The 56,818-nt window shown below is 71.4% G+C and carries 48 protein-coding genes and 1 pseudogene (1 of these 49 cut by a window edge); 31 read left to right on the top strand and 18 right to left on the bottom strand.

The genetic code is table 11. From position 1 onward, the window contains the following. Both ACIRR8_RS24845 and ACIRR8_RS24840 read left to right on the top strand, forming a co-directional pair. Positions 1-417, top strand: partial view of a hypothetical protein gene (locus ACIRR8_RS24845; RefSeq protein ID WP_404068714.1) — the final stretch only. 630 nt of this gene lie to the left of the window's left edge; only the last 417 of its 1,047 coding nucleotides appear in the window; its start codon lies beyond the left edge, outside the window; the stop codon is at positions 415-417. A gap of 38 nt (positions 418-455) precedes the next feature. Beyond that, positions 456-1,814, top strand: a complete 1,359-nt coding sequence (locus ACIRR8_RS24840) for a hypothetical protein (RefSeq protein ID WP_404069420.1) — start codon at positions 456-458, stop codon at positions 1,812-1,814. Positions 1,815-1,901: 87 nt separating this feature from the next. Here ACIRR8_RS24840 and ACIRR8_RS24835 read toward each other — a convergent pair whose 3' ends face one another. Then, a complete protein-coding gene (locus ACIRR8_RS24835) occupies positions 1,902-3,386 on the bottom strand; it encodes an oligopeptide:H+ symporter (RefSeq protein ID WP_404068712.1) in 1,485 nt (494 codons plus the stop codon). Between the two features lie 496 nt (positions 3,387-3,882). Between ACIRR8_RS24835 and ACIRR8_RS24830 the strand changes: the two genes are divergently transcribed. Next, on the top strand, positions 3,883-4,560 hold the full coding sequence (locus ACIRR8_RS24830; RefSeq protein ID WP_404068710.1) for a response regulator transcription factor: 678 nt from the start codon (positions 3,883-3,885) through the stop codon (positions 4,558-4,560). Between the two features lie 55 nt (positions 4,561-4,615). After that, positions 4,616-5,881, top strand: a complete 1,266-nt coding sequence (locus ACIRR8_RS24825; protein WP_404068708.1) for an ATP-binding protein — start codon at positions 4,616-4,618, stop codon at positions 5,879-5,881. A gap of 21 nt (positions 5,882-5,902) precedes the next feature. Here ACIRR8_RS24825 and ACIRR8_RS24820 read toward each other — a convergent pair whose 3' ends face one another. Next, complete coding sequence (locus ACIRR8_RS24820) at positions 5,903-6,436, bottom strand: GtrA family protein (RefSeq protein ID WP_404068705.1); 534 nt, start codon at positions 6,434-6,436, stop codon at positions 5,903-5,905. A gap of 162 nt (positions 6,437-6,598) precedes the next feature. Here ACIRR8_RS24820 and ACIRR8_RS24815 point away from each other — a divergent pair, with 162 nt between their 5' ends. Genes ACIRR8_RS24815 through ACIRR8_RS24805 form a run of 3 tightly spaced genes read left to right on the top strand, consistent with a single transcriptional unit; the run spans position 6,599 to position 9,479 of the window. Next, entirely contained in the window at positions 6,599-7,738 is a 1,140-nt protein-coding gene (locus tag ACIRR8_RS24815) for a 5-(carboxyamino)imidazole ribonucleotide synthase (RefSeq protein WP_404068702.1), read from the top strand. Further along, positions 7,735-8,271 carry a 5-(carboxyamino)imidazole ribonucleotide mutase gene (purE, locus tag ACIRR8_RS24810; RefSeq protein ID WP_404068699.1) on the top strand — a complete coding sequence of 179 codons (537 nt, stop codon included), beginning with the start codon at positions 7,735-7,737 and terminating at the stop codon, positions 8,269-8,271. Before ACIRR8_RS24815 ends, purE begins: the two co-directional genes overlap by 4 nt. 11 nt (positions 8,272-8,282) lie before the next feature. After that, the gene (locus ACIRR8_RS24805) at positions 8,283-9,479 is read left to right on the top strand and encodes a dipeptidase (protein ID WP_404068696.1); all 1,197 of its coding nucleotides are present in this window, start codon (positions 8,283-8,285) and stop codon (positions 9,477-9,479) included. Here ACIRR8_RS24805 and ACIRR8_RS24800 read toward each other — a convergent pair. From ACIRR8_RS24800 to ACIRR8_RS24790, 3 genes are all read right to left on the bottom strand, one after another. Continuing rightward, positions 9,476-10,654 (bottom strand): GDSL-type esterase/lipase family protein, encoded by a 1,179-nt coding sequence (locus tag ACIRR8_RS24800; protein ID WP_404068693.1) that lies wholly within the window; start codon positions 10,652-10,654, stop codon positions 9,476-9,478. The two genes, ACIRR8_RS24805 and ACIRR8_RS24800, sit on opposite strands and share 4 nt — an antisense overlap. 107 nt (positions 10,655-10,761) lie before the next feature. Further along, positions 10,762-11,127: a VOC family protein gene (locus ACIRR8_RS24795; RefSeq protein WP_404068690.1), complete on the bottom strand. Its 366-nt coding sequence runs from the start codon at positions 11,125-11,127 to the stop codon at positions 10,762-10,764. A gap of 93 nt (positions 11,128-11,220) precedes the next feature. Further along, entirely contained in the window at positions 11,221-12,564 is a 1,344-nt protein-coding gene (locus ACIRR8_RS24790; RefSeq protein ID WP_404068687.1) for a UDP-glucose dehydrogenase family protein, read from the bottom strand. A gap of 207 nt (positions 12,565-12,771) precedes the next feature. Between ACIRR8_RS24790 and ACIRR8_RS24785 the strand changes: the two genes are divergently transcribed. After that, entirely contained in the window at positions 12,772-13,929 is a 1,158-nt protein-coding gene (locus ACIRR8_RS24785) for an acyl-CoA dehydrogenase family protein (protein ID WP_404069418.1), read from the top strand. A gap of 110 nt (positions 13,930-14,039) precedes the next feature. Here the strand turns inward: ACIRR8_RS24785 and ACIRR8_RS24780 are convergent, their stop codons facing one another. Beyond that, positions 14,040-14,612 carry a dihydrofolate reductase family protein gene (locus tag ACIRR8_RS24780; RefSeq protein WP_404068684.1) on the bottom strand — a complete coding sequence of 191 codons (573 nt, stop codon included), beginning with the start codon at positions 14,610-14,612 and terminating at the stop codon, positions 14,040-14,042. 139 nt (positions 14,613-14,751) lie between these two features. Here ACIRR8_RS24780 and ACIRR8_RS24775 point away from each other — a divergent pair, with 139 nt between their 5' ends. From ACIRR8_RS24775 to ACIRR8_RS24765, 3 genes are all read left to right on the top strand, one after another. After that, entirely contained in the window at positions 14,752-15,222 is a 471-nt protein-coding gene (locus ACIRR8_RS24775) for a hypothetical protein (protein WP_404068681.1), read from the top strand. 173 nt (positions 15,223-15,395) lie between these two features. Further along, positions 15,396-15,830, top strand: coding sequence for a hypothetical protein (locus ACIRR8_RS24770; RefSeq protein WP_404068679.1), 435 nt, complete (start codon positions 15,396-15,398; stop codon positions 15,828-15,830). 44 nt (positions 15,831-15,874) lie between these two features. Beyond that, complete coding sequence (locus ACIRR8_RS24765; protein WP_404068676.1) at positions 15,875-16,522, top strand: hypothetical protein; 648 nt, start codon at positions 15,875-15,877, stop codon at positions 16,520-16,522. Between the two features lie 15 nt (positions 16,523-16,537). On the opposite strand, the pseudogene ACIRR8_RS24760 reads toward ACIRR8_RS24765, so the two are convergent. Beyond that, positions 16,538-17,261: pseudogene (locus tag ACIRR8_RS24760) on the bottom strand (hypothetical protein); the annotation flags it as partial. A 382-nt stretch (positions 17,262-17,643) separates the two neighbouring features. Between ACIRR8_RS24760 and ACIRR8_RS24755 the strand changes: the two are divergent. The 3 genes from ACIRR8_RS24755 (at position 17,644) to ACIRR8_RS24745 (ending at position 19,899) form a co-directional block, all read left to right on the top strand. Further along, positions 17,644-18,498, top strand: coding sequence for a helix-turn-helix domain-containing protein (locus tag ACIRR8_RS24755; protein WP_404068673.1), 855 nt, complete (start codon positions 17,644-17,646; stop codon positions 18,496-18,498). A gap of 5 nt (positions 18,499-18,503) precedes the next feature. Further along, entirely contained in the window at positions 18,504-18,701 is a 198-nt protein-coding gene (locus tag ACIRR8_RS24750; RefSeq protein WP_404069416.1) for a DUF397 domain-containing protein, read from the top strand. A gap of 151 nt (positions 18,702-18,852) precedes the next feature. Beyond that, complete coding sequence (locus ACIRR8_RS24745) at positions 18,853-19,899, top strand: DUF5954 family protein (protein ID WP_404068670.1); 1,047 nt, start codon at positions 18,853-18,855, stop codon at positions 19,897-19,899. Positions 19,900-19,970: 71 nt separating this feature from the next. On the opposite strand, the gene ACIRR8_RS24740 is transcribed toward ACIRR8_RS24745, so the two are convergent. Then, positions 19,971-21,263: an LCP family protein gene (locus ACIRR8_RS24740; protein WP_404068667.1), complete on the bottom strand. Its 1,293-nt coding sequence runs from the start codon at positions 21,261-21,263 to the stop codon at positions 19,971-19,973. Positions 21,264-21,380: 117 nt separating this feature from the next. On the opposite strand from ACIRR8_RS24740, the gene ACIRR8_RS24735 reads away from it, so the two are divergent. Beyond that, positions 21,381-21,938: an acyl-CoA thioesterase gene (locus ACIRR8_RS24735; RefSeq protein WP_404068664.1), complete on the top strand. Its 558-nt coding sequence runs from the start codon at positions 21,381-21,383 to the stop codon at positions 21,936-21,938. A gap of 63 nt (positions 21,939-22,001) precedes the next feature. Here the strand turns inward: ACIRR8_RS24735 and ACIRR8_RS24730 are convergent, their stop codons facing one another. Beyond that, entirely contained in the window at positions 22,002-23,387 is a 1,386-nt protein-coding gene (locus tag ACIRR8_RS24730; protein WP_404069414.1) for an LCP family protein, read from the bottom strand. A gap of 368 nt (positions 23,388-23,755) precedes the next feature. On the opposite strand from ACIRR8_RS24730, the gene ACIRR8_RS24725 reads away from it, so the two are divergent. Further along, positions 23,756-24,793 carry a glycosyltransferase family 2 protein gene (locus tag ACIRR8_RS24725; protein WP_404068661.1) on the top strand — a complete coding sequence of 346 codons (1,038 nt, stop codon included), beginning with the start codon at positions 23,756-23,758 and terminating at the stop codon, positions 24,791-24,793. A gap of 93 nt (positions 24,794-24,886) precedes the next feature. On the opposite strand, the gene ACIRR8_RS24720 is transcribed toward ACIRR8_RS24725, so the two are convergent. From ACIRR8_RS24720 to ACIRR8_RS24705, 4 genes are all read right to left on the bottom strand, one after another. Then, entirely contained in the window at positions 24,887-26,578 is a 1,692-nt protein-coding gene (locus tag ACIRR8_RS24720; RefSeq protein WP_404068657.1) for an LCP family protein, read from the bottom strand. A 43-nt stretch (positions 26,579-26,621) separates the two neighbouring features. After that, positions 26,622-28,361: an LCP family protein gene (locus ACIRR8_RS24715; RefSeq protein WP_404068654.1), complete on the bottom strand. Its 1,740-nt coding sequence runs from the start codon at positions 28,359-28,361 to the stop codon at positions 26,622-26,624. Between the two features lie 224 nt (positions 28,362-28,585). Beyond that, the gene (locus ACIRR8_RS24710) at positions 28,586-30,097 is read right to left on the bottom strand and encodes an LCP family protein (protein WP_404068651.1); all 1,512 of its coding nucleotides are present in this window, start codon (positions 30,095-30,097) and stop codon (positions 28,586-28,588) included. A gap of 175 nt (positions 30,098-30,272) precedes the next feature. After that, positions 30,273-31,025 carry a TIGR03089 family protein gene (locus ACIRR8_RS24705; protein WP_404068648.1) on the bottom strand — a complete coding sequence of 251 codons (753 nt, stop codon included), beginning with the start codon at positions 31,023-31,025 and terminating at the stop codon, positions 30,273-30,275. Between the two features lie 137 nt (positions 31,026-31,162). Between ACIRR8_RS24705 and ACIRR8_RS24700 the strand changes: the two genes are divergently transcribed. The 3 genes from ACIRR8_RS24700 to ACIRR8_RS24690 all read left to right on the top strand — a co-directional run bounded on the left by ACIRR8_RS24700 (position 31,163) and on the right by ACIRR8_RS24690 (position 35,020). Then, a complete protein-coding gene (locus ACIRR8_RS24700; protein WP_404068646.1) occupies positions 31,163-32,737 on the top strand; it encodes a peptidoglycan recognition protein in 1,575 nt (524 codons plus the stop codon). Positions 32,738-32,817: 80 nt separating this feature from the next. After that, positions 32,818-33,909 (top strand): sugar phosphate nucleotidyltransferase, encoded by a 1,092-nt coding sequence (locus ACIRR8_RS24695; RefSeq protein ID WP_404068644.1) that lies wholly within the window; start codon positions 32,818-32,820, stop codon positions 33,907-33,909. 64 nt (positions 33,910-33,973) lie between these two features. Continuing rightward, a complete protein-coding gene (locus tag ACIRR8_RS24690) occupies positions 33,974-35,020 on the top strand; it encodes a DNA-3-methyladenine glycosylase family protein (RefSeq protein WP_404068641.1) in 1,047 nt (348 codons plus the stop codon). 120 nt (positions 35,021-35,140) lie between these two features. On the opposite strand, the gene ACIRR8_RS24685 is transcribed toward ACIRR8_RS24690, so the two are convergent. The 3 genes from ACIRR8_RS24685 to ACIRR8_RS24675 are packed head-to-tail and all read right to left on the bottom strand — an operon-like array spanning position 35,141 to position 37,939. Next, the gene (locus tag ACIRR8_RS24685) at positions 35,141-36,472 is read right to left on the bottom strand and encodes a coenzyme F420-0:L-glutamate ligase (RefSeq protein ID WP_404068638.1); all 1,332 of its coding nucleotides are present in this window, start codon (positions 36,470-36,472) and stop codon (positions 35,141-35,143) included. Continuing rightward, positions 36,469-37,425 carry a 2-phospho-L-lactate transferase gene (cofD, locus tag ACIRR8_RS24680; RefSeq protein WP_404068635.1) on the bottom strand — a complete coding sequence of 319 codons (957 nt, stop codon included), beginning with the start codon at positions 37,423-37,425 and terminating at the stop codon, positions 36,469-36,471. Before cofD ends, ACIRR8_RS24685 begins: the two co-directional genes overlap by 4 nt. A 13-nt stretch (positions 37,426-37,438) precedes the next feature. Beyond that, positions 37,439-37,939: a cysteine dioxygenase gene (locus tag ACIRR8_RS24675; protein ID WP_404068633.1), complete on the bottom strand. Its 501-nt coding sequence runs from the start codon at positions 37,937-37,939 to the stop codon at positions 37,439-37,441. A 696-nt stretch (positions 37,940-38,635) separates the two neighbouring features. On the opposite strand from ACIRR8_RS24675, the gene ACIRR8_RS24670 reads away from it, so the two are divergent. From ACIRR8_RS24670 to ACIRR8_RS24660, 3 genes are all read left to right on the top strand, one after another. Continuing rightward, on the top strand, positions 38,636-38,899 hold the full coding sequence (locus ACIRR8_RS24670; RefSeq protein ID WP_014046372.1) for a WhiB family transcriptional regulator: 264 nt from the start codon (positions 38,636-38,638) through the stop codon (positions 38,897-38,899). Between the two features lie 506 nt (positions 38,900-39,405). Then, positions 39,406-43,278, top strand: a complete 3,873-nt coding sequence (locus ACIRR8_RS24665; RefSeq protein ID WP_404068630.1) for a glycosyltransferase — start codon at positions 39,406-39,408, stop codon at positions 43,276-43,278. Then, positions 43,275-44,822, top strand: coding sequence for a DUF5719 family protein (locus ACIRR8_RS24660; RefSeq protein ID WP_404068628.1), 1,548 nt, complete (start codon positions 43,275-43,277; stop codon positions 44,820-44,822). The genes ACIRR8_RS24665 and ACIRR8_RS24660 overlap by 4 nt, the downstream gene beginning before the upstream one ends. A gap of 29 nt (positions 44,823-44,851) precedes the next feature. Here ACIRR8_RS24660 and ACIRR8_RS24655 read toward each other — a convergent pair whose 3' ends face one another. Further along, the gene (locus ACIRR8_RS24655; protein WP_404069412.1) at positions 44,852-45,211 is read right to left on the bottom strand and encodes a metallopeptidase family protein; all 360 of its coding nucleotides are present in this window, start codon (positions 45,209-45,211) and stop codon (positions 44,852-44,854) included. Positions 45,212-45,674: 463 nt separating this feature from the next. On the opposite strand from ACIRR8_RS24655, the gene ACIRR8_RS24650 reads away from it, so the two are divergent. From ACIRR8_RS24650 to ACIRR8_RS24615, 8 genes are all read left to right on the top strand, one after another. Beyond that, positions 45,675-46,052, top strand: coding sequence for a DUF3499 domain-containing protein (locus ACIRR8_RS24650; protein ID WP_015608934.1), 378 nt, complete (start codon positions 45,675-45,677; stop codon positions 46,050-46,052). Positions 46,053-46,106: 54 nt separating this feature from the next. After that, the gene (locus ACIRR8_RS24645; protein ID WP_404068625.1) at positions 46,107-47,513 is read left to right on the top strand and encodes a phosphomannomutase/phosphoglucomutase; all 1,407 of its coding nucleotides are present in this window, start codon (positions 46,107-46,109) and stop codon (positions 47,511-47,513) included. Positions 47,514-47,950: 437 nt separating this feature from the next. Beyond that, positions 47,951-48,133, top strand: coding sequence for a Trm112 family protein (locus tag ACIRR8_RS24640; protein ID WP_356168503.1), 183 nt, complete (start codon positions 47,951-47,953; stop codon positions 48,131-48,133). A 168-nt stretch (positions 48,134-48,301) separates the two neighbouring features. Beyond that, positions 48,302-49,435 (top strand): SIS domain-containing protein, encoded by a 1,134-nt coding sequence (locus ACIRR8_RS24635; protein WP_404068622.1) that lies wholly within the window; start codon positions 48,302-48,304, stop codon positions 49,433-49,435. Positions 49,436-49,480: 45 nt separating this feature from the next. Next, entirely contained in the window at positions 49,481-50,704 is a 1,224-nt protein-coding gene (gene manA, locus ACIRR8_RS24630; protein ID WP_404068620.1) for a mannose-6-phosphate isomerase, class I, read from the top strand. A gap of 87 nt (positions 50,705-50,791) precedes the next feature. Beyond that, positions 50,792-51,790, top strand: a complete 999-nt coding sequence (locus ACIRR8_RS24625) for a cation diffusion facilitator family transporter (RefSeq protein WP_404068618.1) — start codon at positions 50,792-50,794, stop codon at positions 51,788-51,790. A 274-nt stretch (positions 51,791-52,064) separates the two neighbouring features. Continuing rightward, a complete protein-coding gene (ahcY, locus tag ACIRR8_RS24620; RefSeq protein ID WP_404068615.1) occupies positions 52,065-53,522 on the top strand; it encodes an adenosylhomocysteinase in 1,458 nt (485 codons plus the stop codon). Between the two features lie 229 nt (positions 53,523-53,751). Beyond that, positions 53,752-54,381 (top strand): hypothetical protein, encoded by a 630-nt coding sequence (locus tag ACIRR8_RS24615; protein WP_404068612.1) that lies wholly within the window; start codon positions 53,752-53,754, stop codon positions 54,379-54,381. Here the strand turns inward: ACIRR8_RS24615 and ACIRR8_RS24610 are convergent. Then, entirely contained in the window at positions 54,378-55,343 is a 966-nt protein-coding gene (locus ACIRR8_RS24610) for an RDD family protein (protein ID WP_404068609.1), read from the bottom strand. The genes ACIRR8_RS24615 and ACIRR8_RS24610 overlap by 4 nt on opposite strands. Positions 55,344-55,463: 120 nt before the next feature. Between ACIRR8_RS24610 and ACIRR8_RS24605 the strand changes: the two genes are divergently transcribed. Further along, positions 55,464-56,471, top strand: coding sequence for a stage II sporulation protein M (locus tag ACIRR8_RS24605; protein WP_404068607.1), 1,008 nt, complete (start codon positions 55,464-55,466; stop codon positions 56,469-56,471). The last annotated feature ends 347 nt before the right edge of the window (positions 56,472-56,818 follow it).

Genomic DNA, 56,818 nt, shown 5'->3' with positions numbered 1-56,818 from the left:
TGGGAGGAACGCCAGTGGCGCGGCACGGTCGCTCCCGGCTCCAGGGCGCAGATCGAGCTGCCGGTCGAACTCTCCGCCGGCGCGCACGGCGATTACCAGGTCTCCCTGCGGTACGGGACGAAGGTGCTGGCCGAACAGCCGTGGGGCGTGGGCCGCCCGTGGGGCGTGACGCTCTTCTGGGTGCTGCTCTGCCTGGTCGTCCCGGCCGCGGTCTTCCGTATCGGCATGGCCGTCGTGGACAAGGTCCGCCCGCCCTCCGCCGGGACCTCGGCCCGCCACGCCCACCGCCCGCGAGCACGGCCCACGAGCACCGGTACGGCCGCGCTGCCGTGGTTCACCCAGGACTCCGCACCGCCAGACATCCGGCGTTCCGCACCGTCGGCGAACCCACCACCCACGACGAAGGGACACGTGTGAGGACGCAACGGAGGTTGAGCGCGGCCGGAGTGGCGCTGATGCTCGGCGGCGCGGGCATCGTGCTGGCCGCGGGCCCGGCCCGGGCGGCCGAGGTCAGTTACGCGACGGAGTGCGTTCCGCCGCCCATCTCGGGCCTGCCGCCGGTCCAGGGCACCACGAAGGTGGAGCTGACCGCACCGGCCGAGGCGAAGGTGGGCGACGAGATCGAGGTCGTCTGGAAGACGGTCGAGGCCGCGTCGAGGAACCCGGACGTGCTGGACCTCGGCAAGGACACGGTGAAGCCGACCGGCACGATCACGCTGGGCGGCGCGGCGAGCGGCGAACTGAAACTGGAGGGCCCGCGGCAGAACCCGCCCATCCCCAAGAACAGCCCCATGCTGCTGCCCGACATGACGGCGAAGCTCAAGCTGGAGAAGGCCGGCGAGATCACGCTGACCCCGGGCGCGTACAGCATCAACGTCTCGAAGCCGATCTCCACGGACACCAAGTGCGCTCCGAAGGAGACGGTCCGGCCGGGCGCCACGATCAAGGTGACGGAGGCGGGCTCCACGACCGGCGGCACCACATCCGCGGGAGGCACGGACTCCGGCGGTGCGACGACGGGTGGCACGACGTCGGGTGGCACGACGTCCGGCGGTACGGCGACCGGTGGCACGACCGCCGGAGGCACCACGACGGGCGGCACGACCACCGGCGGCACCACATCCGGCGGCTCCACCGGCGGCACCGGCGGCGAAACCGACTTCCCCGGCAAGGAGGTCTCCGTCGCCTACGCCTGCAAGACCCCCATCGGCGACAAGAACGCCACCTCCCCGGTCCGTATCAGCGCCAGGAAGAACGGCGGCGCGTACGACCTCACGGTCACATTCAGCAAGTCCGTCATGGACAGCCCGATCGACATCCCGGCCGGCCAGGTCAAGCCGTCCATGGAGGTCGAGCTCGGCGGTGCCGACCAGGGCACGGTCACCGTCGAGGGGCCGCTGAACAAGGAGGTCATCAAGACCGGCGCCCCGATCGAGATCCCGGACCTCACCGGCACGTACAAGCCCGGCGCGAGCGGGAGGTCCACGCTCAGCCCGGGCGTCCTGACGGTGATGGCCGCCGGTACGACGACGACCTGCACCCCGCCCGCCGATGTCGCGGTCTCCCTGGAACTGGACACCTCGGCCCAGCCGGGCGGCGCGTCCGGATCCTCGGGCTCCGGCGGCGGCACGGCCGGCTCCGGCGGAGCGGCGGCCTCCGGCGGCGGTACGGACTCGGGCGGCGGCCTCGCGGCCACCGGCGCAGAGGACGACGGCGCCCTGCGCGCGCTCGGCCTGGTCGCGGGCACGGCGATCCTGCTGGGCGGCGCGGTCTTCACGTTCACCCCGTGGCGGCGGCTGCGCGGTACGCGCTGAGCCACCAGCACGGACGCGGAGGGCCGTCGCACCGGAACACTCCGGTGCGACGGCCCTCCGTCGCGTACCGCTACCGGCCCTGCGTCCTCAGCGGACGTCGCCCATGAGCTGCTTGACCTTGCCGCGGTACATGAAGATCGCGATACCGGCGGCCACGGCGAGCGTCGCCTCCAGGGCCACCACTCCGGTGCCGTTGAGCCCCACACCGGCCAGCGAGAGCAGGCCCGTGGTGCAGTCACCGGCGGTGACGGCGAGGAACCAGACACCCATCATCTGGCTCGCGTACTTCGCCGGGGCCATCTTGGTCGTGACCGACAGCCCGACCGGCGAGAGCGTCAGCTCGGCGACGGTCTGGATGAAGTAGATCGCGACCAGCCACATCGCGGCGGCCTTGTGACCGTCGCCCGCGATGGTCAGCGGCATCAGGAAGACGAAGAACGAGGCACCGACCAGGACCAGACCGGAGCTGAACTTCACGATCGTGCTCGGCTCCTTGCCGCGGCGGTTCAGCGCCAGCCAGAAGGCGGCGAAGACCGGCGCGAGCGCCATGATCAGGATCGGGTTGACCGACTGGTACCAGGAGACCGGGAAGTCCCAGCCGAAGACGCTGTTGTCGGCCGAGGACTCGGCGAAGATCGCCAGCGTCGAGCCGCCCTGGTCGTAGATCATCCAGAAGATCGCGGCGGCCACGAAGAACCAGATGTAGCCGGACATCTTCGACTGCTCGGCGTCGCTGAGCTCCTTGTCGCGCTTGATGCGGACCAGGACCATCACCGGTATGACGAGACCGGCGATGGTGATCGGGACCAGCAGCCAGTTCAGCGTGTAGACGCCGGTGACGACCGTGCCGATGTAGAAGACGGCCGCGATGCCGAGCCAGATCATCGACTTGCGCAGCGTCGAGGCGCGCTCGTCCTTGGAGAGCGGCTTCGGGACGATCATGCTCTTCTCGTCCAGGTGGCGGGTGCCGAGCAGGAACTGGAGCACACCGAGGCCCATGCCGAGCGCGGCGAGGGCGAAGCCGAGGTGCCAGTTGACGTTCTCACCGACGGTGCCGATCACCAGGGGCGCGGCGAAGGCACCCATGTTGATGCCCATGTAGAAGATGGTGAAGCCACCGTCGCGGCGCGGGTCGTCCGGGCCGTCGTAGAGGTGGCCGACCATGGTCGAGATGTTGGACTTCAGCAGACCCGATCCGATGGCCACGAGGCCCAGACCGCCGAAGAACGTGCCCTCCCAGGGCAGGGCCAGCACCAGGTGCCCGGCCATGATGACCCCGCCGGCGATGGCGACGGTCTTGCGCGGGCCCCAGACCCGGTCGCCGAACCAGCCGCCGGGCATGGCGAGCAGGTACACCAGCGACAGGTAGACCGAGTAGATCGCGGTCGCCGTGGCGGGGTTCATGTCGAGCCCGCCGGGCGCGATCAGGTAGAGCGGGAGCAGTGCCCTCATGCCGTAGTAGCTGAAGCGCTCCCACATCTCCGTCATGAAGAGTGTGGCCAGGCCGCGGGGGTGGCCGAAGAAGGTCTTCTCGCCGGAACTGGCCGAGTCCTTCGTCAGGCTGGACGCCATGGTCGATCCTTGCTGGTCGGGACGCGCGCTCGCCTCGTGAGCGGTGCGCGCCCGGTGGGGGGTAGCCGGCACCGGCGCGGCCGCACCCCGTCCCCACGCCTGAGGGGGACTCACCCCGGGGCCGGGCTCCGGTTCCGGGGCGTTCGGCGGCGGGGCGGGGAAGTGCCGCGTCGGGATCCACGCCCGGTGCGCGTTCTCTCGCTCCGGGCCCGGCTCACAGGTCATTCACTCGGTACGGGCCGGCGTGAACCGGCCCAGCACACAGAAGAGACCCTTGGCGCTCATGGCGGCCCAAAGGTCCTCTCTGTAGTGCAACAGGCGCCGGGACACCATACGACATGACACAGCGGGATATGGAAGGACTTGAGACATGGATCACAGGTAAGAGTGGAACCGGGCTCCCATATTCAAAGGTCCATTACCGAATTTTGACCATGACTCGCAGGTCGTGGCGAGAGCCTCACCCCGGACGTCCCGGCCGGACTACCATCAGTCCATGACCCGTGTACTGCTCGCCGAGGACGACGCATCCATCTCGGAGCCGCTGGCCCGCGCCCTGCGTCGGGAGGGTTACGAGGTCGAAGTCCGCCAGGACGGCCCGACGGCGCTCGACGCCGGACTCCAGGGCGGCATCGATCTCGTGGTCCTCGACCTCGGGCTGCCCGGGATGGACGGCCTCGAAGTCGCCCGCCGCCTCCGCGCCGACGGCCACACCGTGCCGATCCTGGTGCTGACGGCCCGCGCCGACGAGGTCGACACGGTGGTCGGCCTGGACGCCGGCGCCGACGACTACGTCACCAAGCCGTTCCGCCTCGCCGAGCTCCTCGCCCGGGTCCGCGCCCTGCTCCGCCGCGGCGCCACCGAGCCCGTCGCCCAGCCGGCCACCCACGGCGTCCGGATCGACGTCGAGTCGCACCGGGCCTGGATGGGCGAGGAGGAACTCCAGCTCACCGCCAAGGAGTTCGACCTCCTGCGGGTCCTCGTCCGGGACGCCGGCCGGGTCGTCACCCGCGACCAGCTGATGCGCGAGGTCTGGGACACCACCTGGTGGTCCTCCACCAAGACGCTCGACATGCACATCTCCTGGCTCCGCAAGAAGCTCGGCGACGACGCGGCCAATCCCCGTTACATCGCCACGGTCCGGGGCGTCGGCTTCCGGTTCGAGAAGAGCTGACGTACGAAGCCCCTATGCACCTCGATGACGCGGAACAGCGGAAGAAGCGGCGGCCATGCGCCGCCGCCTGATCAACTCCACGCTGGCCGTGGTCCTCGTGGTGATCGCCGTCTTCGGCGTCTCCCTCGTCATCGTGGAGACGCGCACCATCAGCGCCAGCGCCCAGGAGAGCGTCGAATCCGAGGCGCTGCGGCTGATCAGCGTGGTCGACAGCCGGCTGCTCGGCGACGAGGTGATCAACTCCGGCGTGCTGTCCGAGCAGATCGACCCCAACCGGTTCGCGCTGATCGAGATCCCGGGCCGGGCCCCGATCGCCGTCGGCGAGCGCCCCACCGGCAGTGTCCTGCGCGCCACCGAGACCGGTGAGCAGGGCGACAAGGTCACCGTCGAGGAGTCCCGCTCGTCCGTCACCCGCGAGGTCGGGCGCACGCTCCTGATCATCGGCGCGGTGGCGCTGCTCGCGATCATCTCGGCCGTGCTCCTCGCCGTACGCCAGGCCAACCGGCTCGCCTCCCCGCTCACCGACCTCGCCGAGACCGCCGAACGCCTGGGCTCCGGCGACCCGCGCCCGCGCCACAAGCGGTACGGCGTGCCGGAGCTGGACCGGGTCGCCGACGTCCTGGACTCCTCCGCCGAGCGGATCGCCCGGATGCTGACCGCTGAACGCCGCCTCGCCGCCGACGCCTCGCACCAGCTCCGTACGCCGCTCACCGCGCTCTCCATGCGGCTGGAGGAGATCTCGGTGACCGACGACCCGGAGACGGTGAAGGAGGAGGCGAACATCGCCCTGACCCAGGTCGAGCGCCTCACCGACGTCGTCGAGCGGCTGCTGACCAACTCCCGCGACCCGCGCACCGGCTCCGCCGTCGTCTTCGACCTGGACGAGGTCATCAAGCAGCAGATCGAGGAGTGGCGCCCCGCCTACCGCTCCACCGGCCGCGCGCTGGTCTGCTCGGGCAAGCACGGTCTGCAGGCGGTCGGCACCCCGGGCGCGGTCGCCCAGGTCCTGGCGGCGCTGATCGAGAACTCGCTGATGCACGGCGGCGGCACCGTCGCGCTCCGCACCCGTGTCACCGGCAACCAGGTCGTCATCGAGGTCACCGACGAGGGCCCCGGCGTCCCGGCCGAGCTGGGCGCGCGGATCTTCGAGCGGACGATCAGCGGCCGCAACTCCACCGGCATCGGCCTGGCCGTCGCCCGGGATCTCGCGGAGGCGGACGGCGGCCGGCTCGAACTGCTCCAGCAGCACCCGGCGGTCTTCGCGCTCTTCCTCAGCCGCATCCCGCTGGACCGCAGGGACCCGGAACGCCCGGTGCGCTGAGCCGGGGCGTACCGGGAGGCGTCAGTTCCGTACGGGGTCGGGCTCTACGGTCTCCGACGACCGCCGCTGCTCCAGAAACCGCTCCGCGGGGAGCGCGGCCTCCTCGTCGGCCGGGGGCTCCGCGGGAAGGGCCTTGAAGACCCACGTCCGGTAGGACCAGAAGCGGAACAGGGTCGCGATCCCGATGCCGAGGATCTTGAAGAAGTTGCTCTGGACCGGGGTGTTCCAGTGGAAGCCGTACGTCGCCAGGTACAGCACGCCGTTCTCGATCACCGCACCCGCCACGCTGAACAGCAGGAACAGGGTCAGCTCACGGGTCCGGCGGCTCTTGTCCCGGTCCCGGTAGGTCCAGTAGCGGAAGCCCACGTAGTTGCAGAGGATGGCGACGAAGGTCGCCAGCACGCTCGCCCGGACGACCTGGAGATCCGTGGTGTGCCGGAGCAGGTTGAAGACGGCGATGTTGACCAGCAGCCCCACCGCACCGACCGCGCCGAACTTGGCGACCTCCCGGGCCAGCAGATCAAGCCGGGTCCGCAGTGCGCCCCGTTCGCTCATGGTGATCGCTCAGTCCGTCCGTTCGAGGGCGTCGACGGTTCCGTCAACTCCGCCATGCTAACCAGCCCTCCCGTGTGACGGGCCGGGGACGGCCGGGAGCCCGCCGGAGGCGGCACCCGGACGGCGTCCCGGCCGCCCCGGCGCGCCCGATACCCTGGGGGTGTGACGTTCCCGGTAGTCGGCATGGTCGGCGGCGGTCAGCTCGCCCGTATGACCCACGAGGCGGGTATCCCCCTCGGCCTGAAATTCAAGCTTCTCAGTGACACGCCCCAGGACTCGGCGGCCCAGGTGGTCAGCGAGGTCGTCATCGGCGACTATCGCGACCTGGACACGCTGCGCGCCTTCGCGCAGGGCTGCGACGTGATCACCTTCGACCACGAGCACGTGCCCACCGAGCACCTGCGGGCCCTGGAGGCGGACGGCATCCCCGTCCGTCCCGGCCCCGATGCCCTGGTGCACGCGCAGGACAAGGGGGTGATGCGCGCCAAGCTCGCGGAGATCGGCGCGCCCTGTCCCCGCAACCGCATCGTCAGCGACCCGGCCGACGCCGCCGCGTTCGCCGAGGAGGCCGGCGGCTTCCCCGTCATCCTCAAGACCGTGCGCGGCGGATACGACGGCAAGGGCGTGTGGGTGGTCCGCTCCGAGGCGGACGCGGCCGATCCGTTCCGCGCCGGGGTCCCGGTCCTGGCGGAGGAGAAGGTCGACTTCGTACGGGAGCTGGCGGCCAACATCGTCCGCTCGCCGCACGGCCAGGCCGTCGCCTACCCGGTCGTCGAGTCCGTCCAGGTCGACGGGGTCTGCGACACGGTGATCGCTCCGGCACCCGACCTGCCCGAGGAGCTGGCGGGCGAGGCCCAGCAGCTGGCGCTCCGCATCGCCGCCGAGCTGGGCGTCGTCGGCCACCTGGCCGTCGAGCTGTTCGAGACCCGCGACGGCCGGATCCTGGTCAACGAGCTGGCCATGCGCCCGCACAACTCCGGCCACTGGACCATGGACGGCGCGATCACCTCGCAGTTCGCCAACCACGTCCGGGCGGTCCTCGACCTCCCCCTCGGCGACCCGCGCCCGCGCGCCCCCTGGACGGTCATGTGCAACGTCCTGGGCGGCGACTACCCGGACATGTACCAGGCGTACCTGCACTGCATGGCCCGCGACCCGCAGCTCAAGATCCACATGTACGGCAAGGACGTGAAGCCCGGCCGCAAGGTCGGCCACGTCAACACCTACGGCGACGACCTGGCGGACGTGCGGGAGCGCGCCCGGCACGCGGCCGACTACCTGCGAGGAACGATCACCGAATGACTTCCCCCTCCGCCGCCCCTCTCGTCGGCGTCGTCATGGGCTCGGACTCCGACTGGCCCGTCATGGAGGCGGCCGCCAAGGCGCTCGACGAGTTCGAGATCCCGTACGAGGTCGACGTCGTCTCCGCCCACCGCATGCCGCGCGAGATGATCGCGTACGGCGAGGAGGCCGCGGGCCGTGGCCTGAAGGCGATCATCGCGGGCGCGGGCGGAGCGGCCCATCTCCCCGGCATGCTGGCCTCGGTCACGCCGCTGCCGGTCATCGGGGTTCCGGTGCCGCTGAAGTACCTGGACGGCATGGACAGCCTGCTCTCCATCGTCCAGATGCCGGCCGGGGTCCCCGTCGCCACCGTCTCGGTCGGCGGCGCGCGCAACGCGGGCCTGCTGGCCGCCCGCATCCTGGCCACCCAGGACGCCGCCCTCCAGGAGCGGATGCAGGAGTTCCTCTCGGAGCTGAACGCCCAAGCCACGGAGAAGGGCAAGCGGCTGCGCTCCAAGGTCCAGGGCTCGGACTCCTTCGGCTTCGGAAAGTAGGGGCGGCTTTCATGGACCATCTCGCCCGCGCCCACGAGCTCCTCGCCGCCCACCCGATCGTCGACGGCCACAACGACCTCCCCTGGGCCCTGCGCGAGCAGGTCGGCTACGACCTGGACGCCCGGGACATCGCCGCCGACCAGCGCGGCCTGCTCCACACCGACCTGGCCCGGCTGCGGGCCGGCGGGGTCGGCGGCCAGTTCTGGTCGGTGTACGTGCGCACCGACCTGACCGGCGACGCGGCGGTCAGCGCCACGCTGGAACAGATCGACGTCGTCGCCGAGCTGATCGCCCGCTACCCGGCCCACCTGCGGCGCGCACTCACCGCCGACGACCTGGAGAAGGCCCGCGCCGAAGGCCGGATCGCCTCCCTGATGGGCGCCGAGGGCGGCCACTCCATCAACAACTCGCTGGGCACCCTGCGCGCCCTGTACGAGCTGGGCGTCCGCTACCTGACGCTCACCCACAACGACAACATCGACTGGGCCGACAGCGCCACCGACCTGCGCCGCCTCGGCGGCCTCTCGGCCTTCGGCCACGAGGTCGTCCGCGAGATGAACCGCATCGGCATGCTGGTCGACCTCAGCCACGTGGCGGACGGCGTCATGCGGGACGCGATCGCCACCAGCACCGCGCCGGTGATCTTCTCGCACTCCTCGGCCCGCGCCGTCTGCGACCACCCGCGCAACATCCCCGACGACGTGCTCGCGGCGCTCCCGGCCACCGGCGGGGTCGCGATGGCGACGTTCGTCCCGAAGTTCGTGCTGCCCGCCGCCGTCGCCTGGACCCAGGCCGCCGACCGCAACATGCGCGAGCACGGCCTGCACCACCTGGACACCACCCCGCAGGCGATGCGCATCCACGAAGACTTCGAGGCGGCCAACCCCCGCCCGCAGGCCACCGTGGCCACCATCGCCGACCACCTGGACCACATGCGCGCGGTCGCGGGCCTCGACCACATCGGCATCGGCGGCGACTACGACGGCACGGCCTTCACGCCGTACGGCCTGGAGGACGTCTCCGGCTACCCGAACCTGATCGCCGAGCTGCTCCGCCGTCACTGGTCCGAGGGCGACCTCGCGAAGCTGACCTGGCAGAACGCCGTACGGGTGCTGCGCGACGCGGAAGCCGTGGCCCGCGACGAGCAGTCCACGCGCGGCCCGTCCCACGCGACGATCGAGGAGCTGGACGGACAGCGCCCGCGTTAGGGCGTGGCGGCGAACGGGCCCTCCGGGCCGAAGGCGTACGCCCCGAAGCGCTCGCCCATCCGGCGGTGGGCGGCCGGGCCCGGGTGGAGCCGGTCGGGCAGCGGCAGCTCGGCGGAGTCGGCCTCGCCGTACAGGGTGCGGCCGTCCAGATAGTGCAGGGCCGGGTCCTCGGCCGCCCGCTCCGCCACGATCCGGGCGAGCTCCTCCCGTACGGTCCGCAGGGTCAGCTTCCCGAGAGCCGCCTCCGCCGGGTCACCCAGCGCCGCGAACTCCACCCGCCCGTCCGCGATGTCCGGCGCGGCGGGCCCGGGGGTGTCCTCCTGGGCCGGGCAGAGGATCGGCGAGACCACCAGCAGGGGCGTGGCGGGGTGGCCCTCGCGGATGGTGTCGAGGAACCCGTGCACGGCCGGACCGAAGGCGCGCAGCCGCATCAGGTCGTGGTTCACGACGTTGATGCCGATCTTGATGCTGAGCAGGTCGGCGGGGGTGTCCCGCAGGGCGCGCGCGGTGAACGGATCGAGCAGGGCGCTGCCGCCGAGCCCCAGATTGATCAGCTCCACGCCTCCCGCCGCGGCCGCCAGCGCGGGCCAGGCGGTGGCGGAGCTCTCGGCGGCCGACCCCTGGCTGATCGAACTCCCGTGGTGCAGCCACACCCGCCGCCCGCCCGGCTCCACGGCCGAGACGGGCGCATCGGTGCGCAGGGCCATCAGCTCGGTGGTCTCGCTGTACGGCAGCCAGATCTCGACGTCCTTCTCCCGCCCGGCCAGCCCGTCGAACCGGACCGTACCGATCCGCCCCGGGAACGTCTCCTGGGACCCGTCGCTCAGGTCCACCACCACCAGATCACCGCCGCCCGCCGTGGCCCGCCCGGCCGGCTCACCGTCGACGTGCAGGTCGTACGCGCCGTCCGGACGGGGCGGGACGCCGCGGTAGCCGACGACCGTACGCAGGACGTCCAGCTCGACGGCGGTGGCCCGGGTGCGGAACACCACCCGTACGCCGGAGGGCTGCGACTCGGCCTGGGCCACCTGCGGGTCGCCGCCGGACTGGGCCCGGGCGCGGGCGGGCAGCCGGTGCGGGAGGAGGCCGCCGCGCGCGGTGCGCTCCAGGTCGAGCGCGCCGCGCACGAGGTCGTCGGTGAGAGGAGTGGCGGTCAGCCCGGGGGAGTGGTCCATGGTCTCCAGCCTGTCCACCAAGGCGCGATCCAGCAGGTGCGGAGACAGCCGGCAGACGCGGCGATCGCGGACGGACGCGCAGCGGCAGCTGACAGACGCGGCGACCGCTAACAGGCGCAGAGGCAGAACGGATGCCCGGCCGGATCGGCGTACACCCGGAAGGGCCGCTCCCGGTCCTCCGTGTCCAGCGGCCGCGCCCCCAGCGCCAGCACCTCCCGCTCGGCCGCGTCCAGATCCTCCACGGTCAGGTCCAGGTGGAACTGCTGGGAGCCGTCGGTCCGGGGCCACCGCGGCGGTACGAAGCCGGGCGCGGCCTGGAACGCGAGCGGTGTGCCCGGGGCGTCCACGAGGTTGACCCAGCGACTTTCGCTGTCGCCCTTGACGGTGCCGCCGATGATCGCGGCGTAGAAGCGGGCGAGCGCGAGCGGGTCGGGGCAGTCCAGTACGACGGCGCCGAGTGTGGCGATGGGCATGACGGATACCTCCCGGTACATACCGCCTTGTTGCGGCACGGAGAGACGCCTACCCCGTACCGCCGCCGGGAGTACGGGCACTCAGGGGCGGGATCAGGCCCTCGGTCGGCCCATCGCCCGGTACGTCCACCCGGCATCCCGCCACACCGCGCTGTCCAGGGCGTTCCGCCCGTCCAGGATGATCCGCCGGGACACCGCCTCGCCCAGCGCCGCCGGGTCCAGCTCGCGGAATTCGCGCCACTCCGTCAGGTGCAGCACCACGTCCGCGCCGCGCACGGCCTCCAGCGCGGAGTCGGCGTACCCGAGCGTCGGGAAGAGCCGGCGTGCGTTCTCCATGCCCTTCGGGTCGAAGACGGTGACCTGGCCGCCCTGGAGGTGGATCTGCCCGGCGACGTTGAGTGCGGGGGAGTCGCGTACGTCGTCGGAGTCCGGCTTGAACGCGGCACCGAGGACGCCCACCCGGGTGCCGAGGAACGAGCCGCCGCCCACGGCCTCCCGGGCCAGCTCGACCATGTGGCCGCGGCGGCGCATGTTGATGGAGTCGACCTCGCGGAGGAAGGTGAGCGCCTGGTCGGCGCCCAGCTCGCCGGCGCGCGCCATGAAGGCCCGGATGTCCTTGGGCAGACAGCCGCCGCCGAAGCCGATCCCGGCCCGCAGGAACTTCTTCCCGATGCGCTCGTCGTACCCGATGGCCTCGGCGAGCTTCACGACGTCGCCGTCGGCGGCCTCGCAGACCTCGGCCATGGCGTTGATGAAGGAGATCTTGGTGGCGAGGAAGGAGTTGGCGGAGGTCTTCACCAGCTCGGCGGTCGGGAAGTCCGTCACCACGAACGGCGACCCCTCCGCGACCGGCCCGGCGTACACCTCGCGGAGCAGCTTCTCGGCCCGCTCGCTCTCCACGCCGACGACGATCCGGTCGGGGTGCAGGGTGTCGCTGACGGCGAAGCCCTCGCGGAGGAACTCCGGGTTCCAGGCCAGCTCGGCGTCGGTGCCCGCCGGGGCCAGCTCCGCGAGGCGGGCGGCGAGGCGGGCGGCGGAGCCGACGGGAACGGTGGACTTGCCGACGACCAGCGCGGGCCGGGTGAGGTGCGGGGCGAGGGACTCGAAGGCGCTGTCGACGTAGCTCATGTCACAGGCGTACTCGCCGTGCTTCTGCGGCGTGTTCACGCAGACGAAGTGCACGTCGCCGAAGTCCGCGACCTCCTCCCAGGAGGTGGTGAAGCGCAGCCGCCCGGTCGACCCGGGGATACCGTCGACATGCCGCTGCAGCATCTCCTCAAGCCCCGGCTCGTACATCGGCACGCGCCCGGTGGACAGCAGCTCGATCTTCTCCGGTACGACGTCGAGCCCGAGGACCTCGAATCCCAGCTCGGCCATGGCGGCGGCATGGGTGGCGCCGAGATAACCGGTGCCGATCACAGTGATCCTGAGGGCCATGGGTGCTCCTGGGAGGTACGGACGAGCGTGCGAACCGAGCATAGTCGCGGCGGGTGACCCCGCTTTTCCTCACCTGATCCGCCGCTTACCTCCCGTTCTGCCCGACCCCTGTCACGAAGCTCACGTGGCACTCACGTATGCCGTCCCGGGGCTTCCGCACTAAAATTGAGTTACTTAACGGTAGTTAGCATCTGGGGAGTGAGCGTCTTGGCGGGTTCGACCGATTTCGACCTGTACCGTCCGGCCGAGGAGCACGACATGCTCCGCGAGACCATCCGTGCGCTCGCCGAGACGAAGATCGCCCCCTTCGCCACCGCGGTCGACGAGGAGGCCCGCTTCCCGCAGGAGGCGCTGGACGCCCTGGTCGCCTCGGACCTGCACGCCGTCCACGTCCCGGAGGAGTACGGCGGCGCCGGCGCCGACGCGCTCGCCACGGTCATCGTGATCGAGGAGGTGGCCCGCGCCTGCGCCTCCTCCTCCCTGATCCCGGCCGTCAACAAGCTCGGCTCGCTCCCGGTGATCCTCTCCGGCTCCGAGGAGCTGAAGCGCAAGTACCTGGGCCCGCTGGCCAAGGGCGACGCGATGTTCTCGTACGCGCTCTCCGAGCCGGACGCGGGCTCGGACGCGGCGGGCATGAAGACCAAGGCCGTGCGCGACGGAGACTTCTGGGTCCTCAACGGCGTGAAGCGCTGGATCACCAACGCGGGCGTCTCCGAGTACTACACGGTCATGGCGGTCACCGACCCCGCCAAGCGCTCGAAGGGCATCTCGGCGTTCGTCGTGGAGAAGTCCGACGAGGGCGTCTCCTTCGGTGCCCCGGAGAAGAAGCTCGGCATCAAGGGCTCCCCGACCCGCGAGGTCTACCTCGACAACGTCCGCATCCCCGCCGACCGCATGATCGGCGAGGAGGGCACGGGCTTCGCCACGGCGATGAAGACCCTGGACCACACCCGCATCACCATCGCGGCCCAGGCCCTCGGCATCGCCCAGGGCGCGCTGGACTACGCCAAGGGGTACGTCCAGGAGCGCAAGCAGTTCGGCAAGCCGATCGCGGACTTCCAGGGCATCCAGTTCATGCTCGCCGACATGGCGATGAAGCTGGAGGCGGCCCGCCAGCTCACCTACTCGGCCGCCGCCAAGTCCGAGCGCGTCGACGGCGACCTGACCTTCTTCGGCGCCGCGGCCAAGTGCTTCGCCTCCGACGTGGCCATGGAGGTCACCACGGACGCGGTCCAGCTCCTCGGCGGCTACGGCTACACGCGGGACTACCCGGTCGAGCGCATGATGCGCGACGCCAAGATCACCCAGATCTACGAGGGCACGAACCAGGTCCAGCGCATCGTGATGGCGCGCAACCTGCCGTAACGGCTCTCGCCGTCACTGCGGCCCCCGGTGCTCGGCGCCGGGGGCCGTCCGCGTGTCAGTGGGACCGGCTGTCCGCCTGCGCCTAGCCAGTAGCGGTGCCCGGCGGCGCCTCAGCGCACGACATCGAACACGTTCTTCTGGATGCCGTTCGCGTACGCCTCGTACTCGACCAGCTTCAGCTTCTGGGCGTCCTTGTCGCTCGCGCTGAACAGCCGCTTGCCCGCGCCGAGCAGGAGCGGGAAGACGAGCAGGTGGTAGCGGTCGATCAGGCCGGCGTCGGACAGGCTGCGGTTCAGGGCGGCGCTGCCGTGGATGATGACCGGCCCGCCCTCGGTCTCCTTGAGGGCGGCGACCTCGTCGGCCGAGCGCAGGATCGTGGTGTCACCCCACCCGGAGACCAGTTCGTCCTCCTTGAGCGTGGTGGACACGACGTACTTCGGCATCACCTTGTACTGAGCGAACTCCTCCATCCCCGGCCACACCGCGCTGAACGCCTCGTAGCTGGCCCGGCCCAGCATCAGCGCGCCGGCCTCCTCCTGCTCCCGGCCCTTGATCTCGTACGCCTCCGGGAGGAACTCCACGTCCTTGTAGGTCCACCCCGAGTTCCGGTAGCCGGGCTCGCCGCCCGGGGCCTCCATCACGCCGTCGAGAGAGACGAAGGCGGTACTGATCAGCGTGCGCATCAAGGGCTCCTGGATCTCTACTACGGGCGCTTCGTGTGAGCATGGGCTCTTACGGACGTACTGACCGCGCGCCCCGCCGAAACTCATCGGTCCGGCCAGGCCCATCCATCCGGACCCACGGCCGGTACCCTCCCACCCCATGACCGAACTCGACAGGCTCACCGCCCTCTTCCGCGCCCTGGGAGCGGACGGCGACGCGCCGGACTGGGCGGAGTCCGAGGCCGAGGAGGGGCTGCCGCAGCTCGCCCGCTACCGGTTCCTGCGGACGGTGTGGCAGGACGTCGACGCCTGGACCACGGAGGCACCCCGCTGGGTGGCCGCCTACCGCACCGACGGCGTGGCCGCCGGAGCCGTCGACCGGGCCCTCGCGGCCGGGCTCACCCCCGAGGACCTCGGCGAGCTGGCCCGTGAGGTGGCCCGCGAGACGGCGTTCGGCGTGCTGCACGCGCTGGCCGACCCGGCGGACGGGTCGCTGCCCGCCGAGGTGGAGGAGCAGCTGCCGGGCTGGCGGCTGGCGGAGCTGGACCCGGCGGGGGAGCCGACGGGCCGTCACCTGGAGGCCCTGCACGAGGACTTCGCCGGCCTCGAACCGAAGGGGATCGTGCCGTAGCCGGAACTGTGCATGGCTGCGGTAGGCGATCACGGACGGCGGATGGAGTCATCGCCCTTCGTGCGCCCGCGAGTTGCGCCCACGCGCCGCCGCGTGCGACTGCATCGCCGCCCTGGCGGACGGCCAGCCTGGGGTGCCCGTCGTCCGTACCCGGCTGACCACAGGGAGCCGCCATGTTCCGGTACGCGTCCGCACCCCGTCTTCGCACGGCCGCCCTCGCCGCCGCCTGTCTCACCGCGACCCTGGCGGTGACCGCGCCCGCCGCAGGCGCCGCGCCTGCCGCCGTACAGGGCACCAAGTCCGTGCAGTTGCAGTGGGCTTCGGCCTGGCCGGCCGATCCGCCGTTCCACAGCGGCGTCCTCACCGTCGGGGGCGTGTACACGTGCACCGAACCGGCCGGTACCAGCGTGGCCGTCTCCTTCAACGCCCTCCAGATCCTGCCCCTGGCCATGCCCTCCGGCTCCGGCACCCTGCCCTGCGGGCCGGGGGTGATCGACGCGCCCTGGGAGCTGGCAAGCTTCCCCAACCCCGACGTGCACAGCGGCTGGACCAACGTCCTGCTCACCTTCGACGGGCAGGGCCTGCCTCCCCAGGAGTTCACCGCCTGAGACGGGGACCCGGCCATGGGGAACCGCCGTGGGGAACCAGGGGCTTGGGGCCGCACGTCCCCCCGTACATGCTGGTCTTCCTGGGGATACTCTTCGCCGTCGCGCCCGCCGTCGTCTGGATGGCGCTCGCCCGCACCCGCCCCATCGGCTTGGCGATCGGCGGGACGCTGCTCGCCGGAGCCGGTCTGCTGATCAGTGTCCAGCGGGGCTGGATCGACGTCCCCGGACCCGACGCCCATCTCCTGTTAACGGCTCTCGCACCCCTGCTCATCGCCTGTGGCGTGCGACTGGAAGGGCGGCACGGGAACCCCCCACCACCGCGATGGACCTTCCGGCGCAACGGAGCGATCGGCCTCCTGGCGACCCAGTTCGCCCTCACCCTCTTGGTCGGCCTCGGGTACGCGCTGCTGCTCAGTGAAGGCTCGGACGCCCCGCCGTCCACGGCCCTCCCCGCCTTGCCGCCCGGCAGCAGCATCGCCGCCGAAAGCATCGGCTGCGGTTCCGGCGGCTGCTACCGGGAGGCGGCGGTCACGGGCGAGGACGGCATGTCCCGCCCGGAGATCATCCGCGAACTGGGTCTTCAGCAGGAGAGCTGTCGCGCGAGCGGCTGGCTGCTCGACTGGCGAGACGTCTGCGTCGGAGCCAGGGACAACGGCAAGAACGTCATCGTCTACGCCGCCTGGGGATACTGAGGGGCCGGGCGGCAGGCGGATGGCGCCGGGGTGCACCTCCCGCTCCAGCCAGGCGGCCACACCCGGGACCAGCTCCTCGACATCGGCCTCGGAGAGCACCAGCTCCTCCGCGTGATTCCGCAGACCGGCGAGGATCGCGGAGGCGCTCTGGCAGCTCCGGGGTGAGTTCGCGCGGCTGAGGGAGCGGCCGGCGCGGCGGCTTGGGCGCCGTGCGCGGCGGTAGGCGGACCGGGGGGTGGGATTCCGGTACGGGATCGGGTTCGGGTTCGGGCGCAGGGGGCGGCTCGGGCGTCTCTTCCGGCACTGCGGGCGTCTCTTCCGGCACTGCGGACGGCACCTTCGGCGCCACCACCACCCTCCCGGCCCGTTCCAGCGCCCCCGGCTGGTTGCAGAAGACCGTGCGGGTGGCCATCCGGCCGTTCGCCAGCCGCACGTGCGCCCGGCGCAGGTAGCCGTGGGCCTCCAGCTCGCGCAGAGCGGCGGCGATCCTCATCTCGCCCTCGGCGAAGCGGGCGGCGAGCGCCTTGATGCCGACCAGGGAGCCGACGGGCAGCGACTGGATGTGGACGCCGATGCCGATCGCGACGAGGGAGAGCTCGGCGTGCTGCGCGAGGTGATTGCCGACGATCGTGAACCGGCTGGTGTGCGGGATCGCGATGTGGATCACGCCGAAGGCCGGAAGGGGCCCGGGAAGCTCGGCCAGAGCGCGGGTGAGGGCGTTATGGTGCTGGGTAGCCATGGGGAAGGTGTCACTTCCTTGGTGGTCAGGTCCTCGCTCGGGATTGCCGTCCCGGCGGGGGCCGCCTCATGTCTGGGGTGCTCGGTCAGCGTGAGCATATGCCTGCCAACCCGTACGGAATTCAGCTCAGTTGGCGAATCTCACCCGTGTGGGTGACCAGCCCCTTCCGCAGATGACCACCGGGATCGGGTGGGGTCGGGTTGGGTTATTTCTCCTGTTCCTTTACGTAGTTGATGTCGTGGCTCGCCACGTCGCGGTCAGCCGCGATCCGGTGGCCCCTCACCGGATCGTGCCGCGCAACGACCCGGCCTGAGCTGCGATTTTGGGTGGATTTCCGTGGATCCGCCCCGCGCCGAGCCCTGCCGTCCTTACGCTGCGCACCATGGCTGACGAAGACGCATCCGAGCCCGATCTCGACCTGGACATCGATCCGGCGGACGATTCGAGCGCGGTGATGGCCGCCGTGGGGCGGCAGATCAGACTCTGGCGGGAGGCGGCCGGGCTGCGTGCGGCCGAGTTGGGTACGGCGATCGGCTACAGCGAGGATCTCGTCTACAAGGTCGAGGGCGGACGACGCATCCCCAAGCCGGAGTTCCTGGACGGGACGGACAGGGCGGTGGGCGCGGGCGGCAAGATCTCCGCGATGAAGAAGGACGTGGCGGAGGCCCGCTACCCGAAGAAGGTGAAGGATCTCGCCAAGCTGGAGCGGGAAGCGGTCGAGCTGGGCGCGTACGGCAACCACAACGTCCACGGGCTTCTCCAGACCGCTGAATACGCCCGTGCGCTCTACGAGATGCGGCGGCCGGCGTTCGGGCCCGACGAGGTCGAACGGTATGTCGCGGCGCGGATGGCGCGGCAGGAGATCCTCCGGCGGAAGCCGTTGACCATGCTCACCTTCGTGCAGGAGGAGGTGACGATCCGGCGGCCGCTGGGCGGTCGTACCGTGCTGTGCCGCCAGCTCGAACATCTGCTGGAGATCGGCCAGTTGCGGAACGTCGAGATCCAGGTGATGCCGACCGACCGTGAGGATCACGCGGGTATGGGCGGTCAGCTCCAGCTCCTCAAGTTCAAGGACGGAACGGCGGTGGGACACTGGGAGGGGCAATTGTTCAACCGCCTCACCTTCGACCCCAAGGAGATCCGGATCCTGGAGCAGCGGCTCGGTCTCGTCCGGGCCCAGGGTCTCACTCCGCGGGAATCGCTGGCCTTCATCGAGAAAGTGCTGGGAGAGACATGACGCGCATGACCCCGAGTGGTGACGGCTCCGCTCTGGAGTGGTTCAAGAGCAGCTACAGCAGCAATGACGGTCCAGAGTGCGTCGAGGTCGCCGCCGCCTCCAGCGCCGTGCACGTCCGTGACTCCAAGGACCTCGCCAGGTCGCCGCTCGGCTTCACCTCCGCCGCCTGGGCGGACTTCGTCCCGTACGCCTCCGGCACCTGAGGCACACGCACGCACCGCCCCGCACGCTCCGAGCGCGCCCGGCCCCCCACCCACAGGCGGCCGGGCGCGCTCGTGTCCGTCAACTCCACTCCCGTACGCCCTTTGTGGCGGAAACCCTGACACCGACACCCCCCTTCGGCACACTGAGTGCATGGACGATCACCCGGGGAAGTCGCCGGATCACCTCACCATCAACGTCACGCACCGGGACGACCCGGTCTTCGAGGTCACCGAGGCGGACGCGTTCGCCTCGGTGCGGAAGTATCCGAACATCGTGGTCCGGGGTCCGCTGTTCGGACTCGCCGCGCAGGGGCGCGGGGAGAGGCCGCGGTGGCGGTTGCTCGGGGAACTCGACACCGGGTTCCCGCAGATGGCCCGCGACGAACTGAACTCGCACCTCTGGTTCCAGGCCAAGGACCACACCGAGGACCGGTCCGTGCGGCGGTCGTTGCTGGAGGCCGTGGCCCGGCTGGAGAAGGAGCCGGTCAACGAGGTGACGGCGGACGGCGTCCGCTACCGCGTCGTGCGGGCCGACGAGTTCGCCCGGATCGGTGACGCGCGCCTGGAGCCGCCCCGGGCCACCGACCCGGACGAGGACGGCTGGGACCTGGACGCGCCCGACCTCTCCCGCACCAAGGGGTTCGTGGTCGACCACGCGGCCGCCGTCGGGCTCGCCGAAGGGATCAACCGGGCCGGGCTGCTGCAGCTCTCCTACACCGCCGACCGCTTCCCCGGTGACGTACGGGCCGATTCCCAGAAGGCGTTGACCACCCACCCGGGCGTCGTGCTCCTCCCGACCACGTTCCGGGTGGTGGAGCGGAAGGAGCTGTCCTGGTCGATGGTGACCGGGCAGTACGCGACCCCGCAGGGTGCCCGCCGCGCCCTCGTCCACCACCTCACCCGGCCCGTGCCGAAGCTCCCGGACCTGCCGGACATGCCGGAGCTGCCCGACTGGATGAAGGTGGACGAGAAGGAGCAGGCGATCCACGACCGGGCCGCGAAGAAGTTCATGGCGCGCCGCAGGCCCAACGAACTCCTGGTGCGGGGGCGCCGGTACGAGGTCGTGCGGGTCGAGCGTGTGATGCGCATCGGGCCCGACGGACCGGAGAAGCCGCGCCCGTCCGACACGGACGACTACGGCCCCTCCCAGATCCATCCCCTCATGGACGAGGAAGGGAACATCACCTACAGCTCGTAGCCCTCGCGGCCTCTGCAAGGCCGAGACCCCCCACAACGGCCTTGCGGGGGGCCTCAGTTGTCTCAGCCGTCTCAGTTGCCCTTGACCGTGACCTTCTCGTCGTTCTTCAACTGCTGCACGAGCTGCTTCACCTTCGCCTTGTCCCAGACGAGGTTGCCGCCGTTGCTGCCGGAGATCGGCATGTTCATCGACGTACCGTCGCCGCCCGTGACGCCCTTCATCGCGAAGAACATGTTCGCCAGCGACCAGAGCGACATGTCCTTGTCCACGATCAGCGTGTCCAGGCCCGCACCCATCGTCGGGTACAGCTTGAACGGGTTGAGGATCGTGGACGGGGTCGCCGTCTGGCTCGCCAGCGCCGCGAGGAACTTCTGCTGGTTCTTCGTACGGTCCAGGTCGCTGCCCGGGAACGCGTAGCGGGTGCGGACGAAGGCCAGGGACTGCTCGCCGTTCAGCGTCTGCTTCCCGGCCTGGAAGTCGGCGCCGGACTTCTTGTCCTTGAACGCCTTCGGGATGTCCATCTCGACCCCGCCGATCGCGTCCACGATCTGCGCGAAGCCGCCGAAGCCGATCTCGACGTAGTGGTCGATGCGCAGCCCGGTGTTGAACTCGACCGTACGCACGAGGAGTTCGGGGCCGTCCTCGGCGTAGGCGGCGTTCAGCTTCACCTGGCGGCCCGTGCCCTGGAATGTCTTGCCGGACTCGGACCCCTTGAAGGTGGGGATCTCCACCTGGGAGTCGCGCGGCAGGGAGATCAGCGTCGGGCCGTTGGAGCCGTCGTGCAGGATCATCACCGAGTCGGTGCGCTTGCCGTCGGCGGAGCCGGTGCGCAGCCGCTTCTTGTCCTCGGCCGACAAGCCCTCACGACTGTCGGAACCGACGATCAGGTAGTTCGTCCCGTCGCCCGCTTCCGGCCGCTCGATGACCTTGGCGAGGTCGACCTCGCGCTTCAGCTTGCCGTCGGCCCAGAAGTACGTGGAGACGGAGACCACGAGGAACACGACGACCAGCGTCAGCGCGCCGAGCTTGATCCGGCGGCGCCAGTCGACCGGCGGGCGGCCCTGGACGTAACCCGCGTCACCGCCGCCGCGACCGCCTCCCCGGCCGCCGCCACCGCCGTAGACCTGACCGGTGTTGTAGCCGCTGTCGTAACCGGGCTCGGGGCTGTTGCCGTAACCGGGCTGTCCGCCCTGGTAGCGGTCGTCGTACCCCTGGCTCTGCGGGGGCACCGTCGGCCTCTGCGGCGGAGCCGGGCGGCGCTGGATGTGGGGCATCGCGCGGGCGCTCTCGGGCTGGGGGCTGGCACTGCCCCGTCCGTAGCGCTCGCCGCGGTCGCCGGTCCGTCGATCGGGCCAATCGTTCATCCGAACAGTGTGCCGCGCCGACCCACAGCTATTACAGGGTGTAAGGGAAATCGCACCAGGGCTGTTGCGAAGCTGATGCATTCTGCGGGATCCGGGCCCGCGCATAAGGTGGACTGTATGACAGATCAGGCCACCCGCTCGGACCGCTCGGAGGAAGAGATTCCGGGCAAGCCCACCGCCGCGTCCCGGACCACCCTCAGCCACATCATGACCGGCAACGACACCAACCTCCTCGGCACGGTGCACGGTGGCGTGATCATGAAACTGGTCGACGACGCGGCGGGCGCCGTGGCCGGACGGCACTCCGGCGGGCCCGCCGTGACCGCCTCGATGGACGAGATGGTCTTCCTGGAGCCGGTCAGGGTCGGTGACCTCGTCCACGTACGCGCGCAGGTGAACTGGACCGGCCGCTCGTCCATGGAGGTCGGCGTCCGGGTGATGGCCGAGCGCTGGAACGAGTCGACCCCCGCCCAGCAGGTCGGCAGCGCCTACCTCGTCTTCGCCGCCGTCGACGGGGACGGCAAGCCGCGCCGGGTACCGCCGGTGGTCCCCGAGACCGAGCGCGACAAGCGGCGCTACCAGGAGGCGCAGATCCGGCGCACGCACCGGCTCGCACGCCGTCGCGCGATCAAGGAGCTGCGGGAGAAGCGGGTGGCCGACGGCATCGACGACTGAGCCGACGGCATCGACGACCGAACCCACGGCATCGACGACCGAGAGCCGCCGCGCACGAAGGGACTACGGGCAGACCACCTCGTCGCCCGTCACCGTCGCGAACTCGCCCGTCTGCTTGGTCTCCGCCCGCACCGGCCGCACCTTCGTGAAGTCCGAGCCGGCCGTCACCTCCATCGTCGCGCCCTGCCCCTTCACCGCCTTCAGCTCGCTCCCGGGCAACGCGGCGGCCAGCGACTTCGCCGACCGGTCCCAGCGCGGGTCGTACGTCACGAGCGTCCGCGCCAGGTTGCGCAGCTTGCCGTTGAGCGGGGCGTCGGTGGTGTTGAAGCCGGTCGCGCGCAGGCCGGCGTCCACGTCCTTGCCGAGGCCGTCCTTCGGGGTGCCGTTGTAGACCTGCACCCGGATCTCCTCCGGCGCCACGTCCACCAGGGTCGCCTGGGCCTTCTTCGGCGCGCCGGCCGCCGGCTTCGGCTTGGCGGGGGCCAGCGGCCGGTCCTCGCGCAGCGCCTCGAACAGCTTCTTGGCCTTCGCCGCGTCCCACTGGACCGTGGAGCCGATGCCCTTGACCGGGAAGCTCGGATTGCCGATCGGTACGGAGGTGAACTCGGACGACGCCGGGCTGAAGTCCTTCATCGCCTTGCCGAGCGCCAGCATCTGCTCCGTACCGAACCCCTCGTCCGCCCGGACCGACCCCAGGACCGACGCCGAGACCTGCTGGAACCGCACCGGGTTCAGCAGCACCCCGTTGCTCGTCGCCTGCTTGATCAGCGCCGCCATGAACTTCTGCTGGCGCTGCATCCGGCCCAGGTCGGAGCCCACGTCGACATGGCGGGAGCGTACGTACTGCAACGCCTGCCCGCCGTCCAGCTGATGGGTTCCGGCGGGCAGGTCGAGCCCGGTGTACGAGTCCTTCATCGGCCGGGCCGTACAGATCTGCACCCCGCCCACCGCGTCGACCGTCTTCATGAAGCTGGTGAAGTCGACCTCCAGATAGTGGTCGACCTTGACGCCGGTCATGTTCTCGACCGTCCGCACGGTCAGCGTCGGCCCGCCCTCCGCGTAGGCGGCGTTCAGCTTCACCGGGTGGCTGTTGTGGTGCTTGCCGGTGGTGCGGTCGGTGTGCGCGGGCATCTCGGCGTAACTGTCGCGGGGCAGGCTCACGACGCTCGCCCGCTGCTTGTCCGCCGAGAGGTGCACCAGCATGATCGTGTCGGTGCAGTGGCAGGGCGCGCCGCCGAGCTTGTACTTCTGCTTCTCCGCCTTGGTGATGGTGTCCCGGCCGTCGGTGCCCACGAGCAGCAGATTGGTGCCGTGCCCGGACTGCGGGCGGTTCTTCATGTCCTTGAACGGGTCGACCCGGCCGATCCCACCCTCCAGGTTGCTCACCACGGCGTGACCGATCCCACCCGCGCCCAGCACCAGCACCGAGAGCCCGGTCGCCACCCGCATGCCCCAGCGCGGCCGCTCGTCCTGCTTCCGGGAGCGCGGTGCCCGCACGCCCTGCGCTGCCCGCACGCCCTGCGGTGGACGGCGGCGCGGGGGAGTGGTGCGGGGACGGGGCGGGCGCTGCGGTGGGCGGGGGGCGGTCACGGGCGGAGACACCTCCGGGTGGTCACGGCGGGGAGACACCTCCGTGGTGCGAGGGGACCATCGCACGGTAGGCCCATACGATCTCCGTCCCGGCCCGCCACCCGGCGGCGCGCGCACCGGTGTCCCCCATTCGCGGTAACGTGGCGGCCGAATGACGCCGCCTCCCGGGGCGCCCGCCGCCTGCGGTGCGGAACCCCCGGCGCCCCCGAGGACCCCCTGAGGACCACATGTCTGCCGCGCAGTACCCCGCCGTCTCCGTGATCATGCCGGTGCTCAACGAGGAACGCCATCTCAGGAACTCGGTCCGGCACATCCTGGAGCAGGAGTACGCCGGTGAGATGGAGGTCGTGATCGCGCTCGGCCCCTCCGCCGACCGCACGGACGAGATCGCCGCCGAGCTGGTCGCCGAGGACCCCCGGGTCCACACGGTCCCCAACCCCACCGGCCGCACCCCCGCCGCGCTCAACGCGGCGATCAAGGCCTCCCGCCACCCCGTCGTCGTCCGCGTCGACGGCCACGGGATGCTCTCGCCGAACTACATCGCCACCGCCGTCCGGCTCCTGGAGGAGACCGGCGCGCAGAACGTCGGCGGCATCATGCACGCCGAGGGCGAGAACGCCTGGGAGGAGGCCGTCGCCGCCGCGATGACCTCGAAGATCGGCGTCGGCAACGCGGCCTTCCACACCGGCGGCCAGGCGGGCCCGGCCGAGACGGTGTACCTGGGCGTCTTCCGGCGTGAGGCGCTGGAGAGGGCCGAGGGCTACAACGTGGAGTTCATCCGCGCCCAGGACTGGGAGCTGAACTTCCGCATCCGCGAGGCCGGCGGGCTGATCTGGTTCTCGCCGGAGCTGAAGGTCCAGTACCGCCCGCGCCCCTCCGTGAAGGCGCTCGCCAAGCAGTACAAGGACTACGGCCGCTGGCGCCACGTCGTCGCCCGCTACCACTCCGGCTCGATCAACCTGCGCTACCTGGCCCCGCCGACCGCCGTCGTCGCCATCGCGGCGGGCCTGGTGGCCGGCGCGGCCGTCACCCCGTGGGCCCTGGTCGTCCCCGGCGGCTACCTGGCCGCGATCGTCGCCGGGTCGCTGCCCGCCGGCAAGGGGCTCCCGCTGAAGGCCCGCGCGCAGATCCCGGTGGCGCTGGCGACCATGCACATGTGCTGGGGCTTCGGCTTCCTCACCAGCCCGCGCTCGCTGGCCAAGCGGGTCATCGCGAGCCGCCGCCCGTCACTGGCGGCCAGCAACAGCAGCAGCGAGACGGTCTGAACCGGCCGGTTCCGGCCGGCCGCTCCCGTACGCGAAGGGCCCCACCGGTGACGACCGGCGGGGCCCTTCGCGTACGTGCTGTCCGCTACCGGGTCACCAGCTGTACTGGGGGTTGACCTTCATGCAGCCCTTTTCCTCGCCGTTCTGCGCGCCCGCCGACTCCGGGGTCTTCTCCGTGCCCTTGGAGACGGGGTAGGACCCGTCCTCGCGCCAGTCGGCACCCACCGCGAGCGAGATGCCGGAAACGTCGGTCGACCTCCTCACCTGCGAGAGCGGAACCCCGAGGGCCTTGGCGACCGCCTGGGCGTCGCCCTCCAGGTCCGCGCTCGGATACAGGATCGAGGTCCGCGTCGACCCCGCCACGTTGTCCGGGTCGACGGTGGCCTTCGCGAAGCCCGCTTCCTTGAGCAGCTTCTCCACGTCACCCGCCCGCCCCGAGACCGGTCCCAGGGCGCCGGTGGCGGTCCCGTTCCGTACGGCCACGGCGATCTCACCGACCGGCGCCGACGGGTCCTTGGGCTCCGCCTTCTTCCGCTTGGACGCCTTGCCGTCCAGCGGCATGTCCTCGCGGACCATCCGGAACAGCTGCTCTGCGTCGCCCGCCTTCGGGTACACCCGGCCCGCGTTGGCGCCGGTGCCGTACACGTTCGGCATGGTCGACATCGTGATGCGCTTCGTCGGGACCTTCTTCAGCTCCTCGGCCAGGTCGTAGAGCTTCTTGACCGTGTCGAGCCCCTTGTCGACCGTCAGCGCCGTGGTCGCGGCCTCGGCCAGGTTCATCAGCTTCGCCGGGTCGCTGAGCTTGGTGCCCTTGCGCAGCTGGCGCACCATCGAGTTCATGTACTGGTGCTGGGCCTTGGCCCGTGCCAGGTCGCTGCCGTCCTCGAAGCCGTACCGGGTGCGCAGCCACTGGAGGGCCTGCTCGCCCTTGACCGAGGTGGTGCCCTTCTCCAGCTTCAGTCCGGAGCCGCCCCGGCCGTCGGCGCCGCGGGAGTGGATGTTGGCGTCGACACAGACCGGGACGCCGCCGATCGCGTCGGCCATCGAGACCACACCGGCGAAGTCGATCATCATGAAGTGGTCGATCCGGATGCCGGTCAGCTCGTACCAGGCGGCCACCGTGCACCCCGGACCACCGCGGCTCAGGCTCTGGTTGGTCTGCACGTCCACCGTGCTGGCCGGGTAGACCTCGCCGTCCGGTGCCGTGCACTTGGGCATCTTGAGCATGGTGTCGCGCGGCATGGTGACCACGGAGAGGTTGGAGCGGTCCGCCGAGAGGTGGAGCAGCATCTGCACATCGGCGAGCGGCGGAGCGCCGAAGGTCTCCTTGGCGCCACCCAGCTTCTGGTTGGCCTCGGAGTCCCGGGCGTCGGAGCCGATGAGCAGGACGTTGAGCGGGGTCTGCCCGGCGGCGTTGGCCTTGTGGTCGGCCATCCGCTTGTCGCCGAGGGTCAGATCCTCTTTCCTGATGTTGCCGTTGAGGTGCTCGTAGTAGAGGTAGCCGGCCCCACCGGCGACGAGTATCAGCAGCGCGAGTACGGAGGAGCCCCAGCGCAGTACGCGCCGTTTGCCGCTCTTCGGCGCGCGGCGGCTGCTCCGGCCGCTTCCGGCCCCGCCCCCGCTGCGCCCCCGCGGCCCGGCCCGGCGGCTGGATCCGCCTGTGCGGTCCCCGCCGCCGTCCCCGTTCTCGTACGGGCTCTCGCCCCCGGCGGGCCGGTCCGCGTGGCGTACGCGTGACCGTGTCCCCTCCCTGGGTGTACTGCTTTGACCCACCGGACCCCCCATGCTGTTCAGATCTCCCCGGCGACGGTGACGCGGTGGCGTCGTGTCACTGGGCGCAGACCGCCTTGTCGGCGCTGGCCCGCTGGATGTTCTCCGGCGCCTTCGCCGGTCCGGTGATGGGTATGCCCGCGCCCTTGAAGTCCGCCCCCAGCGTGAGCACCATCGCCTCCAGCCCCTCGGCGTCGGCGGTGCCCTGCTTCATGGCCGTGGCGGGCAGCCCCATCATCTCGGCGAGCGCGCGGGCCTGGTCGGCCTGGTTGGGCGCGTACTCCAGAGTCGTCTTCTTGATCTTCTCCGGGGCGTTGGCCTTGTTCGTGGACTTCAGCACGCCCCGCTGGTTCTGCAGCCAGGTGACGGTCGCACCGGCCGCACCGGCGATCTCGCCGCCGTTGAGGACGTCCACGCGTACGTCGGCGGGCTCGGCCTTCGGGCCCTTGAGGAGGGCCGCCTGCGCGCTCTTGGCGGCCTTCTCCTTCTGCTTCACCTCGGTCAACGAGGTGTCGGAGCGCACCATCGCGAAGAGCGGTTCGGCCCTCGGCTCGTCCACGACCACGGTGATGGGCGTCGGCTCGGCCGGGTTGTCCTTGACCGGGACGGTGACGAAGGTGATGTTCTTGGTGTTGACCTTGCCGATCTCCTGGGCCAGGGTCATCAGCTTGTTGGCGCTGCCGATGCCCTGGTCGACCGTCAGCGACTTGGTCGCCGCGTCGGCCAGCTTGAACAGCTTCGTCGGGTTGGTCAGGGTGTCGTTCGACTTCATCTCGCGGATCATCGAGCCGAGGAACTGCTGCTGCACCTTGATCCGGTCGAGGTCGCTCTCGTTGCCGAAGCTGTGCCGGGTGCGCAGCAGGGCCAGTGCCTGTTCGCCGGCCACCTTCGACTTCCCCTCGGGGAGCTTCAGGTGGGACTTCGGGTCGTCGACCGCCTTGGCCATGCAGACCTCGACGCCGTCGACGGCGGTGGTCAGCTCCTTGACGGCGTTGAAGTCGACCATCATGAAGTGGTCGGGCTTGACGCCGGTGATGGCCTCGACCGTCTGCATGGTGCAGCCGGGGTCGCGGCCCTCCTGGCCGAGGCTGACGTTGAAGCGCTCGCCCGAGATGCCCGGGATCACCTTCGTCGACCCGTCGGGCTGCTTCGTCTCGCAGTCCGGGATGTCCGTCCACAGGTCGCGCGGGATGCTCAACGCCGTCGCGTTGGTGCGGTCCTCGGAGACATGGAGCAGGATCGTGGTCTCGGCGTGGCCGGCGCTGTCCTTGTCGCCGTACCCGTCGTTGCCCTTGCCGGTGCGCTTGTCGGTGCCGATGATCAGGATGTTCATCGGGCCGTCGACGATGACGTTCTTGCTGCCCGCGTCGCCGATGTCGACGGTGTCGATGTTGCCGTTGAACCGCTCGTACAGGAGGTACGCGCCCAAGGACGTGCCGATCACGAGGAACGCGGTCACCCCGCCCGTCCACATCAGCGCCTTCTTGCGGCGCGCCTTCGGAGCCTTGCGCTTACGGCGCCCGGCGCCACCGGCCGCCGAAGCCTCCGCGCCGCGACCGCCGTTCTGTGAGGACCGGCGGCTGCGCTGACCGGGGACCTCGCGGCGAGGGTTCTCGGAGGAGCCGGTGCGCGCATCGCCGCGACGGCCGGAATCCTCGGCAGTGGCCGTGCGCGCGGCGGCCGGCGACTCCCCTGTGGATCGGTCCAGTCGCAGTTCGTAATTGCCGGTGTGCGGGTTGAGCACCCACTGGTCTGCGGGGTCGATATCGTCCGCCCGCCCACGGCTTTGCGCATCCACGGTTGCTCAAGTCCTCCGTCGGTGCCACGCGAGGCGCCTTCCCCCGGCAAGGCGCTCGTTCCTTCGCTCCGGTGGCGCACGGCCTGCAGGCCGGAAACACCGGATCGCGTCACACTATCCGCCCGGTTCGTAAAGGAGCGACGTGCGTGACCCACACCACGCCCCTTACAACCGGTCATTCTTCCCATTGAGTGCTGATTGCCTTCTATGTCTTGGTGATTGCTTTACTGCTCACACAGGTCGTCCGCGGCGCTCGAACCCGAGTAGGTGGGGGTGGGGGTCGGGCTTTCGGAGTCCGAGCCGGTGTCGGATCCGGTGTCGTCCGGCTTCTCGTCCTGGGCCTTTTCCTTCTCTTCCCCCTTCTTCTTGAGCTCGTCCGCCGGAACCACCGCCACGGGCTTGTCCTCGCGCAGCTGCTTGAACAGGTCGCTCGCGTCCGGTTCGACGAGTTCGTCCCGGTTCGTGTTCAGGCGGTACGGCTGCCGGGGCACGGTCAGGAACTGCACCTGCTCGGTCGGTACGTCCCGCATGCTCCGCACCAGGTCGTACAGGTCCCGCAGCGAGTCGAGACCCGAGTCGGTCGTCAGCGACTTGGTCGCCGCGTCCAGGACCGGGTAGAGCCGCGTCGGGTTGAGCAGGACGCCGTTGCTCTGCATCTTGTTGACCAGGGCGCCGAGGAACCTCTGCTGGCGCTCCATCCGTTCGGTGTCGCTGCCGTCGCCGAGGGTCTTGCGCGCCCGTACGTAGCCGAGCGCCTCCTCGCCGTTGAGCGTCTGGCGTCCGGCCGGGAGCTCCAGACGCGCGTCCTTGTCGTCGATCGGCTCCTTGAGGCAGATCTGGACGCCGTCCACGGCGTCGACCATGTCCTTGAAGCCGTTGAAGTCGACGACCATGTGGTGGTCGACCCGGATGCCGGTCAGCCGCTCCACCGTACGGATCGTGCAGGCGGTACCGCCGAGCTCGAACGCCGAGTTGAACTGGGTGAACCGCTCCCGGGTCTCCTTGTCGTCCCCGGTGCGGCACTTGGGGACCTCCACCATCAGGTCGCGGGGGATCGACACCGCCGTCGCGCTCTTCCGGTCCGCCGCGAGGTGCAGCAGGATCGTGGTGTCGGAGCGCTGGCTGCCGCCGTCGTCGCGGCCGTACTTCTTGTTGTCGCCGGACCGGCTGTCCGACCCGATGAGCAGGATGTTCAGGGCGTCCATGGCGACCGGGGTGGGCCGCTCCTTCTCGTAGACCTTCAGCTCGGCGGCGGCGCTGGTGTCCGTGGTGATGTTGCCGTCGAGCTTCTTGTAAAGCCACCAGCCCGCGCCGGCGGAGACCAGCACGAGGAACGAGGCACCGAGCGCGGCCCACCGCAGCCAGGGCCGCTTACGGCGGGAGGCGCTGCCGTCCTTGGGGTGGTCGGCCCAGGTCTGGACGCCGGCGCCGGCTCCGGCGGAGGCCTCTTCGCCTCCGCCGGAGGGCTTGGCCTGGTCCTTGCCTTCGCCCTGAGGGGCGTCGGCGTCGGCATCGGCCTTGTCCTCGTCGCCCTTGTCACTCTCGTCAGCGGGGCCCTGAGACGCGTCGGCGTCCGTGGCCTCGCCCAAAGGAGCAGCGGATCCGGACCCGGACCCGGGCTCGTCCTTGGAGTCCGTGGTGCCCGGCTCATCCTGCGACCTGCCCTGCGGCGTCTTCCCGGCCGGGTGGTCCGGGTCGGCCGGCGTGCCAGCACTGTCGGTCACGTCTGCGTCCATCCTTCACGGTCGGCGGCGCGATGGGCCGCCGGTCGCAGGAGTAGACGGCTGAACCTCACGCTTGGTTGTGCACTAAGGGAGAGTGGTCTGTACCGCCGATCATCTACCCCCGTCGTCGATCGTTACCGGGGGCTCGGCCCGCTGTGGGCCGGACGAGTGCACCTCAGCGCGCTTGTCATACCGACGTGTTGGTCACCCGCTCGCTCTCGACCCGCTTCGCCAGCCCTTCCGCGCCGAGCTGTCCGAGGTGGCGGCAGAGGACCACGGACCCGCCGGAGGCCAGCGGCGCGAAGAGTCCGCTGCTCAGTCCCTCCCAGGTGTCGTACGTGTGCCCGGTCAGCAGCCGCGATCCCGGTACGAGCCCGAGGGCCTCGGCGTCCTCGCGGGCTTTCGCGACGAGTTGCGCACCGGTCAGCTCGACCCCGCCCACGGCCAGCGCCGGAGCCTCCGGGTCCACCGGTGCGAAGGGCGCGAAGCGGTCGCCCTGGCTCGGCACCTCCACCGCGTAGTCCGCGAAACCCTCGGGCGGCTGCGGGAACCGGCCACCCAGCGGGCGCAGGGCCAGCGCGACCCGCTCACCGCGGCAGGCCCGGGCCCGCTCCAGCGTGTCCGGCCCGCTCACCACGAGGTCGGCGGCGGCCGGGTCGCCCTGGACGTCCACGACGACCCCGACCGAGGAGCAGGCGAGCAGCCAGACCGCGGACTGCCAGTGCGCGGGCAGGAGCAGGGCGAGCCGGTCACCGGGCTCGGCGGCCAGGTCGCCCTGGAGCAGGTTGGCGGTCTTGGCCACCCAATTGGCGAAGGTGGCCACCGAGAGTTCGACGCGCTCTCCGGTGGCGTCGTCGTAGAAGGTGACCAGGGGGCGGGCCGGGTCCGCGGCGAGGGCGGATCGCAGCAGGTCGGCGGCGGTGCGGTCGCTGGAGTTCATCCGCGCAAGAGTACGCGGGGACGCGGTGCGGGGCGGGCTGAACGGGTGTCACGTACACCGGTTCGGCAGACACGGCATCAGATGCGGCACTCCGTACCGGTAGCCGGACTTGTCCGGTTGTGGCCAGGATCATGCGTATGCGTGCACTAGTGGTCACCTCAGTCGGCGTCACCTGCGCAGCGGCCCTCGCTCTGCCGCTCGCCACCCCCGCGGCCTCCGCCCCCGCTCCCCACTCCGCCTCGGCCCGGCCTCCCTCCACGTCTCCGGAGGCACCGGGTGCGGGCCCGCCCTCGGCACAGGCCGAAGCGGCCACAGCCGAAGCGACCACCAGGGAAGCCTCCGCCCCCTCCGAAGCCCGATCCGCGGCCGAACCGGCCGGCTCGACCCAGTCCCTGCCCCTGGCCCCCCTCGCCACCCCCTCCAACCGCGTCGCGGGAGCACCGGCGGCCCAAGGCCTGCCCCAGCGCGACGCCCGCCCGTTCTCCCTGGTCGGCGTGGTCTGGGACGACGCCGAGGCCGAACTGCACGGCACGGTCCAGGTCCGGACCCGCGCCACCGGCACCACGCGCTGGTCGGACTGGCAGGACGTCGAGACGCACAACGCCGAGCACGCCGCCGACCTCGGCAGCGCCGAACGCGAAGGGCGTACGGTGCGGGGCGCGACGGCCCCGCTCTGGGTCGGCGACTCGGACGGAGTGGAGGTACGCGTACGTCCGGAGGCCCCGGACCCGCAGGACCGCGCCGCCACCTCCGTACCGCTGCCGGAAGGCATGCGCCTGGAGCTCGTCGACCCCGGAGAAGGCCCAGGAGAAGGCGGAGCGGAAGGACCCGGGGAGAAGCCAGGAGAAGGCTCCGGAGAGAGCACCGGCGAGGACGCGGCTCCGGAGCCCGCCCGAGGCGCCCCGGCCGGCCGTGCGGCGGCCGTGCCCGCCGGCTTCGCCGAGACCCCGCCGACCGCCGCCGTCCTGCCGGAGGTCCTCACGGCCGAGACCGCCGCGGCCTCGGCGGTCAACGCGGAGCTCGCCGAGCTCGGCGCCACCGTCATCCCGGCCCTCTCCCGGGCCCAGACGCTGGAGTCGGTGGAGCTGGCGCAGGGCGCGAAGCCGTACATCGGTCCGCGGCCGGGCATCGTCACCCGCAAGGGCTGGGGCGCCGACGAGAAGCTGCGCGAGAAGAACTTCGCGTACACGAAGACCGTCAAGGCGGCCTTCGTGCACCACAGCGCGACCGGCAACAACTACACCTGCAAGCAGGCCCCTTCGGTCCTGCGCAGCATCTACCGCTACCACGTCAAGAGCAGCGGCTGGCGCGACTTCGGCTACAACTTCGCCGTCGACAAGTGCGGAAACATCTACGAGGGCCGGGCCGGGGGTGTCACCAAGGCGGTCCTCGGAGCACACACGCTGGGCTTCAACAGCAACACCATGGGCATCGCGGTCCTCGGCTCGTACGCCTCCACCAACCCGCCCGCCGCCGCCGTCACGGCCGTCTCCAAGCTCACGGCCTGGAAGCTCGGCCTGTTCGGCGGAAACCCGAAGGGCAAGGTGACGCTCGTCTCCGGTGGCAGCAACAAGTACAAGGCGGGCGTGAAGGTCAAGATGAACGTCATCTCGGGCCATCGGGACGGGTTCGCAACCGAATGTCCCGGAGCGCGTCTTTACAAGAAGCTCGGCACGGCCCGGACCAGCTCCGCGAAACTGCAGGGCCGCTGACCGGTGCATGTCGGACCGGTCTGCTTAGACTGGCCAGCCATATCCAGGCCAGGCCACCAGCAGGAAGCAGAGACGGTGCTGTGACAGAGGCAAAAGAAGCGATCCTCCTGGTCGGTGGCAAAGGCACCCGGCTGCGGCCGCTCACGGTGCACACCCCGAAGCCGATGGTCCCGGCGGCGGGCGTCCCCTTCCTGACCCACCAGCTGGCGCGGGCCAGGGCGGCCGGGGTGGAGCACATCGTGCTCGCCACGTCCTACCTGGCCGAGGTCTTCGAGCCGTACTTCGGCGACGGTTCCTCGCTCGGTCTGCACATCGAGTACGTCACCGAGCGGGAGCCGCTCGGCACCGGCGGCGCCATACGCAACGTCGCGGCCAAGCTGTCCTCAGGCCCCGACGAACCGGTCCTGATCTTCAACGGCGACATCCTCACCGGGCTCGACATCCGGGCCCTGGTCGCCACGCACAACGGTTCCGGAGCGGACGTCTCGCTCCATCTGACCCGGGTGGAGGACCCGCGCGCCTTCGGCCTCGTACCGACGGACGGGACGGGCCGGGTCACGGCCTTCCTGGAGAAGCCGCAGACGCCCGAGGAGATCGTCACCGACCAGATCAACGCCGGTGCGTACATCTTCCGGCGCTCGGTCATCGACACCATCCCCGAGGGCCGCCCGGTCTCCGTCGAGCGCGAGACCTTCCCCGGACTGCTCGCCTCCGGAGCCCACCTCCAGGGCATGGTCGACTCCACCTACTGGCTGGACCTCGGCACCCCGCAGGCCTTCGTACGCGGCTCCGCCGACCTGGTCCTGGGCCGCGCCCCGTCCCCGGCGGTCCCGGGCCGCTGCGGCGACCGCCTGGTCCTGGAGACGGCCGCGGTGGCAGCCGACGCCAAGCTCACCGGCGGTACGGTGATCGGCGCCGACGCGGTGATCGGCCCGGGCGCGCGGATCGACGGCTCGACGGTCCTGGCCGGAGCGGTTGTCGAGGCGGGCGCGGTCGTGACGGACTCGTTCGTCGGGGCCGGCGCGCGGATCGGCAGCCGTGCGGTGCTGAGCGGCGCGGTCATCGGGGACGGCGCCCAGGTCGGCGCGGACAACGAACTGCGCGACGGCGTACGGATCTGGTGCGGCGCGGTCCTGCCGGACGCCGCGATCCGCTTCTCCTCGGACCAATAGGCCGGCTCGGCCCCGTACCCTCATAAGGGCACTTTCCGCCCCACGAACACCTGAGGCCCCACCCGTGGCAGGACGATTCGCCCCGCGCACCGCACGCCCGCCGCTGCCGCACCGGACGGCAGTGCCGGTGCGCGCGGCCGGCGTGGCGCGGGGGGCTGCGGCGCGGCCCTCGGCCGGCTCGTCGGGCCCGGCCGACGAGACGCCCCTGATCCGTGAGTGGACACCGCCGGGCCCGCTGGACCTGCGCCTGGTGCTGAGCCCGCTGCGCCGGGGCCCGGCCGACCCGACGTTCCGGATGACGGCGGCGGGCGAGTTCTGGCGGGCCACACGCACGCCGGAGGGGCCCGGCACGCTGCGGGTGGCCGCGCGCGGGGACCGGGTCGGGGCACAGGCCTGGGGCCCGGGCGCGGAGTGGCTGCTGGCCGGCCTTCCCGCGCTCCTGGGCGCCGACGACGACCCGGACGCGTTCACCCCGTACCACCGCCTGCTCGCGGCAACCCGGCACCGGCGCCCGGGACTGCGGCTGCTGCGCACGGGCCTGGTCATGGAGTCGCTGATCCCCTCCATCCTGGAACAGAAGGTCACGACGGACGAGGCGTACCGAGCCTGGCGCCTCCTGCTCCGCCGCTACGGCACCCCCGCCCCCGGCCCGACGGCCCCACTCGGCCTCCACGTCATGCCGGACGCCCGCACCTGGGCGATGATCCCGTCCTGGGAATGGCACAAGGCAGGCGTCGACACCAAGCGCTCGTCGACCATCCTTCGAGCGGTACGGGTGGCCGGCCGGCTGGAGGAGGCGTCGTCGATGCCCTTCCCCGAGGCCAAGGCCCGCCTGGAACTGATCCCCGGCATCGGCCCCTGGACCTCCGCAGAAACCCTCCAGCGCTCCAACGGCGCCCCCGACGCGGTGACGGTCGGCGACTACCACCTCCCCGGCATCGTGGGCCACGCCCTGGCGGACAACCGCCACGCGACCGACGAGGAGATGCTGGCGCTGCTGGCCCCGTACGAGGGCCAACGCCACCGGGCGACGCGCCTGATCCTGCTGTCGGGCCGCATCCCGGAGCGCAGGGGCCCGAGGATGACACCGGGAAACATCGCGGCGCTGTAGGACCTGGTCGGCCCCTCCGCGCCCATCCAGCCCCTCCGGCGCTTGAGGAGCGGGGTCCGGGGCGGAGCCCCGGTTCCGGGAAGGGGGGGTAGGGGAAAGGCCCCGCGCAGCGGCCCCACCTCACCGCACGGTGAGAAAATCCTCCGCCGCCCGAACACTCCGCTCCCGAGCCACCCCCACCGCATGCCCCACAGCCACCGCCCCCAACGGATCCCACGAGGCCGGCAGCGCGAGCACCTCCCGCACCACCTCACGACAGAACATCGTCGAGGACACCCAGGCCGACCCCAACCGCTCACCGGCCAGCGCCACCAGGAAGTTCTGCACCCCCGCCCCCGCCGCGACCACGAACATCTCGCGCTCCGCCGTGTCCCGCCGCTCGTCCCCGTACGTATGGGACCCGTCCATCACCAGGCACGGCACCGCCAGATACGGCGCGTTGCGCAGCACGTCCCCGCGCCGCACCCGCTTGGCGATCGACTCCTCGCTCTTGCCGTCGCGCCGGAGATCCGCGATCCAGGCATCCCGCATCGCATCCAGCAGCCGCGTCCGCGACTCGGCGGACTCCAGCAGCACGAACCGCCACGGCGTCGTGTGATGCGGCGCGGGCGCGGTCACCGCCGCCGCCACCGCCCGCCGCACCGCCCCCGGATCCACCGGCTCGTCGCTGAACTCGCGCACCGTACGCCGCAGGGTCACCGCCTCGCGCACCGCCTCCGACGTCCCGAGCCGGAACATGTCATCGGCCGCACTCCGTACGAGCGCACGAGCACCGGGCTCGTCGTCCCCGCCGGGCGCCACGACATGCGGCAGCCCCCGCACCACCGCCACCGGCAGCCCCGCCGCCTTGCCCTTGACCAGGTCCCCGGCGGCGGCCAGCTCGTCCGCCGTCGCCACGACCGTCGCGCTGAGCGGATTGCCGTACGCGTCCGTCCCGCCGCGCAGATCGTCCAGCACCCGCACCCCTGCCGCACCGATCGCCACATCGGTCAGCCCGTTGCGCCAGGGCCGGCCGAAGGTGTCCGTGACGACGACGCCGACCTCGACGCCGAGGGTGTCCCGCACCCCGTCCCGGATGGCCCGCGCGGAGGCGTCGGGGTCCTCGGGGAGCAGGAGCACCGTCCCGGCCGGAGTGTTGGAGGCGTCGACCCCGGCGGCGGCCATCACCAGCCCCTGCCGGTTCTCCACGATCCGCAGGGCACCGCGCCGCGCCACGACCCGTACGCTCTCGGCGTCGATCGCGGCCTCGCGGTCCTCCGCCTGGACGATCCGGCCCTCGGCCTTGGAGACGATCTTCGAGGTGACGAGGAGGACGTCACCGTCGACGAGCCCCGGCCCGGCCGCGGCGATCAGCTTGGCGAGATCGTCGCCTGCCCGCACCTCGGGAATGCCGTCCAACGCCCAGACCCGAAAAGAGGGAGCCCCGCCGTCCGCGCCGGAAGAACCGCTCACGCCCGCACCTCCCCGGCCAGCTCCAGCGCCCGCCGGGCCATCTCGGCCGTCGCGTCCACGTCCGTCATCATCAGCGGCACCGCCCGGCACCGGATGCCCGCCGCCTCGACCTCGTCGACCGCACCGGCGTCCACCGTGTCGACCAGCCACCCGTCCAGCAGCCCCGACCCGTAGTGCTGGGCCACGGCGGCCGCCGTCGACTCGACGCCGACGGCCGCGAGCACCTTGTCCGCCATCCCGCGCACGGGCGCGTCGCCGACGATGGGGGAGAGGCCGACGACCGGCACCCCGGCCTCGGCGATCGCCTCCCGTATCCCGGGCACGGCGAGGATCGTCCCGATGGACACCACCGGGTTCGACGGCGGGAAGACGATGACGTCGGCGGCGCCGATCGCCTCCAGCACGCCCGGTGCCGGCTTCGCCTGCTCGGCGCCGACCGGCACGATCGCCTGCGCCGCGACGGAGGCGCGCAGCTTCACCCAGTACTCCTGGAAGTGGATGGCCTTGCTCTCGCCGTCCGTCTCGACGGCGACGTGCGTCTCGATCCGGTCGTCCGACATCGGCAGCAGCCGCACGCCCGGCTGCCAGCGGGCGCAGAGCGCCTCGGTGACCGCGCTGAGCGGATAGCCCGCGCCGAGCATCTGCGTACGGACGATGTGGGTCGCGAAGTCGCGGTCGCCGAGCCCGAACCACCCGGGCCCCACCCCGTACGCCGCGAGCTCCTCCTTGACCTGGAAGGTCTCGTCGGTCCGCCCCCAGCCCTGCTCCTCGTTGATGCCACCGCCGAGGGTGTACATCACGGTGTCGAGGTCGGGGCAGACCTTCAGCCCGAACAGATGGATGTCATCACCCGTGTTGCCGATGACCGTGATGTCCGCGTCGGGCGCGGCCTGCTTGAGGCCACGCAGAAAACGAGCACCACCGATACCGCCGGCCAGAACAACAATGCGCATGCACAGCAGTTTGTCAGGCGGGTACGACATCCACGGCCGTCGGGGCGCATTGCGCGGCGTGCATCGGCATCTCGGTCAGACCGGGGTAGTAGATGTGCAGGCTGACGGCCGGTTCGAGCGAGTCGTTGACCACTTCGTGGACGTAGCCGGACGCGAAGGCGCGCTGCGCACCGGCGCCGAGCGCCTGATGGCCGCGCTCGGTGTGCTCGGTCAACTCGCCTTCGAGCACGGTCAGTACGCCGGCGGAGCGGCCGTGGTCGTGACGGCCGCTGCCCTGTCCGGGCACCCAGCTGAGCAGCCACACCTCGTAGCCGGGTCCGGTCTGGAGCCGGTGGTACCAGCGGGTGGTGGTGTCGTACCGGACGAGTCCGGCCCAGCGCGAGCGGTCGGCCGCGATGGAGCGGGCGAGGCCGACGAACTCGGAGACGGTGGAGGGATGCTCGCGGGCGGGCTGCAGGAGGTGCTGGACCTCAAGGATGTCGCCGGCGATCTGAAGGTCGCTGTCGCTGTTCATGGGGTGCGGTGGTTCCTCGGCATGGGGGGTGCACTGCGGGGAGTCGCTTGAAGCGTCGGCAGCCGCGGCTGCGGAGATGAGGAGAGCCGCGGGGAAGCCGGAAAACGGAGGAGAGCTGAAATCAGAGCTGGAGCACTACGGCATCAACAGCTGTGACAGCTGGAACAGCAACAGCGGGCCTGGACAGCGCTGCGGAACCCACGGACGTGGGTGATGTGCATCGCTGCGATCGCTGACATGAGGTCTAGGAGACCGGCTCCCTGGCTCCCTGTCAACCCGATGCCCGATTTGGGGGCAATGCTTCACCCCTTCCGGTTGTCACGCGAGCAGAAAGGTTTGCTCACCGCCAACAGGGGAGACATGGCGCATCACCCACCTCTCCAAACATGGCTGAGAGCCCGTGACCTGACTGTGATCTTGATCGCTACGGTGATCGAATCGCAACGTGAGGGCACCTCTGATCGTCTTGACCAGCCGAAGGCGTGATGGGGTGAGGCTCGTGGCATATGTCAGGTTTTTGGTGATTTGAACACTTTCCGCATACGCTTGGTTCCGCAGAGTGAATCCCTGGGCCAATAGCAGATCCTCGCTTGACTGCCTCGGAGATACACACTTGTAATTTCACTCGTGTCGTTCGGCCGTGACCAGTCAGTAGCGGCCGCATCACGGGACGCAAGAGACAGACGAGGGGCGCACATGACCGAGCTGTTCCAGCAACTGCTGGTCGAGGACGCGGATGAGGAACTCGGCTGGCAGGAGCGCGCACTGTGCGCCCAGACCGACCCCGAGTCCTTCTTTCCCGAAAAGGGCGGATCCACCCGCGAGGCCAAGAAGGTCTGTCTCGCCTGTGAGGTGCGGTCGGAGTGCCTCGAATACGCGCTGGCCAACGACGAACGCTTCGGCATCTGGGGCGGGCTTTCCGAACGTGAACGGCGGCGCCTGAAGAAGGCCGCGATCTGAGCACCCCGACAAGGCTCTGAGCACCCCGACAAGGCTCCGAGCATCCCGACAGGGCTCTGAGCGCCCCGACAAGGCTCCGAGCGTCCCGACAAGGCGTCGATCCAGGCACCTCAAGAAGGCCTCGACAAGGCGTCGATCCAGGCACCTCAAGAAGGCCTCGACAAGGCGTCGATCCAGGCGCCTCTCCCGGCCCGGCCCCGGCAGCCCTCTCCCGAGCAGGGCTCCTCAAGGACCACGCCCCGACGGCCCGCCGCCCACCACTCCCTCCCCGGGGAGCGGGCGACGGGCCGTCGGCATGTCCGCCTCATCCGCGTACCGTCCACGGAACGCACGCGTACCCGCCCGCGCACCAGGGGGCCTTCACCCGCTCCGGGCCACCCCCGCGGATCCGTACCGTTAGTGTGGGGCCCCGTCCGAGATGCGCCAACGCCCCGCCGGGGCGCGCGTGTACACCGATGCAGCCCCCGGGGATACGCCCCGGACCCGGCCGGAGGGCCCGTACCTCGATGTCCGTGCACAGCCACTCGGCGGCGCCGAACGCGGCCGCCGCCGCCCCAGAGTTCCCCCGGCACGTCGTCACCGCCGTGCTCGTCTCCCACGACGGCGCCCGCTGGCTGCCCGACGTGCTGGCCGGGCTGCTCGGGCAGGAACGCCCCGTACAGAACGTCGTCGCCGCCGACACCGGCAGCGCCGACGACTCCGCCCGGCTGGTCACCGAGGCGCTCGGCGGCGACCGCGTCCTGCACCTCGCCCGCCGTACGAGCTTCGGCACCGCCGTCGACGAGGCGGTCCGAACCGCCGGGGCGCCGACCCCCGACGACCTGCCCTACCTCAAGCGCCCCGGCGGCTGGGACCCGGCCACCCGGGCCTGGGTGGACGAGAACTACGACCTGCCGGAGCTGCCGCACGGCGAACCGGTCCAGTGGCTCTGGCTGCTCCACGACGACTGCGCACCCGAACCCGACGCGCTCGCCGAAATGCTGCGCGTCGTCGACACCGACAAGTACGCCACCATCGTCGGCCCCAAGCTGCGCGGCTGGTACGACCGCAAGCAGCTCCTCGAAGTCGGCGTCTCCATCGCCAACAGCGGCCGCCGCTGGACCGGCCTGGACCGCCGCGAGCAGGACCAGGGCCAGCACGACCAGGTCCGCACCGTCCTCTCCGTCTCCTCCGCCGGCATGCTCATCCGCCGCGACGTCTACGAGGAGCTCGGCGGCTTCGACCGCAACCTCCCCCTCATGCGCGACGACGTCGACCTGTGCTGGCGCGCCCACCTCGCCGGCCACCGGGTCCTCGTCGCCCCGGACGCCGTCCTGCGCCACGCCGAGGCCTCCGCCCGCGAGCGCCGCCCCATCGACTGCGCCGGCCGCTCGGTCGCCTTCCCGCACCGCGTCGACAAGGCGGGCGCCGCCTACACGATGCTCGTCAACGCGCGCGGCAAGGCCCTGCCCTGGGTCCTGCTCCGGCTCGTCGTCGGCACCCTCCTCCGTACCCTCGCCTACCTCGTCGGCAAGGTCCCGGGCCAGGCGCTCGACGAGGTCACCGGCCTCCTCGGCACCCTGCTCCGGCCCGGCCGCATCCTCGCCGCCCGCCGAGACCGCGGAAAGGGCACCGTCGACGCGGCCGAACTGCGCGCGCTCTTCCCGCCGCCGGGCGCCACCGTCCGGGCCACCGTCGAACAGGTCGCGGGCAACTTCGGCAACAAGGGCGAGGCCGAGTCGAGCGGCTCGCGGCACGGGGCCGTCGAGTCCGGCCCCGGCGGCGACGACGCCGACTTCCTCGAAGTCGACCAGTTCGCGCGGCTCAAGCGCATCGGCCGCAAACCCGGCCCGGTCCTCTTCGCCCTGCTGCTCCTGGTGTCCCTCATCGCCTGCCGCAACCTGCTCACCGGCGGCTCCCTGGCAGGCGGCGCGCTGCTGCCCGCCCCCGCGGAGGCCGGCGAGCTGTGGGGCCGGTACGCGGACGCCTGGCACACCATCTCCACCGGCTCCACCGCGACCGCCCCGCCCTACCTCGCGCTCCTCGCCGCCCTGTCGGCGCTCTTCCTCGGCTCCACCGGCCTCGCCGTCGCCGCCCTGCTGGTCTGCTCGGTCCCCCTGGCCGGACTCACCGCGTACTTCGCCTCCCGCCCGCTGCTCCCGTCGCGGCTGCTGCGGGCCTGGGCGAGCGTCGCGTACGCCTTCCTGCCCGCCGCGACCGGCGCGCTGGCCACCGGCCGCCTCGGCACCGCCGTCCTGCTCGTGCTGCTCCCGCTGATCGCCCGCGCCGCCGTCGCCGCCCACGGGTTCCGCGACGGCACCGACCCGGACGCGCCGCGCGGCAGCTGGCGCGCGACCTGGGCGTACGCCCTGCTCCTCACGGTCACCACCGCGTTCACCCCGATCGTCTGGCCGCTCGCCGTGGTCCTCGGCCTCGGCGTGCTCGCGCTGCGCCGCCGGGACATCACGGCGTACGGACTCCGCTTCCTCGCCGCCGTCGGCACCCCGATGCTGGTGCTGGCCCCCTGGTCGCTCACGCTGCTCACCGACCCGTCCGCGTTCCTGCGCGAAGCGGGCCTGGACATCGGTACGGGGACGGCTTCGGCGTACGACCTGCTCGGCATCAGCCCCGGCGGCCCGAAGGCGGCCGGCAGCTTCCTGCTGCTCGGCATCGTGCTGGCGGCGCTCGCTGCCCTGCTGCGCGGCGAGCGGCAGTTCGCCGTCCGGGCCGCCTGGGCCACCGCCCTCACCGGCCTGCTCTTCGCGGCGCTCGCCAACGGCTCCACCTGGGCCGGACCCGCCACCCTCGTCCACGGCGCCGCCCTGATCGCCGCCGCACTCGTCGGCGCGGACGGTGCCCGGGTCCGGGTCGCCGAGCAGAGCTTCGGCTGGCGCCAGCCCGTCGCGGCCCTGATCGCCCTGGCCGCCGGGCTCGCCCCGGTGCTCGCCGCCCTCGGCTGGATGTTCGGCGGCGCCGACGGCCCGCTGGAGCGCCGCGACCCCGTACAAGTGCCCGCGTTCGTGGCCGAGGAGAGCTCGACCCAGGACCAGGCGCGCACCCTGGTCCTCGGCGGCACCTCGCCCGGCTCCGTCTCGTACAGCCTGGTCCGCGGCTCCGGCGCGCGCCTCGGCGACGGCGAACTGACCGAGGCGGCGGGTTCCAACGGCCACCTCGACAAGGTCGTCGCCAACCTGGTCGCGGGCTCCGGCGCCGACCAGGGCGGCCAGCTCGGCAACTTCGCCGTCCGCTACGTCCTCGTACGCGACGGAGCTCCGCGCCAGATGAGCCGCGTCCTCGACACGACCCCGGGCCTGAGCCGCCTCAGCCAGCTCGACGGCAGCGCCCTGTGGCGGGTGGACCGCCAGGTCGCCCGCGTGATGGTGGTCCCGGCCGGCGGTGAGGGCGAGCGCCTTCCGGTCGGCTCCGGGCCGGTGGAGGCGCACTCCGAGATCCCGGCCGGCGACGAGGGCCGCATCCTGCGGATCGCCGACGAGGCCGCGCCCGGCTGGCAGGCCACGGTCGACGGCCGGGCGCTGACCCCCGTGACCGTCGACGGCTGGGCCCAGGGCTTCGAACTGCCCGCGGGCGGTGGCCGCCTGGACCTCACGTACGACGCTCCCTTCACCCACACCGTCTGGCTCTGGGCGCAGGGCGCGCTCGCCGTGGTCCTGGTGGTCATGGCTCTGCCGGGCCGCCGCCGGGAGATCGACGACGACCTGCCGGAAGAGGAGCTCGCGGTCGCCGCGGCCGACGCGGACGGCGACGGCCGCCGGGCCCGCAGGCTCCGCGCGGCGGCCGAGGCGGAGGCGGCGGCGGCCGAGACGCCGGAGGAGGGCAGTCCGGCGGACGAGGCCGGTCCGGGCCCGGGTCCGGTCCCGGGTACGGATTCGGGTCCGGGGGAGTACGGTCCGGATTCGGGCCCGGGGGAGTACATCCCGGAGCAGCAGAGCGGCGGGTACGACCCGCAGGAGACCACGGCCGGCTACGCGCAGCTCCCGCAGCAGAGTTACGGGGAGTGGGACGGGCAGCAGTATCAGGAGGCGGGCCGGCAGTCGGCCGACGCCTACCAGCAGGGCGAGTACGCCACGTACCAGCAGGACCCGTACACCCAGCAGGACACCACCGGCTACTCCGCCACCGGCTCCGGCTACCAGGACCCGTACGGACAGCAGCAGTACGGCGGCCCCGGCCCGTACGACCAGCACGGCCAGCACGCTCAGTACGACCCGTACGGGCAGTACACCGGCGAGCAGCCCCCGTACGACACCGGCGAGCAGCCTCCGTACGCCGATCCTGGCCAGAACCCCGCCCAGCGCCCCGCCGAGAACGGCGAGCACCCCGACACCCCGGGCCAGGCCCCCTGGCAGACCCGTAACGCATCGCGAGGCGAGTCCGAGTGAAGTCCACCCAGCTGTCCCTGATCGCGGGCGCCGTCGCCCTGGCCGCCATCACCGGCTTCGCCTCGCTCAACGCGCCCGGAGGCCCGGCGGCCGAGGAGACCGCGAGCGCCTCCTCGCTGCCGGTCGAGCGCTCCAGCCTGGTCTGCCCGGCACCCAGCACCTCCGACCTGGCCGAGACGAGGTACACCTCGTTCACCCCGCCGGGGAAGCCGGGCGGAGGTGAGGGCGCGAAGGACAGCGCCGAGCTGAAGCCGGCCCTGGCGGCCCTCGACGACGAGATCGAGACCGACCCGAAGAAGGCGAAGAAGGCCGAGGAGGCCGCGAAGAAGGCGAAGGCCAAGGCCGACAAGCCGGTGCTCGCCGTGAAGGAGCCCGGAAAGCCGGTCCTCGCCGACGCGAACGGCTCCGCCGCCCCGGCCCTCGTCGGCACGGCCACCGGAACCCTGGCGCCCGGCTGGGCCGCCCAGCAGACGACGACGGTCACCGCGGGCGGCGCGCGGGGCGTCCTCGGAGTTCGCTGCACCGCGCCGGACACCGACTTCTGGTTCCCTGGCGCCAGCACCGCGCGCTCGCGCCAGGACTACATCCACCTCACCAACCCGGACGACGGCGCGGCCGTGGCCGACGTCGAGCTGTTCGGCGCCAAGGGCGCGGTCAGCTCCGAGGTCGGCGACGGCATCACCGTGCCCGGCCGCTCCAGCGTCGCGCTCCTGCTCTCCACGCTCACCGACGAGTCCGTCAACGACCTGACGGCCCACGTCACCACCCGCTCCGGCCGGGTCGGCGCGGTCCTGCTGACCGCCGATGACGGCTCGGGCACCGACTGGCTCACGGCGGCCGCCGACCCCTCCGGCACGCTGGTGATGCCCGGCATCCCGGCCGACGCCACCTCCGTACAGCTGGTGGCGTTCGCTCCCGGCGAGAGCGACGCTGACGTGAAGATCCAGCTGATGGGGAAGAACACGACGTTCGCGCCGGCGGGGAACGACACGCTCCACATCAAGTCCGGGATGACCGCGACCGTCGACCTGAAGGACATCACCCGGGGCGAACCGGGCTCGCTGCTCCTCACCCCGGTGGAGAAGAACCGCGCGACCCCGATCGTCGCCGCCCTCCAGGTGGTCCGGGGCACCGGCGCCAAGCAGGAGTACGCCTACATCCCGGCCACCGGACCGGTCGGCGCCCGGGCGAGCGTCACCGACAACCGGGCCAAGGGCTCCACGCTCTCCCTGGCGGCACCCGGCGCGGACGCCGAGGTGAAGGTGACCACGTCGGCGGGGAGCGGAGGCGGCGAGGCGACCGTGGAGACGTACACGGTCAAGGCCGGCACGACGATGGCCGTCACCCCGAAGCCCCCGGCCGGCCTCAAGGGCACGTACGCGATGACGGTGGAGACGGTCTCGGGCGGCCCGGTCCACGCGTCACGCGCGCTGGTCCTCCCGGAGGACGGCGTACAGATGTTCACGGTCCAGACGCTGCCGGACGACGGCGGCACGGTGGTGGTGCCGTCGGCGCGCCAGGACCTGTCGGTACTGGACGACTGAGGAGTACGGGCCCGGGCGCGGGCCCGTAATCAGTCCTGTCCGTACCGGGGATCCACCGACTCCGGGGCCAGCCCCAGCAGCTCGGCGACCTGCTCCACGACGACCTCGTGGACGAGGAGCGCGCGCTCGTCGCGGTTCTTGGTGCGGATCTCGACGGGCCGCCGGTAGACGACGATCTGCGCCGGCCGCCCTTTGGCAGCCGACACGGCGCTGCCGAGCGGAACGCTCTCCTCCAGATCGCCGGGCACATCCAGGACGACGAAGTCGACCTCGGCCAGCTGGGGCCAGCGCCGCTCCAGCCGCTCCACCGAGTCCCGGACCAGATCGCGGAAGACCTCCCCCCGGCTCGCCGACAGCGGCACCTGGGGCGGCGCGACCGGCCCCCGCATGCCGCGGCCATGACGATCGCGGCGCCGGGGCCTCGGCTCGAACGGGTGGGGGGAGGGTACGGAGCTGTCCATCACCGACGCAGCGTAACGCTCCCGGGCACGGCCCGATCGTGCCGAGCACGCGGCCCGCGGCCGTTTCCCCGGCCCTTCCCGCGAGCGTCCCCCCGGCCGGAACATTCCGGCGGTCCACCCCGATGTGGGGCTCCTGTCCGCAGTTGAACATTCAGGCCAAGGTTGAGCCCTTTTCAGGCCCCTGATCCGATCACCGAGGGCCGGTGGAACGCCGGGATCCACTCCGGCGCGTGCTCCCCAGCACCACCCGCCCCGCACCACGCACCCACCGCGACCCAGGTCAGAGCGCTGCCGGAGGCAGGGGTGTGGCGAGGACCACAGGGCGACACGGTGGGGTGAGCCCGGGGAGAGTCGTCGCAGCCCGCTCAAGAGTGCGGTACCGTCCAACATCGTGAGCCCTGTACGTCGCTGTTCGCGCACCGCGTGCGGCCGCCCTGCCGTCGCGACACTGACGTACGTCTATGCCGACTCGACTGCGGTCCTCGGCCCGCTCGCCACCTACGCCGAGCCCCACTGCTACGACCTCTGCGCCGAGCACAGTGAGCGGCTGACCGCGCCACGCGGCTGGGAGGTGGTGCGCCTCTCCGACGGCTCCGCACCCGCGCACCCGAGCGGCGACGACCTGGAAGCGCTGGCCAACGCGGTGCGGGAAGCGGCCCGGCCGCACGACCGAGGACCGGACGGCGGCGGCAGGGGCCCGCGCTCCGCGGACCCGGTGGAAGTGGCCCGCCGGGGCCACCTGAGGGTGCTGCGCTCCCCCGACTCCTGACGCTTCGTACGGCCGGGTAGTTTGGGCTCTCCGTAAACACCAGGAGGACCGGCCGTGGTCGCTGATCTGTCGCAGCTCGTGAAGGCGTACGACGTACGTGGCGTGGTGCCCGACCAGTGGGACGAGTCGCTGGCCGAACTGTTCGGAGCGGCGTTCGTCCAGGTCACGGAGGCCGACGCGATCGTGATCGGCCACGACATGCGCCCCACCTCGCCGGCCCTGTCCGGCGCCTTCGCCCGGGGCGCGGCGGCCCGCGGCGCGGACGTCACGCTGATCGGTCTCTGCTCGACGGACCAGCTGTACTACGCGTCGGGCGCGCTGGACCTGCCGGGCGCGATGTTCACCGCCTCGCACAATCCCGCGCAGTACAACGGCATCAAGATGTGCCGGGCGGGAGCGGCACCGGTGGGCCAGGACACCGGCCTCCGCGAGATCCGCACGCTGGTGGAACAGTGGTCCGAAGGCGCCCCGCAGCCCGCCGCGTCCACCACCCCCGGCACCATCAGGGAACGCGACACCCTCACCGACTACGCGGCCCACCTCCTGGGCCTGGTCGACCTCAAGGCGATCCGCCCCCTGAAGGTCGTCGTCGACGCGGGCAACGGCATGGGCGGCCACACGGTCCCGACGGTCTTCAAGGGCCTGCCCCTCGACCTGGTCCCGCTCTACTTCGACCTCGACGGCACCTTCCCCAACCACGAGGCCAACCCCCTCGACCCGAAGAACATTGTCGACCTCCAGGCCCGTGTACTGGCCGAGGGCGCCGACCTCGGCCTCGCCTTCGACGGCGACGCGGACCGCTGCTTCGTCGTCGACGAACGGGGCGAGGGCGTCTCCCCGTCCGCGATCACGGCCCTGGTGGCCGCCCGGGAACTGGCCCGCAACGGCGGCCGGGGCACGGTCATCCACAACCTGATCACCTCCTGGTCGGTCCCCGAGGTGGTCCGCGAGAACGGCGGCACCCCGGTCCGCACGAGGGTCGGCCACTCCTTCATCAAGACGGAGATGGCCGAGCACGGCGCGATCTTCGGTGGCGAACACTCGGCGCACTACTACTTCCGCGACTTCTGGAACGCCGACACCGGCATGCTCGCGGCCCTCCACGTCCTCGCCGCCCTGGGCGGCCAGCCAGGCCCCCTCTCCGAACTCGTCGCCGCCTACGACCGCTACGCCGGCTCCGGCGAGATCAACTCCACGGTCGCCGACCAGACAGCCAGCCTCACCGCCATCAGGTCCGCCTACAGCAACCGCGACGACATCGCCTTCGACACCCTGGACGGCCTGACGGTCACGTCCACGGACTGGTGGTTCAACCTCCGCGCCTCGAACACGGAGCCGCTGCTGCGCCTGAACGTGGAGGCGAGGGACGGGGAAACGATGGAGACGGTACGGGACGAGGTACTGGCGCTGATCCGCAATTCCAGCCCGTCCGGTGCCCGCCCCAGCCCGTCCGGCGCTTGAGGAGCGGGGCCCCGAAACCTCCAGCCTGTCCGGTGTTTGAGGACGAACGGGGCCCGGGGCGGAGCCTCGAAGTCCCCAGCCCGTCCGGCGCTTGAGGAGCGGGGCCCCGAAACCTCCAGCCTGTCCGGTGTTTGAGGACGAACGGGGCCCGGGGCGGACGCCCGAAACTCCAGCCCGTCCGGCGCTTGAGGACAAAGGGGCCCCGGGGCGGAGTCCCGGTTTCGGGAAGGGGCGGGTAGGGGAGAGGCCCGCCGCAGGCGCCCCACCCGCACCCCGCCCCCAGCACCCGCCCGCACCTCGCCCCCGGGTACCCCACCCCACCGCCCCATCCCCAGAACCCCACCCCCGGCCGACCCGCGCCCCCGTCCCCCCAGCGGTAGGCTGACCACGCCTGATCCACGTGAATCAGAACCGCACCGCTCGAAGGGACCCACCCCATGCCGCTCGAAGCCGGCCTCCTGGAGATCCTGGCCTGCCCGGCCTGCCACTCCCCGCTCGACGACCGCACCGCGGCCGACAGCCCGGAGCTGCTCTGCACCGGCGCCGACTGCGGCCTGGCCTACCCGGTCCGGGACGGCATCCCGGTCCTGCTCGTCGACGAGGCCCGCCGCCCCGCCTGACCGCGAGCGAAGCGCGTACGGGCACGTCCCACCGCGGCACGGCACCGGCCCGACCGGAGAGCAGGCGCACACACCGGACCCCGCGCCCACCCCGTAAGGGCAAGGTCCCCGCCACCGACCCCCGCACCCGCATCCCGCACCCCACCCGGTGATCGGAGGCCCACCGCCATGCTCGACGAGTCCTTGCTCGACGCCCCGGAAGCCCTGGCGAGGGCCGACCGCCGCGACCTGCTCCGCGGCGCGGCCGAGGCCGGCGCCCGGGTCCGTACCGCCGCCCGGCACGCCGCCGAGGCCGGCATCGGCGGCCTGAACCCGGAGGGCCGCCCCCGTGCCGTCCTCGTCGCCGGCCCCGGCACTGCCGCATCCGGCGTCGCCGACCTGATCGGCGCACTGGCGGGCGCGGCCGCCCCCGTGGCCCGGATCCATCCCACGGGCGTCGCCCCCGCCCCCGGAGCGCTGCGCTGGACCCTGCCCGGCTGGGCCGGCTCCGTGGACCTCCTCCTCATCGCGACCGCCGACGGCTCCGAACCCGGCCTCGCCCTCCTCGCCGAGCAGGCGTACCGTCGCGGCTGCACCGTCGTCGCCGTCGCCCCCACCCGCTCACCGCTGCGCGAGGCGGTCGATGGGGTGCACGGCCTGGTGGTGCCGATGGCGGCCGCCCCGCACGGCGAGTACGACGCGGAGGTCTCGGCCGCCGGCCCCGGCACCCTCTGGGCGCTGCTCACCCCGCTGCTGGCCCTGCTCGACCGGGTCGGCCTGGTGGCCGCCTCCGCCGAGGAACTGCGGAAGGTGGCCGACCGCCTGGACCGCACCGCGGAACGCTGCGGCCCGGCCATCGCCACGTACAGCAACCCGGCCAAGACGCTCGCCGCCGAGCTGGCCGACAGCCTGCCGCTGCTGTGGACGGAGGGCGCCGCAGCGGGTCCGGTCGGCCGCCGCTTCGCCGCCGTACTGTCCGAGCTCGCGGGCCGCCCCGCCCTCGCCGCCGAACTCCCCGAGGCGCTGCCCTCGCACGGCACCCTGCTCGCCGGGGATTTCGCGGCCGGCGCCGACCCGGACGACTTCTTCCGCGACCGGGTGGAGGAGGGCGAGACCCTCCGGGCCAGGGTCGTCCTGCTGAGGGACCGCCCGACGGGCGGCCTCAGTGCCTACCCGGCGGCCCGGGAGCTGGCCCTCGGCCACGACACCCCGGTCAGCGAACTGGAACCGGACGAGGGCAGCGGCCTGGAGACGCTGGCCGAACTGCTGGCCATCACGGATTTCGCCGCCGTTTACGTTGCTCTGGCATCAAGGCCCACGTAACGAGAAGCACCACATGCCGCACAACCCACCAGCGAGGACGACTCCATGGACCGGCTGTCCAACACCGTGCGCCCCTATGCCTGGGGCTCCACCACGGCCATCCCCGCCCTGCTCGGCACCGCCCCCACCGGCGAACCGCAGGCCGAGATGTGGATGGGCGCCCACCCGGGAGCCCCCTCCCGCATAGTCCGCCCCAAAAACACCACCGACACAACCGACACCGCCAACACCACCGGCACCACCGGCACCACCCCTCAACCGGACATCCCCCTCACCGACGTCATCGCCGCGGACCCCGAAGGCGAGCTCGGCGCGGCCACCGTCGCCCGGTTCGGCCCCCGCCTCCCCTTCCTCCTCAAGCTCCTTGCGGCCGGCGCCCCCCTCTCCCTCCAGGTCCACCCCGACCTGGACCAGGCCCGCAGGGGTTACGAGGACGAGGAGGCCCGTGGCGTTCCGATCGACGCCCCCCACCGCACGTACAAGGACGCGAACCACAAGCCCGAACTCATCTGCGCCCTCACCCCCTTCGACGGCCTCTGCGGTTTCCGCAGGCCCAGCGAGGCGGCGGAAGCGATGGAGGCCCTGGGAGTCGACTCCCTGAAGCCGTACGTGGACCTCCTCCGTGCCCACCCGGAGGAGGCCGCCCTCCGCGAGGTGCTCACGGCGATCCTCGGCGCCGACCCGGCCGAGATGGCCGGCACCGTGGCCGAGGCGGCGGCCGCCTGCGAACGCCTCGGCGGCCCCCACGCCCCGTACGCCCGCATCGCCCACCACTACCCCGGCGACCCCGGCGTTCTCGCCGCGATGCTGCTGAACTACGTCCAACTCCAGCCCGGTGAAGCCCTCTTCCTCGGCGCCGGCGTCCCGCACGCTTACCTCGACGGCCTCGGCGTCGAGATCATGGCCAACTCGGACAACGTCCTGCGGTGCGGGCTCACTCCCAAGCACATCGACGTCCCCGAACTCCTGCGCATCGTCCGCTTCGAGGCCACCGAGCCCGGCGTCCTGCGCCCCGAGGCCGCACCCTCCGGCGAGGAGCGCTACGAGACCCCGGTCGACGAGTTCGTTCTCTCCCGCTACACCCTCGCCCCGGGGGCCGCGCCCGCCGAACTGACCGCCCCCAACCCGCAGATCCTCCTCTGCACCGCGGGGGCGGTCCGGGTCGGCGAACTCGACCTGGCCCCCGGGCAGTCCGTCTACGTACCGGCCGCCGAAGCGGTGGAAGTCACGGGATCGGGCACACTCTTCCGTGCCACGGTGGCGGCCTGACGAAGCGTCCCTCTCCGTGGCTGCAACAATGTGCCGCCGCAACGCGGCACCACCTGCCGTACACCGAGGAAGGGACACCACGCACTCATGAGCGCGTCCGGCGGAACCAAGGCGATCGTGGCGGCACTCGTCGCCAATCTCTCGATCGCCGTGGCCAAATTCGTAGCGTTCCTCTTCAGTGGTTCCTCGTCGATGCTCGCGGAGAGCGTCCACTCGCTCGCGGACTCGGGCAACCAGGGCCTTCTGCTGCTCGGTGGCAAGAAGGCCAAGCGCGAGGCGACTCCGCAGCACCCGTTCGGCTACGGGCGTGAGCGCTACATCTACGCGTTCCTCGTCTCCATCGTCCTCTTCTCGCTCGGCGGGATGTTCGCGCTCTACGAGGGCTACGAGAAGATCAAGCACCCGCACGAGATCACCGCCTGGTACTGGCCGGTCGGGGTCCTGGTCTTCGCGATCATCGCCGAGATCTTCTCCTTCCGTACGGCGATCAAGGAGTCCAACCAGACGCGCGGCGACCGCTCCTGGACCGAGTTCGTCCGCCGCTCGAAGGCTCCCGAACTCCCGGTCGTCCTCCTGGAGGACCTCGGTGCCCTCGTCGGCCTGATCCTCGCGCTCGGCGGTGTCGGCCTCGCGCTCGCCACCGGCGACGGCGTCTGGGACGGCATCGGCACCCTCTGCATCGGCATCCTGCTGGTGGTCATCGCGATCGTCCTCGCCGTCGAGACGAAGTCCCTCCTGCTCGGCGAGTCCGCCGGCCTGGAAGAGGTCGAGAAGATCAAGGCGGCCGTGGTGGACGGTGACACCGTCACCGGCATCATCCACATGCGTACGCTCCACCTCGGCCCCGAGGAGCTGCTGGTCGCCGCCAAGATCGCGGTCCAGCACGACGACACCGCGACCGAGATCGCCAACGCGATCAACGCCGCCGAGAGCCGGATCCGCGAAGCCGTCCCGATCGCCCGGGTCATCTACCTGGAGCCGGACATCTACAACGCGGAAGCGGCCGCGGCCGGCACCGACCCGGGCAAGACACCCGGCGGCGCGGCCCCGAAGGATCCGGGGGCTCCGAAGGATCTCGGCCACTGACCCACCGCACTCCGGCCCCGATCGGCCCGGTGACCCCTCACACACGCCCGTCTCCATGAACGGGCTGGGGGTCACTGGGCCGTTCGGTGTAGATTCGGCTACGGAACAGACGTCGCTGCTGATGGCGGTCGACCGGTCCGCGGACGCGAGCCGGGCGAGGGACAGAGGGCCTCCGACGGACTGCACTGCGAACGCGCTCGGGCATTCGTGTGCCCGTCGCCGCAGAGTCAGCCCAGACAGCCCACCTCGACCCATCACGAGGAGCAGCCCCGTTATGACGACGGTCACCAACCGCCAGGACTTCAAGGTCGCCGACCTTTCTCTCGCCGCCTTCGGCCGCAAGGAGATCACTCTCGCCGAGCACGAGATGCCCGGCCTGATGTCGATCCGCAAGGAGTACGCCGCCACCCAGCCGCTGGCCGGTGCGCGGATCACCGGCTCGCTGCACATGACCGTGCAGACGGCCGTCCTCATCGAGACCCTCGTGGCGCTCGGTGCCGAGGTCCGCTGGGCCTCCTGCAACATCTTCTCCACCCAGGACCACGCCGCCGCGGCCATCGCCGTCGGCCCGAACGGCACCCCGGAGGCCCCCGCGGGCGTCCCGGTCTTCGCCTGGAAGGGCGAGACGCTGGAGGAGTACTGGTGGTGCACGGAGCAGGCGCTGACCTGGCCGAACACCCCCACCGGCGGACCGAACATGATCCTGGACGACGGTGGTGACGCCACCCTCCTGGTCCACAAGGGCGTCGAGTTCGAGAAGGCCGGCGCGGCCCCGGACCCGTCGACGGCGGACAGCGAGGAGTACGCGCACATCCTCACCCTGCTGAACCGCACCCTCGGTGAGGCCCCGCAGAAGTGGACCCAGCTGGCGTCCGAGATCCGCGGCGTGACGGAGGAGACCACCACCGGTGTCCACCGCCTCTACGAGATGCACCGCGACGGCACCCTCCTGTTCCCCGCGATCAACGTGAACGACGCGGTCACCAAGTCGAAGTTCGACAACAAGTACGGCTGCCGCCACTCGCTGATCGACGGCATCAACCGCGCCACCGACGTCCTGATCGGCGGCAAGACCGCCGTCGTCTGCGGCTACGGCGACGTGGGCAAGGGCTGCGCGGAGTCCCTCCGTGGCCAGGGCGCCCGCGTGATCATCACGGAGATCGACCCGATCTGCGCGCTGCAGGCGGCGATGGACGGCTACCAGGTCGCCACCCTCGACGACGTGGTGGAGCAGGCCGACATCTTCATCACCACGACGGGCAACAAGGACATCATCATGGCCTCGGACATGGCCAGGATGAAGCACCAGGCCATCGTCGGGAACATCGGCCACTTCGACAACGAGATCGACATGGCCGGCCTGGCCGCCATCGACGGGATCGTCAAGGACGAGGTCAAGCCCCAGGTCCACACCTGGACGTTCTCCGACGGCAAGGTCCTCATCGTGCTCTCCGAGGGCCGCCTGCTGAACCTCGGCAACGCGACCGGTCACCCGTCCTTCGTGATGTCGAACTCCTTCGCCGACCAGACCCTCGCGCAGATCGAGCTCTTCACGAAGCCCGCGGAGTACCCGACCGACGTCTACGTGCTGCCAAAGCACCTGGACGAGAAGGTCGCCCGTCTCCACCTCGACGCCCTCGGCGTCAAGCTGACGACGCTCCGCCCCGAGCAGGCGGCGTACATCGGCGTCGAGGTCGAGGGCCCGTTCAAGCCCGACCACTACCGCTACTGATCCGGCACCGTCGGCGGCCGGGAGGCTCGCACCTCCTCCTCCCGCCGCCGCACGGCACCGAACCTCAGCAGCAGTACGCATCAGCGGTACGCACCACGTAGCAAGCAGCAGCAGCGGCCAGTGGCCGGCAGCCGACGAGACAGGCCCCCGCACCCCCGTGTCGGGGGCTTGTCTCGTCACCGCCGTCCGGTCACCGACCCCGCACAGCCCGAGGAACCCGAAGGACCCCATGCCCCGCGGCAGGTATTCGCTCCACGATCTTCACGATCACACCCCCCTCGGCGAAGAACACTTCCACTGCGCCCCCGGCCCCTCCGGCTGGCGCTACGTCTCCCAGACCACGTCCCCCTCGGGCGACCACCTCGGCTCCGTCGACCTGGCCCTGGACGAGCTGGGCCGGCCGATCCGTCTCGAACTCCACTCCGCGAGCTGGCAGGTACGGGGAGCCGCTCTGGAAGGCGTCACCTGGGTCCGTACCGACCCGTCCGGCACCCACGCCACCGAAGGCAACGTCCGCGCCCACGCCTTCTTCGGAACATCCCCCGCGTTCCTCGTCGCTCTGACCCGGCTTCTGCGCCTCACCCCCGATTCCCCCGAGACCCGCGTCCGCGTGGTCACCTTCACGGACCCGGTCCTCGCGCCACGTATCAGCGACCAGTCCTGGGCTCTGATGAACAGTGAAGCGCACGCCACTGACAACGGCCCCCTGATCGTGGACGAATACCAGGTCAGCGCCCTGGACACCGGCGACCGGCACACGGTTCACGTAGCCGGGGACGTCGTTCTCGCGGCCCCGGGCATCGAGCTGGAACACCTGGAAACACCTCCGTCCCCGCGCCCGTCGCCGCACACCGGCTAACCGGGCGGAGCAAACCCGGCGGAGGAGCCTCCCGCCCTCTCCTGCTCCTCCGCACGAGGAACGCCCCCGACAGCCCCACCAACCTCAACAGGAGCAGTAACCCCAGCAGGCGCAACAAGCCCCTCGGACACCGTCGGCTCGGAGGCTGGCGGGACAGGCACAGGCGCAGATACCGGCACAGGCCCCGGCGCCCCGAAGGCCACCGCACCCCCGGCCCCCGAGAACAACCGCCGGGCGTCACGCGCCTGCCGCTCATGAACCACAGCGGCCAGGAAGGCCGCCGCCGGAATCCCCTGGGGCGGGGCGATCCCCGTACGCGCCACCAGCTCATCGGCCAGCCGCCCGGCGATCGAGCCGCCGACACCGGCATCCAGCTGGTGCATCCGCGTCAGGTACTGGCGTATCGCGAGCCAGAGTTCGTCCGGTACGGCGGACAGGTCCAGCTGCGAGAACCGGCCGACCAGCCACGGCGGAGGCGGCGGCATGACGTCCGACCGCCTGGCCGACACCCGCTCCCGAATGACCAGCGTCCCCGCGAAGACATCGCCGAGCCGGCGCCCACGTGCCGACACCAGTGACGCGACCGAGGCCACGGCCCCGAATGTCATCAGGATCTCCACGGCTCCCATCGCCCCTCGAACGAGCGCGTGCCGGAAACGGATCGGCCCACCGTCGTCCCGCACCACGCGCAGCCCGCAGGCCAGCTTCCCGAGGGAACGGCCATGGCTCAGCGTCTCGACCGCGATCGGCCCTCCGATCAGCACCAGCAGGAACAGAGCGACCCCGATGGCCGCGACGGCGGCTTCGTCCAGGGTTACGGAGGCGATGCCCACCACGACCGAGACCAGGATGAAGACGCAGAAGACCACGGCCAGATCGATCGCCGCGGCCAGCGCCCGGCTCGGCAGCCTTGCCGGCCTCAGCTCCAGGACGACCGCGTCCCCGGTCACCAACTCGCTCATCGCGCCCCCACTCTTCCCCGGCCTTCACTGCCCCTTGGCCGACCCAGTCTGCCAAGCTGACCCGCAGCGCACCGCAGTAGTACGGCCCGTACGCACCCATGCCTGGAGCAACAGCCGCCCATGGACCTCGACGTCTTCGTCACCGCCCACCGCACGGAGTGGGACCGCCTCGACCACCTACTGCGCCGAGGGCGCCGCCTGACGGGTGCGGAGGCGGACGAGCTCGTCGTCCTCTACCAGCGCACGGCCACCCACCTCTCCATGATCCGCTCGACCACCCCGGACCCGCTGCTCACCGCCCGCCTCACCCAGCTCGTGGCCCGAGCCCGGGCCACGGTCACGGGCACCCGCAAGGCCTCGTGGCGCGCCGCGGCCCGCTTCCTCACCACGGGTTTCCCCGCGGCGGTCTACCGCTCGCGTCACTGGTGGGTCCCGACGGCGATCCTGTCCACGGCGGTGGCCGCACTCCTGGGCTGGTGGATCGGCACGCACCCGGAGGTCCAGGCGGCGATAGCCGCGCCGGAGGACCTGCGCGCCATGACCCGCCCCGGCGGGGAGTACGAGACGTACTACTCCAGCCACCCGGCCGCGTCGTTCGCCGCGCAGGTGTGGACGAACAACGCACAGGCCGCCGCGATGTGCCTGGTCCTGGGAGCGTTCCTCTGCATACCGGTGATCTGGATCCTCTTCCTCAACATGCTCAACCTCGGAGTGGGCATAGGCCTCATGTCCTCCGCAGGCCGCCTGGACGTTTTTCTCGGACTGGTCCTGCCGCACGGCCTCCTGGAACTGACCGCGGTGTTCGTGGCCGCCGGTACTGGCCTACGCCTCGGCTGGACGGTGATCGACCCCGGCCCCCTCTCCCGGCGAACCGCCCTCGCCCAACAGGGCCGCGCCGCACTGGGCATGGCCATCGGCCTGGCCCTGGTCCTGTTCGTCTCCGGCCTCATCGAAGGCTTCGTGACCCCTTCAGGCCTTCCGACCTGGGCCAGGATCACCATCGGCGTCACCGCTGAGCTGGCCTTTCTCGCGTACGTCTACATCCTGGGCCGCCGCGCGGTACGGGCCGGCGACACCGGCGACCTCACAGCGGTCGAACGCAGCGCCGAACTTCCCTCCGCCGCCTGACCACCGGTGTGCGTCGGCCCCCGCTGAGCTGCTAGTGTCCTCTTCGCCCACAAAAACCGTTGACACGGTGGATGTGGGGAGGTAGATTTAAACGGTTGCCTCGAACTAGACAGGTTCGAGTGAAGCGCATAGTGTCTATCTAGCTCGTACCGGGAAGTCAGTGATATCCCGCAGAGCCGACGATCCTCACCTTTATCTAGAATCGCAGGCTGTTCATTCGGTCGGCCCGCTTCTGATAAAGTCGGATGCGCTGAAAGGCAAGGCCACTCCACAGGCCACCGGAAATCGAATTCGGACCGGAAACGGAACGAAAAAGAGTCTGGTAAAGTTGGAACCGCCGGAAAGGG

Origin of the sequence: Streptomyces sp. NPDC101178, assembly GCF_044767965.1 — a bacterium.
Taxonomy (GTDB): Bacteria; Actinomycetota; Actinomycetes; order Streptomycetales; family Streptomycetaceae; genus Streptomyces.
Note: the sequence above shows the minus strand (reverse complement) of the source record. Positions and strands in the feature narration are given on the sequence as shown.

Excerpts from the sequence above, each read along its gene's own strand:
- ACIRR8_RS24840 (WP_404069420.1), top strand. The coding sequence starts at position 456 with ATGCTCGGCGGCGCGGGCATCGTGCTGGCCGCGGGCCCGGCCCGGGCG.
- ACIRR8_RS24835 (WP_404068712.1), bottom strand. The coding sequence starts at position 3,386 with ATGGCGTCCAGCCTGACGAAGGACTCGGCCAGTTCCGGCGAGAAGACC.
- ACIRR8_RS24830 (WP_404068710.1), top strand. The coding sequence starts at position 3,883 with ATGACCCGTGTACTGCTCGCCGAGGACGACGCATCCATCTCGGAGCCG.
- ACIRR8_RS24825 (WP_404068708.1), top strand. The coding sequence starts at position 4,616 with ATGCGCCGCCGCCTGATCAACTCCACGCTGGCCGTGGTCCTCGTGGTG.
- ACIRR8_RS24820 (WP_404068705.1), bottom strand. The coding sequence starts at position 6,436 with ATGAGCGAACGGGGCGCACTGCGGACCCGGCTTGATCTGCTGGCCCGG.
- purE (WP_404068699.1), top strand. The coding sequence starts at position 7,735 with ATGACTTCCCCCTCCGCCGCCCCTCTCGTCGGCGTCGTCATGGGCTCG.
- ACIRR8_RS24805 (WP_404068696.1), top strand. The coding sequence starts at position 8,283 with ATGGACCATCTCGCCCGCGCCCACGAGCTCCTCGCCGCCCACCCGATC.
- ACIRR8_RS24800 (WP_404068693.1), bottom strand. The coding sequence starts at position 10,654 with ATGGACCACTCCCCCGGGCTGACCGCCACTCCTCTCACCGACGACCTC.
- ACIRR8_RS24795 (WP_404068690.1), bottom strand. The coding sequence starts at position 11,127 with ATGCCCATCGCCACACTCGGCGCCGTCGTACTGGACTGCCCCGACCCG.
- ACIRR8_RS24790 (WP_404068687.1), bottom strand. The coding sequence starts at position 12,564 with ATGGCCCTCAGGATCACTGTGATCGGCACCGGTTATCTCGGCGCCACC.
- ACIRR8_RS24780 (WP_404068684.1), bottom strand. The coding sequence starts at position 14,612 with ATGCGCACGCTGATCAGTACCGCCTTCGTCTCTCTCGACGGCGTGATG.
- ACIRR8_RS24775 (WP_404068681.1), top strand. The coding sequence starts at position 14,752 with ATGACCGAACTCGACAGGCTCACCGCCCTCTTCCGCGCCCTGGGAGCG.
- ACIRR8_RS24770 (WP_404068679.1), top strand. The coding sequence starts at position 15,396 with ATGTTCCGGTACGCGTCCGCACCCCGTCTTCGCACGGCCGCCCTCGCC.
- ACIRR8_RS24755 (WP_404068673.1), top strand. The coding sequence starts at position 17,644 with ATGGCTGACGAAGACGCATCCGAGCCCGATCTCGACCTGGACATCGAT.
- ACIRR8_RS24750 (WP_404069416.1), top strand. The coding sequence starts at position 18,504 with ATGACCCCGAGTGGTGACGGCTCCGCTCTGGAGTGGTTCAAGAGCAGC.
- ACIRR8_RS24745 (WP_404068670.1), top strand. The coding sequence starts at position 18,853 with ATGGACGATCACCCGGGGAAGTCGCCGGATCACCTCACCATCAACGTC.
- ACIRR8_RS24740 (WP_404068667.1), bottom strand. The coding sequence starts at position 21,263 with ATGAACGATTGGCCCGATCGACGGACCGGCGACCGCGGCGAGCGCTAC.
- ACIRR8_RS24735 (WP_404068664.1), top strand. The coding sequence starts at position 21,381 with ATGACAGATCAGGCCACCCGCTCGGACCGCTCGGAGGAAGAGATTCCG.
- ACIRR8_RS24730 (WP_404069414.1), bottom strand. The coding sequence starts at position 23,387 with ATGCGGGTGGCGACCGGGCTCTCGGTGCTGGTGCTGGGCGCGGGTGGG.
- ACIRR8_RS24725 (WP_404068661.1), top strand. The coding sequence starts at position 23,756 with ATGTCTGCCGCGCAGTACCCCGCCGTCTCCGTGATCATGCCGGTGCTC.
- ACIRR8_RS24720 (WP_404068657.1), bottom strand. The coding sequence starts at position 26,578 with ATGGGGGGTCCGGTGGGTCAAAGCAGTACACCCAGGGAGGGGACACGG.
- ACIRR8_RS24710 (WP_404068651.1), bottom strand. The coding sequence starts at position 30,097 with ATGGACGCAGACGTGACCGACAGTGCTGGCACGCCGGCCGACCCGGAC.
- ACIRR8_RS24705 (WP_404068648.1), bottom strand. The coding sequence starts at position 31,025 with ATGAACTCCAGCGACCGCACCGCCGCCGACCTGCTGCGATCCGCCCTC.
- ACIRR8_RS24700 (WP_404068646.1), top strand. The coding sequence starts at position 31,163 with ATGCGTGCACTAGTGGTCACCTCAGTCGGCGTCACCTGCGCAGCGGCC.
- cofD (WP_404068635.1), bottom strand. The coding sequence starts at position 37,425 with ATGCGCATTGTTGTTCTGGCCGGCGGTATCGGTGGTGCTCGTTTTCTG.
- ACIRR8_RS24675 (WP_404068633.1), bottom strand. The coding sequence starts at position 37,939 with ATGAACAGCGACAGCGACCTTCAGATCGCCGGCGACATCCTTGAGGTC.
- ACIRR8_RS24670 (WP_014046372.1), top strand. The coding sequence starts at position 38,636 with ATGACCGAGCTGTTCCAGCAACTGCTGGTCGAGGACGCGGATGAGGAA.
- ACIRR8_RS24665 (WP_404068630.1), top strand. The coding sequence starts at position 39,406 with ATGTCCGTGCACAGCCACTCGGCGGCGCCGAACGCGGCCGCCGCCGCC.
- ACIRR8_RS24655 (WP_404069412.1), bottom strand. The coding sequence starts at position 45,211 with ATGCGGGGGCCGGTCGCGCCGCCCCAGGTGCCGCTGTCGGCGAGCCGG.
- ACIRR8_RS24640 (WP_356168503.1), top strand. The coding sequence starts at position 47,951 with ATGCCGCTCGAAGCCGGCCTCCTGGAGATCCTGGCCTGCCCGGCCTGC.
- ACIRR8_RS24635 (WP_404068622.1), top strand. The coding sequence starts at position 48,302 with ATGCTCGACGAGTCCTTGCTCGACGCCCCGGAAGCCCTGGCGAGGGCC.
- manA (WP_404068620.1), top strand. The coding sequence starts at position 49,481 with ATGGACCGGCTGTCCAACACCGTGCGCCCCTATGCCTGGGGCTCCACC.
- ACIRR8_RS24625 (WP_404068618.1), top strand. The coding sequence starts at position 50,792 with ATGAGCGCGTCCGGCGGAACCAAGGCGATCGTGGCGGCACTCGTCGCC.
- ahcY (WP_404068615.1), top strand. The coding sequence starts at position 52,065 with ATGACGACGGTCACCAACCGCCAGGACTTCAAGGTCGCCGACCTTTCT.
- ACIRR8_RS24615 (WP_404068612.1), top strand. The coding sequence starts at position 53,752 with ATGCCCCGCGGCAGGTATTCGCTCCACGATCTTCACGATCACACCCCC.
- ACIRR8_RS24610 (WP_404068609.1), bottom strand. The coding sequence starts at position 55,343 with ATGAGCGAGTTGGTGACCGGGGACGCGGTCGTCCTGGAGCTGAGGCCG.
- ACIRR8_RS24605 (WP_404068607.1), top strand. The coding sequence starts at position 55,464 with ATGGACCTCGACGTCTTCGTCACCGCCCACCGCACGGAGTGGGACCGC.